This is a genomic window from Rhodococcus sp. NPDC056743 (genome assembly GCF_042790355.1).
Lineage (GTDB): Bacteria > Actinomycetota > Actinomycetes > Mycobacteriales > Mycobacteriaceae > Rhodococcus_F.
Genome location: NZ_JBHTZI010000009.1, coordinates 75,003 through 132,673, shown reverse-complemented (window position 1 = coordinate 132,673; position 57,671 = coordinate 75,003). Strand labels below are relative to the sequence as shown.

Below are 57,671 nucleotides of genomic sequence, written 5' to 3'. Positions count from 1 at the left end.
GCCGGCACCCACCACGTCGGAATCCGACAAGTCCAGTACCCACCCCGCCGCGTGTGCCGCTGTGCTCGCACCGATCGCCACGCAGGTCCCCGGGTCCGTGTCCTCGATCTCGAAGATGTTCACCGGCCCCGACTTCACGAGCATCGATCAGGACAGCGCATCGTTCGCCGACGGCGCCTCGGCCGCAGCAGCATTCGAGAAGATGCAGCAGACTGTGACGGCGTGCAGCGAATTCACCGGTACGGATGCCGACGGCATCAACATCACCTACCAGGTGGGCGCGGGGTATCAGCCAACCGTCGGTGACGCGTCGTTCTCCTACCGAATCATGACGGCGAGTGAAGGATTCACACTTGTCGCCGACGTGGTCGTCGCCGCAGCGGGATCCAACCTGACCCAACTGTCGGCGACAGCGCCGACGCCGATCGCACCTGACGTTCTGGGATCGATGGCCGGCACCGCGGTGGAGCGCCTGCGAATCCCGTCCGCGTAATCAGTTCGGCCAGAGACACTCTCGCGAACCTTCCGGATTCTGTCCTACTGAACGGGAGTGCCAGGCTGAAGATACTGTGATCTTCGTTACCTTCCGGACGACAACGTAGTCGGACAGAAGGAGCAGAATGCCCGGACGGGTAGCAGGGAAAGTCGCCTTCATCACCGGCGCAGCACGAGGCCAGGGGCGCAGTCACGCACTCCGACTTGCCGAAGAAGGCGCCGACATCATCGCCCTCGATCTGGCTGACGGCATCGACACAGTCACTCGGTTCTATCCTCCCGCCACGGCGGACGACCTCGCCGAGACCGTTCGGCTCGTCGAGAAAACCGGGCGTCGCATCCACGCCGGAATTGCCGATGTCCGCGACTTCGACTCGGTGCGCACGTTGCTCGACCGCGGCGTCGCAGAACTCGGCCGCGTCGACATCGTGGTGGCAAACGCCGGAGTCTTCATCAGTGGCGAACCGGCACACCGAATTACCGAGGACGAGTGGGACGACGTACTCGACGTCAATCTCAAGGGCGTGTGGCACACCTGCAAAGCTGCCGCCCCGCACCTGATCGAGCAGGGCGACGGCGGATCGATCGTTATCACCAGTTCGACAGCCGGAATCAAGGGCACACGCAACGCCGGTGCTTACGCTGCGAGCAAGCACGCTGTGGTCGGACTGATGCGGACACTCGTCAGCGAACTCGGCGAATACGGAATTCGGGCGAACACCGTCCATCCGGGTGCAACCGATACCGACATGATCATGAACGATCGCTGCTTCAACCTCTTCTTGCCCGGCGTCCGGAATCCGACCAAGGAACAGGTGGCGCCGCTGTTCACCGGCACCAATGCGTTGCCCGTCCCCTGGGCTGATCCGATCGACGTCTCCAATGCGGTCCTCTTTCTGAGTTCGGACGAGGCCCGCTACGTCACCGGCACCGAACTCAAGGTCGACGCCGGATTCACTACCCGCTGATTTCAAGGAAAGTGCGGATATGACAACACAATTGGATTCTCCCGAGCTCGACGCGGTCGCAATCGAGGCGACGGCACGACAATGGCTCGCCTATTTTGCCGACCTCCTCCGCACCGGCGTCGGCGCCGAGGCGGTTCTGCACTCCGACGTGTGGTGGCGCGACCTGCTTGCCTTGTCCGGCGACTTACGAAGCCTGAACGGCAGCACGAGGATCGAGTCGCTGGTCGCATCGGCCGTAGAGCAGCACGTGCGCGGTGAAGACCTCGATCCGGCTGCCGCACCAGCGCTGGTTCCGACGCTGTCCGGATCTATGGTCCAACTACTGTTCCGTTTCGACACCGATCTCGGTCACGTTCGTGGTGTTGCCCGTCTGATCTTCGACGACGGCGCCTGGCGGGCGCGGAACCTGCTCACCGCACTGGACACCCTGACGGGGCACCAACCGGCTACCGGCGAGCATCGACCGGACGGTGCAGGCGATCATCCGGAGTACTGGTCGGCACGGCGCACCCGCGAACTCGAGTGCCACGACGGCGATCCGGATGTCCTCGTCATCGGCGCCGGTCACTCGGGCCTGGCACTCGCCGCTCAGCTCGGCGTACTCCGGGTCAGAACACTGCTGGTCGACCGCGGCGATCGAGTCGGCGACAACTGGCGCGGGCGCTACGACTCGCTGGTGTTGCACGACGCTGTCTGGTCGAATCATCTTCCACTGATGCCGTTCCCATCGTCCTGGCCGGTTTTCACGCCAAAGGACAAGATGGGCGACTGGCTCGAAATATACTCCCGCGCGCTGGATTTGAATGTGTGGACGCGGTCGGAGATCGTAGAGTCAACCTTCGATCCCGTCGAGCGCCGCTGGACCGTTGTCGTCGATCGCGACGGCACGCGGCGCACGCTGAATCCGCAACACGTGGTTCTCGCCACCGGTCTCAGCGGTACCGAACCTGTCCTTCCACAGTTTGCAGGTGCCGAGAGCTTTGCCGGCGAACTGCTGCACTCGAGCCGATATCGCACCGAACCCGCACGCCGCGGAACCCGCACCGTGGTGATCGGAACGGGCAACAGCGGCCACGACATCGCGCAGGATCTCTACGAGTCGGGTGCACAAGTGACGCTGATCCAGCGCGGACCCACACACGTGGTCAGTGGGCATACCCTGTCCGATCGTGGCCGGATGCGCTACGGCGAACACACGTCCACGGACGTGGCCGATCTGCTCGATGCGTCGACCGCGAGGCTCGATCCCCAATTTCTCGCAGCTTTGAGATACGGCTCCGCAACAATGGCCGAGGACGACCGCGAACTGCTCGATGCTCTCGCAGCCAAGGGATTCGCACTCTCCGACGGCGTGGACGGCACCGGAGTCATGTTGCTGTTCCTGACTCGCAACGGCGGCTACTACATCGACGTCGGTGCCTCCCCGCTCATCGCCGACGGCAGCATCGGGTTGATATCGGGGACGACCGTGGAGCGGTTGGTCTCGGACGGGTTGATCATGTCCGACGGCACCCACGTCCGCGCCGACACCATCGTGTGTGCAACCGGATACCGCGGCATTCTCGACACCGCACGACGTGTCCTCGGCGATGCTGTAGCCGACGCCTGCGGACCGGTCTGGGATCTGGACGACGAGGGTGAACTGCAATCAGTCTGGCGCGCGTCCGGGCACGACCGATTCTGGATCCACGGCGGCAACTTCATGCTCGTGCGCAACTACAGCAAGTACCTCGCGCTGCAGATCACAGCGGACCTGGCAGGCGTCGCCCTGCCCACGCTCGACTGACAACCAGCGTCGCCGGCCGCAGTTCGACGTCGAGAGCGCAGACCGGCCGAGAAACTCATCAGTTCGTTTTGCTTCGGACGACCTGGAACGTGTTCTAGATTCAGGTTCATCCGCCTCGACATCGTGGCGATTCCCGTGAAAGGCTTGAAAGGAATGACGATGCAGTTCAACCTCGCAGACGTTTTCGAGACGGTCGCCAGCGCAGTACCTGACCGTATTGCATTGAGCTATGAGGGCGAGACCCTCTCCTACGCCCAGCTGGACGCCGAGGCCAACAGGACCGCACACCTCCTCGCGCGGGCAGGTGTCTCCCCGGGCGAGCATGTGGCCTTGTTCCTGAAGAACAGCGTCGAACATGTCACGTCGATCCTCGGACTGATCAAGATCCGCGCGGTCCCGATCAACGTGAACTACCGATACACACCCGCCGAACTCGAGTACATCTTCACCAACTCCGACTCGGTTGCGGTGGTCGTCGAACTTCCCGAGCATCAGCGTGTACTTGCTTCACTCTTCGGTGCGTGTCCGATGGTGCGGACAGTGATCGTGATCGGCGAAATCTCCGCCGAACTGACCGCCGCCGCGAAAGCACACGAAGTTTCCGTGCTTTCCTTCGCCGAGAGTCGCGAGATGTCACCCGAAGGAGAGTTCGATTCCCGTTCGGGCGACGACCTGTACCTGCTGTACACCGGAGGGACGACCGGATACCCGAAGGGTGTCATGTGGCGGCACGACGACTTCTTCCGTAAACCCCTCTCCGGCGGAAACCCGTACGGTGAGGGCACACGTCAGGATCTTGCCGAGATTGCCAGTGCTGCAAAGGAATTTCCCGAGCTCTCGTTCCTCATCGCTGCCCCACTGATGCACGGTGCCGCGTTGTACTCACTGTTCACCTTCTTCACACTCGGCGCTCGCGTGGTTCTCCGGCGCGACTTCGATCCGAAGAAGGTCGTCGAAGCCATCGAAAAGGACTCGGTGCAGGTGATCCTGATCGTCGGCGACGGTATGGGGTTGCCCTTGGTCGACGAGATGGAACGACGCCAGGGCGAGGTCGATCTCAGCTCCCTGTTCTCGATCACGTCTGGCGGCGCAATCTGGTCCGTCAGCGTTCGGGAGCGCATGCTGGCAGTGAAGCCGGACCTACTGTTGCGGGACAACTTCGGCGCTTCGGAAACCGGTAACGACGGTGCCTTCTCCGTCGACGAGGCCGGCAATCTGCGAATGCCGCCGTCCCCGAACATGATCCTGGTCGACGAACGCCTCGACGAGATCGCCGCCGGATCCGAGGACGTGGGCTACATCGCGCGCATCGGCAACGTCCCGCTCGGTTACTACAAGGATGCGGAGAAGACTGCACGGACATTCCCGACCCTCGCCGATGGCACCCGTCTGTCGGTGCTCGGCGACATGGGCAAGGTGGAAGCAGACGGCACCATCGTCTTCCTCGGTCGTGGCTCACAATGCATCAACACCGGCGGCGAGAAGGTCTTTGCCGAAGAAGTCGAGGCAGCCCTTCACGCACACCCGTCGATTGTCGATGCGCTTGTCGTCCCCGCACCGGACGAGCGCATGGGGCAGCAGGTTGCAGCGGTCATCGCGATCTATCCGGACGCGCCGGAACTAACCCTGGAGGCCGTTCAGGAACACTGCCGTAAGATGTTGGCCGGGTACAAGATCCCGCGCACGATTGTGCTGGTCGAGGAAGTCAAGCGCACTCCAGCCGGTAAAGCGGACTACCGCTGGGCGACGACACTGGCATCCACGTAACACCAAGTCGCACCCATTGCGATCCAGCGCAAAAAGTCCAGGCCGCGTCCTCGGTTCCACCGCTTTAGCCGTGTGAAACCGAGGACGCGTCACTACCCACGCCCAGTCATGCCACGCCCGTCGTGATGAAACTCAGGCTGCGTTGTACGCGGCAGCGACGTCGAGCACCCACACGACACCGAAAGCGTCCCTGAGCATTCCGTACGCCGGGGAGAAGAACGACGGTGTCAGGTCCTCGACGATCGTGGAGCCTTCCACCAGCCTGCCCCACAGCTCCTCGATCTGCTCGACCGAGTCGCCGCGAACGGAAACGAAAAGTGACTTCTCGCCCTGGTCGTAAGCGAGACTCGCCGGGACATCGTAGGCCATGATCTGAAAACCGTTCTCGCCCAATACCTGACCGAACTTGACGTGCTGCGCCTCCGCAGGCGCCTCCACGCTGTGAGCGTCTTCATTGGTGAGAACGACGAGCTGACCTCCGAATACAGAGTGATAGAACTCCAACGCCGCACGGGCGTCGCCGCGGAAGTTGAGATGCGGGGTGGTGGTGACAGTCATGCTTGCTCCTGGATACTCGCGTGATTGCAGAGGCTGATCCCCCGGCGACAGCTACCCTCTCAGCAGTAGAGGTCAGATCCTGTCCTCTACTGAAACTAGAGTTGCGACATGAGCTCACCAACGTCGCGTCTGCTGCTGTTGCTGTCACTTCTGCAAACGCGACGCGACTGGCCGGGCCAGATCCTCGCCGACCGACTGGACATCAGCCATCGCACGGTACGTCGAGATATAGACCGGTTGCGCGAGATGGGTTACCGAATCCAGGCAGCGAAGGGACCCGATGGCGGTTACCGCCTCGATGCCGGTACCGAGCTTCCACCGCTTCTTTTCGACGACGATCAAGCCATTGCTCTCACGCTCGCACTTCAGGCAGCCACCGTCTCGGGTGCAGGAATCGAAGAGAGCGCAGTACGCGCCCTCACCACGGTAAGGCAGGTGATGCCGCCCCGACTTCGACACCGCCTTGACGCCATCGAATTCACCGCCATCCCCAGGACTTCCGGATCCGCCACAGAACCGGTCTCCCCCGATGTGCTCGTCGCACTGTCCACGGCAATTCGCGCACACACAATGCTGCGTTTCGACTATCCGAGCCGTCGAACGCACGAACACTCCAGCGCACCGCAGCCACCGAGACAGGTTGAACCGCACCATCTGGTCGCCTCGAACAGCCGATGGTATCTGGTCGCATGGGATCTCGATCGAGGCGACTGGCGCATCTTCCGCGCTGATCGCATTACCCCGCGCACACCGACCGGCCCGCGTTTCACGCCTCGGCAGATCCCGGGCGGCACCGTCCACGACTACGTATCGGCCAGGTTCAAAGGATCAGAACAAACCAATACATGGCCGTGCATCGGTCGAGTCATCCTCAACCTGCCGGCCCGCGGCGTCCTCCCGTTCGCCGGCGACGGAACTGTCGAAGAACTCGACTCCGGCCGGTGCAGCCTCGAGATGGGGTCGTGGTCCTGGATTGCACTCGCTTCTTCCATCGGGCAGTTCGACACTGACATCGAAGTGGTGGGCCCACCCGAACTCGCAGAAGCGTTCACGGCACTCGCATCACGCTACGCCGCAGCCGGTAAGAGAGCTGCAAGCTGACCTCGACGCGTCAATCGCCTCGATACAGCTTGCCCTGAATTCCGAAAATCGTTGCGCCCCTGCGCCGGAACGATCAGTAGCGCGCTTCGAAGCGTGTGCGCAGGCGGCAACAGAGAAGACCTAGAGCGTGTTCATCGACCCGAGGGGCTCCGCCCCAGGAATCTACGTCGTTCCACACCACCGAATCCGGTGTCCCGAACGGGCGGACAAAAACGTGCTGATGAAAATGGGAGACACTGCGGCCTGCGATGGCGGAAAATACGTACTCCGGAACCAACTCCGCTTCGAGCACTCCCGAAATGCACCAGACTGCACGGGAAACAGCCAACGCTTCACGTTCGGTCATCGAAGGCAGCCCGCGCACATGACGTTTGGTCTCGTTGCTCAGGATGCTTCTGCAGCAAGCACTTTTCGGTACCGGCGCGGGCCCGTGCCGTAGTCGTCGATGGCATAGTGCCAAGTGGCCAGATTGTTCCACAGCACGAAATCTCCTGCACTCCAACCAAACCTGATTGTGTACTGCGGGGACGACGCGTGCGCCAAGAGGAAGGCAAGTACCGACCGTCCTTCGGACTCCGGCAATCCCGTCAACCCCAAAGCGCTACTGCTGATGAACAGACCTTTGCGACCATTACGGTCGAGACGAACAAGTGGGTGTTCGATCGTTGTCTCGATCTTTCCCTTCTCTGCACCCTGCGCATAGTGCCGAGAATCGGAATCGTAGACCGCCGATACTCCCTCGAGAAGCTCCTTGTACGGCTCCGACAAATCGTCGTACGCTGCTTGCAGATCTGCCCACAATGTATTGCCGCCGAGTTCCGAAACCTCCTCGAATACCAAGGATTCAATCGAGAAGGGCGGATTTCGCCACAGTCCCCCGATATGCCAGGTACTGGCTTTGCCCGTGGTCTTCACATCGTAGGGATAGACCAGCGGGTTCTCACTGTGACGCACAGCTGTGGGGTGATCGAACGGTTCGTCGAAGATCCTTACCGCATCGACTTGCTGATCAGGACTCAGATGCTGCCCGCGAAAGACAAGCACTTTGTGTTCACGAAAGTCTCGAACCAAAGACTCTCGAATACCCTCGGATACAGGAACTCTCAGATCAATTCCATTGATCTCCGCTCCGAACCGAGTTCCCGTACGGCGCAGCTGATAATCATTCAAAGTGGTTGTCATACTCCACGACTCTAAGTGCTCGAGGTTCGTCGAACGAGAGTTTGAATCAGCGCTTTTCGAAGTCGACGCAATCTGCGTAGTTACCAGTACCTTGACAATCGTTGAACGACAGTCAGATACGAAACAGAATGGGAATACTCATGAAACGAGGATTGTCGATCCTCGCGGTCGTAGTCACCACTGCCGCCATCGCAAGTTGCAAAGCCACCTCCGACGCAACGGGAACCGTCGCGGCGGAACCCCGTTCCGGCGGCCATCTCACAGTCGGGATCATCGCACCTTGCGGATTGGACAAGGCACAGACCTCCGGCTGCAATTTCACCAATGTCGAAGTAGTCGACAATCTCACCGAGCAATTTCCGGACACCGGAGAGGTCGTGCCCTGGCTTGCAGAATCTTGGGACGTCTCGGCGGACGGCACCTCGTACATTTTCCACCTCAAGGACGGAGTGACCTTCAGCAACGGCGAAAAGTTCGATGCCGAAGCCGTCAAGTTGAACTTCGACAACGTCATCGAACTCGGTAAACAAGGCAGAGCGTTCCAGTCCTCGGCCTATCTACTGGGATATCAGGGATCGACCGTCGTCGACCCGCGCACGATCGAGGTAAAGTTCAACCAACCCAAGGCCGGTTTCCTGCAGGCACTTTCAGAGAAGCCGCTGGGAATCATCGCCCCGGAGACCATCACCACAAAGACACCGGAAGAGAGGCTTGCCGGTGGAGTCATCGGCAGTAGCCCCTTCGTGATCAGCGATGTTGTCCAGGACCAGAAGATCGAGGTGAAACGACGCGACGACTACCAGTGGTCCTCGCCGAAGAACGCCCATACCGGCCCGGCCTACCTCGACGGAATCACCTTCCAGATCTTGCCTGAGAACGCAGTCCGCACCGGAGCTCTTCTCAGCGATCAAATTCAAGTCGCGACCACTGTGCCGGCGAACGACTCCGCGAACATCTCGGCCCAGGGATTCGACATCGCCTCACGCTCATCCGCCGGTATCGTCTACAGCTATTTCGCAAACGTGAAAGATCCGGTTCTTTCTGACGAATCGGCGCGCAGGGCGATCCAACTGGGTCTTGATCGAAACGAAATCCACGACACCATCTTCGACGAGTACCAGAAAGTACCCACCAGCATCCTTTCCTCAACTCACCCCAATTACACCGACTTGGGTGCAGATCTCGACTACAATCCCGAAAAAGCGAAGGAAATTCTCGACGCTGCCGGATGGAAACCGAGCGCGGACGGAACACGAGAGAAGGACGGCCGGAAACTTTCCGTCAGTATCCAATTCAGCGCCTCGAGCGACAAGCCACTTCACGAGCTCGCCCAGCAAGAACTGAAAAAGATCGGTGTCGAGCTTCGCATCGACCAGGTAACCGCCGCCGAACTGATCGCCAACCGAACATCCGGAAACTGGCAACTGCAGTACGGCAACCTGACAAGACCTGACCCTGATGTCCTGGTGTCATCCTTCAGCCCCGGATTCAGCCTGTATTTCACCAAGGACTACGACCCCGAACTACAAGGCCTGTTGACGGCGCAGAGCACCGAACTCGACCCAGCAAAACGAAACGCGCAAACCGCCGAAATTCAGCAGATCATCGTCGAAAAAGGATACGCGTTCCCTGCCACCGAAGGCAGCCAGACACAGGCGGCAGGCCCGAAGGTACACGGCCTTTCCTTCCAGGCACCGTGGCGGCCGTCGTATGTCGACGCGTGGATCGAAAACTAGACACCCACGATGAACGACACCCATCCAAACGGAGTCTCCGAAGTTCCCACTGCCGCCCACTTCGGCACATATCTCGCGCGATCCGACGGCAATCACATCTTCGGACTACGCCCCAATCCGATCGACGGCGATCCGTCGTCGATCGGATTGGGGGTCCCATCCACACTCGACGCACCCGCACGTCTGACGACACCACTCGTCCGCCGAGGCTACCTCCGCAACGGACCCGGAGATACGCGGCGCGGTCTCGCCGCACGCGGCGATGATCCATACGTACCAGTCGACTGGGATACCGCTACCGGACTGGTAGCCGACGAAATTGCAAGGGTGCGTGCCGAACACGGAAATGCAGCAATCTTCGGCGGCTCCTACGGATGGGGATCCGCCGGACGATTCCACCACCCACAGTCGCAAATTCATCGATTCCTCAATCTCGCCGGCGGATACACGGCGTCGGTGGAGTCCTACTCGTCCGCCGCGATGCAGGTCATTCTTCGCAGAGTCGCCGGAGGATATGCAGGGGTCCTTGCTTCAAATCCGACGTGGGAAGAAGTAGCGCAGAACCGTAGTCTCGTTGTTGCCTTCGGCGGCATGGCCCCGCGGAACAGCGCCGTGAACGGCGGCGGGATAGGCATCCACCGCAATGTCCGGGACCAACTGGCCGCACGCCGCGCGGGAGCAGAATTCGTATTGATCTCTCCCGCCTCCGGCGACGCGCATCCGGATCTCGAAGCCGATTGGCTGCCGATCGTCCCCGGAACCGACGTTGCGGTCATGATGGCCCTCGCCTACGAACTCGTAGTCTCCGGCAACCACGACCGGGACTTCCTCGATACTCACACCACGGGATGGGACCGGTTCGAGGAATACCTGCTCGGACACAGCGACGGCGTGCCGAAGACCCCGCAGTGGGCGGGGCAAATCTCGGGAATCCCCGCGGAGGTCATCGCCGGCCTCTCGCGGAAGATAGTCGGCCGGAGAACAGTTTTCACCACGTCGTATTCGTTGCAGCGAGCGGATCACGGCGAGCAGGCGCCCTGGATGGCGTTGACCCTGGCCGCACTGACCGGCAATCTCGGTCTGCCAGGCGGCGGTTTCGGATGTGCGCTGGGCGCACTGCACCAGGTCGGAGTGCCACAGAACGGTTTCAAGCCCGCGTCGTTCGATCAGGGCATTCGGCCGATCGACTCGTTCATTCCGGTTGCTCGAATCACCGACATGCTCGAGAACCCGGGCGGCACCTTCGACTACGACGGTGGGCGGTACGCATTCCCCGATACGAGACTGATCTACTGGGCCGGAGGAAATCCATTCCACCACCATCAAGACCTCAATCGACTCGTTCGCGCGTGGCAGTCTCCCGAGACAATCGTCGTTCACGAGCATTTTGCGAATTCACTTGCACGACACGCAGATATCGTCCTTCCGGCAGCGACTTGGCTCGAACGCAACGATTTTGCCGCCGGCGCAGACGACCATATCTCCGCGATCGTGAAGGCCGCAGAACCACCACCCGACGTCCGCACCGACTACGCAATCTTCAGCGGTATAGCCGAGCGACTCGGGTTCGGTGAAAAGTTCACCGAAAACCGCACCGCCGACGAATGGGTACACGAGCTGTATCGAAGAACGCGGCAGCGCTGCGCGGATGCGGGATACCCAATCCCTGATTGGGACGAATTATGTCGCCGCGGAGTAGTTCCCGTGCCACCCATACCCACCTTGCCAGGGCCTCTGCGTCTCCTGCGAGAAAATCCCGAAGCACACCCACTAGCGACACCATCGGGTCTGGTCGAGATCTTTTCGGAGACGATCGATTCTTTCGGCTATGACGATTGCCTCGGTCACCCGGCATGGTTCGAACCTCGCGAATGGCTGGGATCAGCGGTACAACACAGTTATCCATTGCACCTGCTGTCCGGACAACCGGAGCGACGCCTGCACTCCCAGTTCGACAACGGATCCCATTCACGCGCGGGAAAGATCCGCGAACGCGAACCGATCTTGATCAACACCGCGGACGCGATCGAGCGTGGTATCGCCGACGGCGACGTGGTCCGCGTCTACAACGAGCGAGGCCAGGTTCTTGCCGGCGCACAACTGACCGACACACTTCGCCGGTCGGTCGTCCGCTTGTCCACCGGGGCATGGTACGACCCGATCATTCCCGGCGGCCTCGACGTCCACGGCAATCCGAATGTTCTCACTGCCGACCGCGGGACTTCTCGGTTAGCTCAAGGACCGAGTGCTCACAGCGCTCTGGTTCAGATCGAAAGATACGACAAACCACTTCCACCGATACGGGTCTTCGAGACGCTGTGTCACGTCGAGAACGGATCAGGAAATTCTCATGGTCACAACTGACAACCGGAAATCCGACGCCCTCGCGCTCGGTGTGTACGAATCGGTCGCAGATGCAATCGGAAACACCCCGCTCGTCAGGCTCAACAGCGTGACCGAGGGAATAGCCGCGACGGTTTACGTGAAGCTCGAATACCTCAATCCCGGTGGGAGCGTGAAGGATCGTGCCGCGTTGTCGATGATCCGTGCCGCCGAGGCCGCGGGTGATCTTCGTCCCGGCGGAACCGTGGTGGAAGGGACATCAGGAAACACCGGCGTCGGCTTGGCCATGATCGCAGCGTCACGTGGATATCGAACCGTTGTCGTGGTGCCCGACAAGACAAGCGTGGAGAAGGTTGCTCTGTTGCGTGCACATGGCGCAGAAGTGCGGGTGACGCCGGGTGGGCGCCCTTCGTATCATCCCGAATTCGTCCGAAACGTCGCGGCCCGCCTTGCTCAGGAAATTCCGGGTGGCTGGCTGGCGGGGCAGTACGACAATCCCGCCAACCCGGCAGCTCATCGCACCACCACTGGGCCGGAGATCTGGAACCAGACCTCGGGCCAGATAAGTCATTTCGTCGCCGGAATCGGAACAGGTGGAACACTTTCCGGGGCCGGCGGGTATCTGAAGGAGGTGTCCGGTGGGACGGTCTCCGTCATCGGAGCCGACCCGAAGCACTCCGTCTACGGCGGCGGCGACGGGCGCGCCTGGTATGTGGAAGCGGTTGGTCATTTCCTGCATCCACAGACAGAGGAGGACGACTGGCCGGACTCCTATCACCCCGAGATCGTGGACCAGATCGAACAGATCACCGATGTCGAAGCAATTTCCACCCTGCATCGACTGGCCCGTGAGGAAGGACTACTGCTAGGAGGTTCGAGCGGCGTAGCGGTGGCAGCGGCTTTGAGAGCGGCGCGCAACCTCGGCAAAAACGACATAGTCGTCGTGATTGCACCGGATTCCGGGAGGGCGTACCTCTCCAAGTACTTCGATGACGACTGGCTCGGTCCACTCGGATTTCCCTTGTACCGCGAAACTTCCGGCGCAACCGTCAGCGACACATTGCAGAACGGCTACCACCCTTTCGACTATGTCCCGTCATCCGCCTCGGTCGCCGCGGCACGAGAACTGATCGGCAATCGCGATTCACTACCTGTCGTCTTGGAACGATCTGCCGGCGGCGCCGTTCCGGTCGCCGAAATCCTGGGGATCGTGAGTGCTGCAGGGTTGAGTGGGTCGCGCGATACCGAGCCGGTGACCGCACATGTGGAACCCTCTCTGCCCACGATCGGGCTGACCGAACCGACATCAGCAGCTGCACGTCGGCTCTCCGGTCATACCGGCTACGTCGTCGTCGCCGACGCAGGCACAGCCGTCGGACTCGCAAATGTCAGCGACATCACCTGATTCGTTGCCGCCATCCTCACACCACGGACACTCGATCGAAACCCCATGCCAGGAACTCATTCCGGACTCGTCGCGTCTGATGCCCCAGCGATGCAGTTAACTCCGCAGTACCTGAGCCATCTGTTCGCGCACCGTCGGTACCGTTGAGTTCCGCTCTATCGTGACAGGCATGAAGCCTGCACCAGTCCCCTCACGTGCTCTCCGGGTCGGGTTATCCGCCGTCGCGTGGTTCAACTTGCTCTCCGCCCTCGTCGGGATGGTCGGCCTGACCGTCGGAGGCGGGATCGGCCTTCCCCCGGAATGGATCGAAGGATCGATCTTTACATCGTATTTCTGGCCTGGTGTCATCCTCGGCGTGATTGTCGGCGGTGTCCAAGCAATCGCGCTCCTCGCCCAGTACGGTCGGTTCACTCTCGCATGGGGATTACATGCCGCCGCCGGACTGATCATGATGATCTGGATCTTCGTCGAAATCGCCATCATCCTCGTCTGGTCACCTCTGCACGGGATCTACTTCACCACCGGCCTCATCCAGACGATCCTCGCTGTACTCGCGCTTGACGCCTGGCCTCGCCCCTTCCTGCGACAAACCCCAAAGCTCTGATGAGCGCACCCGCAACGCTGTGCTCAGTATCCAGCCACGAGGGCGCAGACGTCCCCAAGTTGCCCGTCCGCGACATGCCCTCGTCGCACTCCTGATTGACGGCATCCTCAGACCCAAATGCATAGGCCCCAGCGTTTTCTTGACTACAGGCCTCACATGTAGCCGAGAACCCGGCAGGACGTAGTTCGGTTGAATGTCGCATCAGCGACGCGCAGTGTCTCGCGAGGTCTTCCGCCTGGTCAGACAACGGTCGGTGAATAGGCGATCAATTAAGCCTGGAAGCGCGGCGACCCACCCCGACTGTGCGGAATAGAGATTCCGGTTAGAGTGCTAGTGTCAGCGAAGCGGAATTTTGGCTCCGCTTCACTGAGGAGTTACTTCATGACCGAGACGGCACCCGCCACGAGTGTGACTGTTCCCTACCGACTCACCTATCTTGTACTCGCACTTGCCATCACGGCCTATTCGTTGCTGCAGTCGCTGGTCGCGCCGGTACTGCCGCTGCTGCAGCAGGATCTGAACACCGATCGAAATACCGTCACCTGGGTCCTCACGGCTTACCTGCTCGCAGCGGCCGTCACTACCCCGATACTCGGTCGCATCGGCGACATGATTGGCAAGAAAAAAGTACTGACCACGGTATTGATCATCGGCTGCGCCGGATCGGTTCTCGGGGCCCTGGCATCGTCGATCACTGTCATGATCGCAGCCCGGGCGATTCAAGGAATCGCCAGCGGCATCATTCCCCTGACGTTCGGAATCATTCGCGACGAATTCCCCCGCAACAAGGTCACCGGAGCGGTGGGTGTCATATCTGCCTTGCTCGGCGTTGGCGGCGGTCTGGGTCTCGTACTGGGAGGACCGATCGTCGAAGCACTCAACCCACACTGGCTGTTCTGGATTCCTGCTATCACCTTCGGTATCACTGCAATCGCAACACACCTGATCGTTCCCGAGTCCCCGAACCGAACACCTGGAAGTGTGAGTTGGATTGCAGCCCTGTTACTTTCATCCTGGTTGATCGCGTTGCTCGTCGCAATCAGTGAGGCTCCCAAGTGGGGTTGGGCGTCAAGTTCGGTCCTCGGCCTGCTCGTGTCGGCTGCCGTCCTTGCAGCGCTCTGGATGAAATGCGAACTACGAAGCAACAGCCCATTGATAGACATGGAAATGATGCGCATTCCCGCGATCTGGACCACCAACCTGGCAGCATTGTTGATCGGCATCGCAATGTACTCGATCTTCGCATTTGTACCGGCCTTCCTTCAAGGAACACCAGAATCCGGGTACGGATTCAATTCGACTATCACCGAATCCGGCTTGATCGTGTTGCCGCTATCGGCAGCGTTCCTACTTGCAGGAATCGGATCCGGTCCCCTGTCGCATCGCTTCGGAGCGAAGTCAGTGTTAGTGAGCGGTTCCGTAGTCGCAAGTGCGTCCCTCCTGATATTGGCGTTCGCACATTCGGCGATCTGGCAGATCATGCTGTCGATGCTGCTGATGGGAATCGGTTTCGGCCTCGCCTTCTCCTCGATGTCAGGCATCATCGTGCATGCCGCTCCTTCACACCAGACGGGTTCAGCCAGCGGCACCAATGCCAACATCCGCACTATCGGTGGCGCACTAGGCTCGGCGATGATGGCAAGCGTCGTAACGGCGCACGTACTGCCGGACGGGCTTCCCGCTGAATCCGGTTACACCACAGGGTTTGCCATGCTGGCAGTCGCGAGCGCACTCGGCGCCGCCGCAGCGTTACTCATCCCGAACAAGCACACACCCGTCGCCGTCCCGGCCGACGCATCACTTGTGGACGAATCAAGTACAGCTACCATGTCGAACTGACATGGCAATACACAAGACAACGAGTGACAAACCGCTCCGCAAGGACGCGGCGGAGAACCGTCGACGAATTCTGGACGCCGCAGCTCAGGTGTTTTTCGCTTCCGGCCTCGACGCCGGTGTCGAAGAAATAGCCCGCGTCGCAGGCGTCGGCGTCGGCACGTTGTATCGACGATTTCCCAGCAAGCAGGCGTTGATCGACGAAATGGTCGGCGAGATGAGGCTGGGGTTGGCTGCGGCGGCCCGGGAGGCGACGGGCCGAGAGGACGGTTCGGGTCTCGAAGCGTTGGTACTCGAAACCGGCAAACTCCAAGTCGTGCAGTGGGCGTGCTTGCCCCAGTTGTGGGATCACTCGAACGCAGAGCCAGAGGCCCTCGCAGAATTTCGCACTCGCATCGCCGAACTTCTCGAGACGGCTCAGCAGTGTGGTCGCATTCGTAGTGACATCACTCCCACTGATATCAGCATGCTGTTCTGGGCATTGCGAGGTATCAGCGAGACATCGCATTCCGTTGCCCCCGATGCCTGGCAACGCCACCTGGAAATCGTGTTCGCCGGGATGCGGCCCGTCACCGACGGACCCTTCGCCGAGCCACTGCACACGAAGGCACTCTCCGCCGCGCAAGTGCGCAAGATCAACAGGTAACGCGACCGCAGTCGACAGCAAAGGCCTGGCTCAGTCATGTCACCCACACGGTGTGTCGTGGGCGACGGCAAAATATTGCCAGATCAGATAACGAAGTTCGCGTCGCCGCATCGGTGAGGCATCGTCAACTGCCCGCCTTCACCAGAATCGCACTCGAAACAACATCGAAGAGATGATCCGCGCGCGACGCCAGCGAGGCTTGATCTCCTAGCCAGGCGAGCGCCGCCACCAGCGCAAAGAGATCTGTGCCGTCAAGGTCGGTTCGCGCTATGCCCACGTCTTGGGCACGGATGAGGAGTCGCGCGCCGGCTGCGCGCATGGTCACGCATGAATCATGGAGTGCGGAGTCGGTGTCCTCGATGGCAGCTGCCATCAGGGTCGTCACACCTCGAAACTCGGTTGCGCACGCGACGCAATCGCGCAGCCACGTGAGGAGCGCGTCTTCGGGTGAGTTCGACATTTCGAGCTCACCGGCTTTTGTTGCCAACTCGTCAAAGCTTGTGCGCAGCAAGGCATCGAGTAGTGCCTCGCGTGTCGGGAAGTGGCGCAGCAGTGTCGTGAGACCAACCTCGGCTTGGCGAGCGATGTCGCGCAGCGACACGTCGGCGCCTTGCTCGGCGATGGCGGTGCCCGCTACTACGAGTAGGTGGTCGCGGTTCTTTTTTGCGTCGGCTCGCATGCGTCTCCTTGACTATCCGGATCAGTGGTCCGTATATTCGGATCAGTGATCCGGTTATGTGGATCACTGATCCGAATGAGTCTATCCCGCAGCGCGGGAAGGAGAAAACTATGACGACACATACGATGCGAGCGATCCGGCTCCACGAGCACGGCGGCCCTGAGGTTCTGCGTTACGACGAGGTGCCGATTCCGGAACCGGGGCCGGGCGAGGTGCTCGTTCGCGTTCACGCCGTCGGCATCAATCCTCCCGACTGGTACCTGCGCGACGGGATGTCCAACCTGCCTCCCGAAACGAGGCCGCAATTCGATCTGCCCGTAATTCCGGGAACAGACCTTTCAGGCGTCGTCGAGGCGGTCGCCGCCGACGTGGACGGCTTCTCCGTCGGTGACGAAGTCTTCGGTCTCCTTCGCTTCCCCAGCTTCGACGGCCATACCTACGCCGAGTACGCAGCCGCGCCTGCCACGGACCTCGCGCTCAAGCCTGCTGGCATCGACCATGTGCACGCCGCCGGGGCGCCCATGGCCGGGCTCACCGCGTGGCAGTTTCTGATCGAGGTCGGACACGATCACCCGTCCCCCTTCCAGGCGGCCAAGCACCGTCCAATACCACTCGACGCCAACGTGACGGTACTCATCAATGGCGCTGCGGGCGGCGTGGGGCACTTCGCGCTGCAGCTGGCGAAGTGGAAGGGAGCACGGGTCATCGCGGTGGCATCAGGCGGGCATGAATCGTTCCTCCGCGAGCTCGGCGCCGATGAGTTCGTCGACTACACCAAGAGCCGCCCAGAAGAACTCCTACACGACATCGACCTCGTTCTCGATACCGTCGGCGGCACCGAAAGCAGACGCTTCCTACGCACGCTCGAGCGCGGTGGCGCCCTGTTCCCCGTGTTCTTCGGCGAGTTCGACGACGACGAGATCGCCAAGCTGGGCGTCACGGTCTCGGGCGCCCAGGTTCGTTCGAATGGAGCCCAGCTCGCCGAGCTGGGACGCCTGCTCGACGCCGGCACGGTCCGCGTGGAGATCGACAGCACGTTTCCGCTCGCGGATGCCCAAGCCGCACACGAACGCGCGGCCCGTGGGCACCTCCGAGGCAAGATCGTGCTCACAGTCGCTTAAGAGCTGCGATCACCAAGGCGTGCGGGTCGCCGGCCGAGTAGCTGCCTTCGGCCTTGTCGCATGAGTTGCATTGCGGCGCAATGCCTTGAGCTTACGGGCCCCTTCATCCGACCATCGAGTACAAGCGAGGCTTGATATGACAACAACGGCACCTTTCAGTTGGGGAAGCAGCTACCTCAACACAACACCGACAGGCGAAGTGGATCTCGATCCCGCTGGGCTTCTCGCCGTTCAACAGGTACTGGCACGCTACGTCTTCGCCTTGGACCACGGAGATCTCGTGGCGTTGGGAAGCATTCTGACCGAAGACACAGTCTGGACAGCCAACATCGCCGACACCGTCGAGCAAGGACCCATCATCGGACGCGCGGCCATGCTCGACTTGGTGCGAGAAACAACGGAAACGCAAACCGATCAGCGAAGGCACAACCTGGTCAACATTGTCTTCCATCGCGCGGACTCCGACATGGCAGTTGTGTGGGCCTACCTGATGTTGACGTCGAACGCGGTTGGGTGCGCGACCGTGATCGCGACAGGCTTCTACAAGTTCACCCTGCGCCACGACGAAAGTGAGTGGCGTATCGCGAAAGTGTTTGTCGGCCTGGACAACGCTGCATGAAGCAACCCTCTGTTCTCCGACGGACTGGGCGTCATCGGACCGGCCTGTAGATGCGGATTCCATCGTGCACCGGATATCGCCGCGCAAAAAGGACGCCGGATTCACGACTGTTCGTTACAACAACGGGCAAGCCCACAGACGCGGGCGAACATAATCGGCGACCGTAGCAACTCCACTGCCTGCACCACTTCGACAGTGGCCCAGAATGATTCACCCCAAGCAAGCCTCGACGTAAGTCTGCCGCGGCAGGAACAGGCCCGCGACCAGAGCGGGCCCAGCTCTTACAGTGTGGGCCCACTCTGTCTCGGCTGGATGCCGAGTGTTGTTCCACAAGCTCACCGCGTGCCGACGTTGTGCATGGTTCCGTCGGTGATGGACTGAAGTTTGTCCGCGCCTGGCGCACCTGCCACCGCCGTCAGTCCACGACGAGCCATCCGGTGACAGCAGTTCCAGGAGAGTGTTGATATCACTACCGGTCGCGGCAGCAAAAAGACTCGGCGACCTCTTGCCGCCGCGAGGCACCTCCCCGGCGCAAACGGCAGCGAAGATCGACGAAACACGTCGCTAATCTGACCGGTAGCCCCACTCGCTGCGATAAGAAGTAACCATGACGCCGCAGGAGCACGCTGCCAGCATCCGCTCGCTAGGACTGCCCGAGGCAGTCGTACGGATAGCCCTCGAAGGGGGCGAGTCCGTGCATCCGGTGTTGAAGAACCATGCCGACTCCGTCTGGGCACCAGCCTGGTCGATCGTCGAGCGGCACCCCGAACTCGTTCCGCTGTGGAGCTCAGGCACCAACGCGATGCTCGCTGCGACGCGTGGCTCGGTGCAATGGTGGAGCGCCGAGCACCCGAACGCGCCGCTCGACACCTACCCCGACTTCGCGGCCGCCATCCGCGAGCTACTCACCGACCTCTGGGAAGTGGACAAGGACGACGACGACCGAAGGACCATCGCCGAACTGCTGCTGCCGACCGAGCAGGTGGAGGCAGCCCTCAAACCGATCGAACGCTAAACGAGGGACCTATCGACGAGTACAACGGACACGCTTACGATCCGTCATAGGACAGCGGCGACTCAGGTCGAATTTCGTTGTACACCGACACCTCGGCGAACTGGCGGACATGCCATCAAGGCAAATCGGAACCTGAGAATGCGCCCACGTGTGCACTGCACACTGGCATGGTCCAGCCCGCTCACGACAAAGCATTCGGTGACGCCGTCTTCGTCGAGACTCGACTGTGGTTCAAAGGAAGCTTTCTCCATCTAGTGGCGTGGCTTTTCTGCTGGCGAGAGCAGCCCACTGAGGATTTCTCCGAATGGTGCGCGAAGGGTCTCAGCGGTTGCCGATGTCAAAGGTTCCAATGCAGTCGTGGAGCGAAGCATGATGATTCCCAACGATGCGGCCAACGCAATCTGCGCTTGCAACAGAATATGTTCATCGTCAGCATTTCCGTGCCAACCGGCAACAGCGGCCAATCTTTCGGCAAAGGAACGCAGCGTATCGCGCCTGATCTGATCAGCGCGATCATCGCCGGAGGATCGCAGAAGCAAAAGCAGCTGGAGGTCATTCTCTCCGCTGGACACATTCGAGACCTGCCCGATCATCGTCTCGATAACCGCGTTGACCGAGACCGGGGTATCCGTGGGTTGATCGAGATCTTCCACCGCCCGACGAAGGCACGCCTCGAAGAGTCCTTCTTTGGACGAAAAATAGCGACTGATCAGCGCAACGTTTACTCCAGCATCCTGGGCAATGTCGCGGACGGTGGTGGCCGCGTAGCCATCGCGAGCAAAGCGTCGGCGCGCAGATTCAAGCAAGAGACGCCGGGTATTGCCGGCGTCGCGCGACTTGCCGGGCCGCGGCGCGGAATCTGCCTCCGCTCCCCCAGCAGCTGTCGGTCTACCCATGTCTTCGCTCTCCCTGTTCGCTGTCAACCATAGTGCAACCCTCTCCGACGTAAACAGACGTTGACTTAAAACTCGGGACGGATCTACGATTGCTAAGTCAACGTCTGTTTACATCTTTTGCGGAGAATTATGTCACTAACCGAAGAATCCACACAGGCCTCACTCCCCCACACCGCCAGCCGTAAAATCAACACCGCGGCGCTGGTCACATACCTGTCACTGGGCGGCTTGGCGTTCGCAGTCCTTCAATCGCTGGTCGCACCGGCGTTGTCCACCATCGGCAAGGACTTGGGCGCCTCAACGGCGGACGCCGCGTGGGTCCTCACCGCTTACCTACTCTCAGCTGCAGTCTTGACCCCCATCTTGGGTCGTCTCGGGGACATGGTCGGCAAACGCAAGATCCTCATCATCGTCCTTTCCTTGCTGCTCGTGGGCACACTGACAGCCGCACTTGCTCCCAACCTGGGAGTTTTGATCGCTGCCCGCGCACTCCAAGGCGCGGCAGGCGCAATCATGCCGCTGTCGATCGGAATCGTCCGTGACGAACTACCCAAGGACAAGATCAGTACGACCATCGGTCTACTGTCAGCGGTCTTCGGTATCGGAGCCGGCGTCGGCATTGTGGCTGCCGGGCCCATTGTCGAGCATCTTTCATGGCACTGGCTGTTCTGGTTGCCTCTGGTACTCGTGGTGATCGCCCTGATCGGCGTCATATTCGGCATGCCGGAATCGCCAGTCAAGACACCCGGACGCCTCGACATTCTCGGCGCGGGCATCCTGACCGTGGCATTGATATCCCTTCTTCTGGCCATCAGCGACGGTCAGAGTTGGGGCTGGGCATCACCGAAGACACTTGGTCTTCTCGCCCTCGGCGTAGTCGCACTTGTGGTGTTCGTCGTCGCCGAGTTGCGCGTCGAAGAACCCCTCATCGACATGCGTTTGACGCGGGTTCGCGGTGTATGGACGGCGCACGTCGTCGCCCTCGTCTTCGGCTTCGCCATGTTCGGCACCTTCGTGCTGGTACCCACTTTGCTCCAACTACCGGTCGCTACGGGCTACGGTTTCGGCTCATCTGTTTCCGAAGCCGGGCTATTCCTACTGCCTACCGTCGTGATGATGGTCGTCCTCGGCCCACTAGCCGGAATCATGGTGCGCAAATGGAATGCGAAGGCTCCCATGCTCCTCGGCGGAATCCTTCTCACCCTGGCGTTCCTTCTTCCCGCGATTTCACACGGCCACACCTGGCAGATAATCGTCTCCGGAATGCTGACCGGCGCGGGAATCGGCCTGGCCCTGGCAGCAGCATCAAACGCCATCGTCGACAACGTCCCAGCGCAACAAACAGGTGAAGCAATCGGCGTCAACACCATCGCCCGCACCATCGGCAGCAGCATCGGCACCGCCGTAATAGCCGCAATCATCTCCTCCAACAGCACACCCGAAGGCCTTCCCACCGACAACGCATTCACCATCGGTTTCGGAATCTGCACCGCCGTAGCAGTTCTCGCCATCCTTGCCGCAGCGCTGTCTCCCTCCACGCGCCGCCACTCCCAACCCGGACCCACGCCAGTCGCGGGCAAACGCGAAGCAGCGAGCAAGTAACGCAGCAACCGAACACCACGAGTCCGTCGCCGCTTGGTCCATACGCACACAGACTCCGGGTCGGTAAAAACCGGATGCCCGTAGGAGGCGAACTCCCAGTTCACCTCTTACGGGCACGCTTCCCATGGCACCGAAGTGCGCTCAGGGCCGCAACAACGCACCCTCGAGAATTTCGCACCGCCGAGAGCAATAGTCCGCGGATATCCTGATGAACTCATGCCCGATTTCGTTGGCCCGGAACGAATCCGTGCAGACGCGCTGAGAACACAACGATGGCAACGACGACGATCATCACCAGCGCGGCGAACGGAAAGAAACCCGGACCGGACGCACTCAGTGCGATTCCGCCAAGCACCCCACCTCCGAAGATCGCCAAGTTGGCCATAGTCGTGAGCATCGAGTTCGCGACATCGGCATCCGGCCCCGACGCGTCAGCGAGCGCAGTCTGCAGCAGGGGTGCAGCACCACCGAAAGACATGCCCCACAAGATAACTGAGACGACAAATATGATGGGGTTGCTGCCGAGAGTCGCCAAAATGGCGGTACTGACCGCAAAAAAGGTCAGGCTCGACAAAACAAGGGGTCGCAACATGCGATCAACCAGAACACCAGTCACACCAAGTCCAGCAAGTGAAGCGACTCCGAAGATCGCCAACGCGACGTCCACCCTGATTCCCACGTCCAAATATTCGATGATCGGGGAAATGTACGTATAGAGCACGTTGTGCGCGAGGAACCAGCCAAGGACCACCGCAAGGATCGACCCCACACCTGGGATGAGTACAACCCTGCGCAGCGGGGTTTGTGCCGTACGGTTCTGTCCCGAGGCGTCCGGGACCGCAGCGACGATCCACACAATGAGCGCGACTGCGGCAACCGACATGACCACAAATGTTGCGCGCCAACCGGTCACTGTGCCGAGGAACGTCGCCAGCGGGGTGCCGATGGCGAAAGCAACAGGAGTCCCTGCCATCGCAACGGTGAGTGCGGTTCCGGCAACAGCTGGAGGCGATATCTTCCGGGCGTAACCCGCGAGCATCCCCCACACCATTCCTGAAAATGCACCGGCCACAAACCTCGCTCCGAGCGCGATAGCAAAGTCAGGTGCCACGGCAGTCAACGTGTTAGCCACGACGAACCCGCTGACCGCGACGATCAAGATCGGCTTACGCCGGTATCCACGAGTGAGAGCGATCGCCGGTATCGCGCACAAGACCGCTCCAAGCGCGTACGCGCTGATCAACTGACCGGCGGCGGCCTCGCTGATCACAAGCCCGTCCGAGATTTCGAGAAGTAACCCGGCAGGCAGCGTCTCGGTCATGATGACGATGAATGCTGTTGCAGCCATTGCCAACAGCGCCGACCACGGTAGCTGGTGACCGGATGAATGCCGGCCGACCGAAGTATCATTTTCAGCGATACGAGGAGTTGTTGTCGTCTCAGATGTCAATTTCGGATCATTCACTCCATAACTCAAACACCCGCAATCGCTCACCCGCAAGCCGTTATGGATCAAACAGTCTGTAATTCGCGACACACCAAACCCCTAGGGAGCGTTGCCAATGCACGAAACAAAACCTGCGCAGGAGGAGTGTGGCCGCAACGTAGATCTGGATATGCCACGGACACTGCTGCTCTTTCACATTCGATCGCCAATAGATCGGCTACTGCCACCGGGGTGGCGGTTTGAGCCATAGACGAGAACACGAGCAGGCACCCAGGATTCGCAGTGCGCTCCCCATCTCACGGGCAGGCGGCTGGATCGTCGAGCGTGACATCTGACCGATCTCGACACAGACGTTCACAGCCTCCACATTCGGAGACTTTGCATGGGGCCGTTGGGAATCCGCTCAAACCACCTTGGCTGACGTAGGCCATATTGCGAGTACAGCGTCCGCCGCGGCGTGGAGGTCTCGGGCGGGTACGTCGTCGCACACTTGCGTGGAAACACCGAGCAGGAAGCTGTGGATCATCGATGTGAAACCGTCCACGTCGGTGTCTTCCGGCAGCTCCCCCACCTCGGTGCCACGAACGACGCAACGCCTGATCCCTGCCCGGTTGGCGGCGCGGCGTGCCGACATCATCTGGCGCACAGCGGCTTCGCCGTCGCCCGGCGCGCGGACGGTGCCGGACAGGGCGACAAGGCAGCCTCGGGGGTGGGAGGTGTCGGTCTGCATGTCGATAGAAGCGTGCAGCAAGCCGGCGACAGCCTCACGCGGACCGAGAGTCTCGTCGGCGAGAACTTCGGTCACGCTGCCCGGCCCGGCGATGTAGTGCTCGGCCACTCGTTCGAACAATCCATGCTTGGAGCCGAAAGCCCCGTACAAGCTTGCCGAGGACAGGCCGGTAGCTTCTCGTAGCTGCGTCACCGAGGTCGCGTCGTAGCCCTGTTCCCAGAACAGCCGCATCGCGGCTTGGAGAACCTTCGGCATGTCGAAGGCGCGGGGACGGCCGAGGGCTGGCACAGCGACCTCCTTATTGGAACGAGTAATCCATTATAGCAGTGCGGTCCGCCGGGGTGTGTCTCCTGCCCCCCCCGGCGGACCGTCCCGAAAATTGCGATACCCGGTTACACAGCCTCGGACAGAGCCGCGAACTCGTTGTCGGACAGTTCAATTCCGGCAGCGTTGATGTTGTCCTCGAGATGTGCCACGGACGATGTTCCCGGAATAGGCAGGATCGCCGGGGAAAGCTTGAGAAGCCATGCCAGCGCGAGTTGCGACGGCGTCGCACCACGTTGTTCGGCCAGCGCAGCCAGCGGGGTGCCTTCCTGCGCGAGTTTTCCGGTGGCTAGCGGGAACCAAGGAATGAAACCGATGCCGTGTTCCGTGGCATAGTCCAGCAGTGGCTCGGCCGTACGATCAGCCAGATTGAACAAGTTCTGGACTGAGACGATCTCGACTATCGCCGACGCAGCCTCGACATCGTCGACGGACACCTCCGAGAGACCGATATGGCGAATCTTCCCTTCCTCTTGTAGCTCTTTCAACACCCCGACCTGCTCCTCGAGGGGGACTTTGGGGTCGATGCGGTGCAACTGGAACAAGTCGATGCGGTCCAGACCGAGGTGCCGCAGGCTCATTTCCGCCTGTTGGCGAAGATACTCAGGTCTGCCCACCGGACGCCACTGGTCGGGGCCCTGACGGGTGAGCCCGGCCTTGGTGGCAATGACCAGACCCTTCGGGTAGGGATACAGCGCCTTCTTGATGAGCGGTTCGGCGACTGCCGGACCGTACGAGTCGGCCGTATCGATGAAGTCGACGCCGAGGTCCACCGCCCGGCTGAGTACCCGTACAGCTTCGTCCGGATTCTTCGGATCTCCCCAGACTCCCGGGCCGGTCAGCTGCATCGATCCGAAGCCGAGACGGGTGACCGTCAGGTCGTTTCCGAGGGTGTGGCTCCCCGCTGCCGAGGCGGGCCGCTGGTCTGTGCTCATAACAAATCTCCTTGGTGTGCTGCCAGTTGGACGCGCCTGTCACTTTGCGCGCGTACATGTCTGTGATTGCGGTGGCGGAGTGGGCGTCAGCGAGCGTCTATCGCGTCGGCCCAGGGGCGCCAGCGCCCGGATTCCACGGTCCCCAATTGCTGATCCGCGAAGTGAACACCGAAGCCGTATACCCCTTCTCGCGTGAGGTAGTCGATGAGCCGGAGCCGTGAGCGTTCGGCCTCGTTTCTGTCGGCGTCGAGGAGCACCTCCCATTCGGGGTGCATCACTTGGACTGGTGAGTGCAGGGCGTCACCGAATGCCACGACTTCCCGGCCGTCACCGGTGTCGAGGATCCAGGCGGTGTGTCCCGGGGTATGTCCGGGGAGGGACCACGCTCGGATACCGTCCGCGATTTCGGTCCCGTCAGTCACGACGACTGTTCGTTCGTTCTGACCGGCTAGTATTGGCGCCGTTCCGTCCGCGATGCTCTCCAATTCTCCTTCGCCGACCATCCAGCGCGCCGTGCTGAACAGGCTCCGGGAGTCCTCGGTGGCGTCGGGTCTGGCCCACCCGGTGTGGTCGCCGTGGAAGTGGGTGAAGGCAACCATCTCCAACCCGGCCGGGTCCACGCCCAGCGCCGCAAGTGATGCAGGAAGGTCCCGAACATGACCGAAGGCGTGCTGAAAATGGTCCACTTCGTCACCGGAGATGTGGCCGTGGCCAGCGTCGATAAGCAACCGGGTGTCGCCCCTCTCGACAAGTAGTGCTCCACATCCCATGGACAGGTGGCCGGCCCCGGTCATATGCGTGCAGTGCTGGCCCCATTCTTCCTCGGTGGACGACGGGTAGAGCCGGTCCGGGATCATCGTCACTCCTGCGTCCGGGAGGTAGCTCAGGGTCAGTGCACCCAGCGTGCGCGTCCAGAGTCCGGGCACCCGGAATCCTGAGTCGTCGCAGCTCGGGCCGTCATGCCGCACACGATCGTCTCCGTCGGCGCTGTCCGTCGCGTTGAGTCGATCGTGCGTTTCTTGCTTGGTCACGAAATCGTGCCTTTCGTCATGGTGTGCATGAGAATGAGAGAGGTGCGGTCTACTCACTGGTCGACCACACGGATCGGTGCACCGGCGCCGTACGCGAGGATGTCCTCGAGCGCGTCGGCGTAGAAGATCTTGTAGGCGCCCTCGGTGACGTACCCGAGATGCGGGGTGAGCACCGTGCGCGGGGAGGTCCGCCACGGCGAGTCTGCTGGGAGCGGCTCGATGGCGTGGACGTCCAGGCCGGCCCCGCCGATCGCCCCGGCGTGGAGGGCTGTGAGTAGCGCCTCCTCGTCGACGACAGCGCTACGAGAAGTGTTGACCAGCAACGCATCCGATCGCATGAGTGCCAGCTCTTCTCGCCCCAGGAGCCCGGCCGTGCGGGCGGAAAGTTTGAGGTGAACCGTCACCACATCCGAGGTCGTCAGCAATTCCTCCTTGCCGACCGGAGTGACACCGACTGCTCGAGCATGCACTTCGTCGAGGTTGCTGCTCCACGCAACGACGTCCATCCCGAAAGCAAGCCCTACCCGCGCCACGCGGGTGCCGACGCCGCCGAGTCCGATAACACCGAGACGGGCGCCGTGCAGGTCGCGCCCGACGGTCCGCTGCCAAGCTCCCGCACGCACACCGCGGTCCTCGGCAGGGACGGAGCGGGCAAGTGCGTGGATCAGCCCCCAGGTCAGCTCGGCTGTCGAGGTCAGCCCTGCCCCGCGCGTGCCCGACACCACGATCCCTCGCTGCCTGGCCGCCGCCACGTCGATAGCCGCATTGGCAGGACCGGTCGTCACCAGCAGTTGCAGATTCGGCAGCCGGCTGATGATCGCGGCAGGAAACGCGGTGCGCTCACGCATGGCAACAATGACGTCGAACGGCCGTAGCGCGGCTATCACGTCATCGGGATCGCCCAGGGGTTCGGTGAACAACGTGATGCGAGCACCGTCCGGCAGAGCATTCCAGTCGGCGTACTCGCGTGCGACTCCCTGGTAGTCGTCGAGGATCGCCACTCGGCGGATTTCAGACACTGTCGACCCCTTGACGGTAGACGGCGATCGGGCTCTGTCGAGTTCCGGTGGTGCCTGCTGTGACCGACGGAGCGGCGAGCGGTTCGGAAGGGCTGGGGTGGAGAATCTCCAATACCCACGTCCCGACACCGACCAGCGCGATGACAATGCCGAGCACGCACATCCCCAGCCACCCTACGACCGGGTACAGCGCCGCGGTCAACGCTGACGCGACGGTGCTGCCGGCGAATGCGGAAACCATAAGGGCTGTCGTCACCCTGCTCCGGGCATGCGGGGCCCGGTGGTAAATCGCGCTCTGGTGGCTGATCAACAAGGACTGCTGAGCCAGGTTGAGCACCACGATGCCGACAACCAGCGCGATCAGGCCACCCAGTCCACCCACTCCGGCAATGGCGAGCACAGGCCAGCTGACGGTCAGCAGGATCAAGCCACCCGTAGTCACCTGACGGCCGCGCCCGCGGTCGGCGAGCCTACCGGCGCCCATCGCAGCAAAGGCTCCGACGACGCCGGCCAAACCGAACAATCCGATGGCCGCGGGCCCGTAGGCATACGGCTCGTCGGCCAGCAGGAACGACGATGCGGTCCACAGAACGGTGAAGCAGCCCATACCGGCCGCAGCCAAAACCATGCGCCTGCGAAGCAGCGATTCGGAACGAACCAGTGTCAGCACAGAACCCAGAAGTTGCGGATAAGTAGTGTGCTCCGAGGGTGGTACGGGGTCCAGGACCAGCCGCAACACAACTGCCAGGACCGCCATCAGGACCGCGGCGAAGACGTACACCAGATGCCAATCACCGATTTCGGCAAGCAGCCCGGCGATTGTCCGCGCAATCATGATTCCGATGAGCAGACCGCTCGTCACCGTGCCTACCACCGCCCCACGCTGGTGGCTCGGCGCCAGCGACGCGGCCAGTGGCACAACGATTTGCGCCACCGCAGAAGTAACCCCGACCACCGCGATCGCGGCGAGCAGCGATCCGAGTGCCGGGGACGCGGCCGCACCGAGGAGAGCGACGGCACTCGCGCCGAGCAGCACAGTCACCAGGCGACGCCGTTCGAGCACATCACCTAGAGGCACCAAGAGCGCCAATGACAGCGCATAGCCGACCTGCGAGACAGTGACCACCAGTCCACTGGCCCCCTGGGACACTCCCAGCGACTGCGCAATCACCGGGAGCAACGGCTGGGCGTAGTAGATGTTCGCCACCGCCGCCCCACAAATCACCGCCAGTAACAATACGGTCGCCTGACGCAAAGCCGCTGGGCTGCTTACTGATTCCTCTGTATCTAGGGCCACTGAGCGAGCTCGGACCGTTTCACTCTCACCTACATCTGGATCAGTCATTCCGTAATAGTTGCCGTCGAACATCCGATGGTCAAGTCCATTACGGATCAATCAATCCATAAGTGAGTAGAGTCACTGTGCGGACCGCCCCGGACGAGACGCGGACATTCACCCCGACGAATATCGCGCGAATCCCCGAGGACGCGCCGCGACCTGGAAAACTCACACTGCCACCACGCGAGATTCTGTACGTCCCATGAGTTTTGAGCCGCGACCGCACACAAAACCGCGTCCGCAATGTGGCCTAGCGCTTGGCCTTCCGGACTAAAGGCCTAGGCCGCGCTCGTTTGCCTCCGCCCGGAGCAGGCGGACAGTAAGTGCGACCCAGCGTGCTCGCTCCGGCCCGGTCAAGGTCACGAAGGTATGCTCCACGTCGCTCTCGAACCGGGAGCTTGCTGCGTCGATCATCGCCCGGCCGGAAGGTTCCAGACGCACGCGGACTGCCCGCCCGTCCTGCTCATACTGCGTGCGGGTTACGAAACCACTGCGCTCGGCGCGGATCACCAGACCGCTCACGCTGGACTTGTCTACACCCAGATTCACCGTGAGCTCGTTGATGGTCGGTTCGCGGTCACGCAGGATGCCCAGTAGGCGCATCTGCTGAATCGACAGTCCCGCCTCTGACGCGCGCGCTTCCATACGCGCGTTCGTCACGAACGAGAGCCGCGCCAGAATTCGTTAGCCAGATCGAACCCTGAACTGGGCATTCTCGACCCCGGCTCGCAACCGCAGAACCAGCGTGATTCTTTCCTCGAATTAACCTGGGGAGGAAAAGAACCGCTCACACTCGCCGACGGATCGGAGTTCACTTCCCTTCGAGACGGTGACGAAATCACCCTCCGTGCCGCGACTCGTGGGATCGATGGATCACTCGTCACGCTGGGCGCCTGCTCCGGAAAAATCGTCCCCTTCGAATCGAACTGATCTGACAACCCTCCGCCGAGTGAACCTGGTGACACTCGGCCGAGGCAGTGCATCACGGCACCAAGTCGACGAAACCCGGGTCGGACCGATCCATCGGAGAAAACGCACGAGCGGCATGCGGAGTCGCGACGGAGCGACGGTCGCAGCAAAGCACTCATCAGTCCAGCCGCCAGCAGTGGCGTTTACTCAAGCCGAGCGGGGGTATGGCGGCTTCATGCGACTTCGTTACGTCGATCCGAACAAGAAGCATGGTCGAAGATACAGACTCATCGAGCGTTTCGGCCGCTCACGCGTGGGGCGGTCTTACGTGCGCCATATTGGTTCTCACATAGATCCGTGGGTCGAACGCGTGACCAGCGGAGCCCTGAATCAAGAGTGGGCAGTCCCCTCAGCGACACTTGAAGCTACCGGCGCCAAATCCGGCTTGCCCCGAGCAGTTCAGATCACCTACTTCCACGACGGCCTCGATACGATCACGGTCGCCTCGAATTACGGTGGACCCAAACACCCCCAGTGGTATTTCAATCTGATTGCACACCCCCAGTGCCAACTTGGCGGAAAGAGGTTCGTGGCGACCGAAGTCACCGACCTTGACGAGTATGAACGCCTATACGCACTAGCCGTCCAAGTTTTTGCCGGCTACCGCGACTACCGAGCCACAGCGGCGGCCAGCGGACGTCAGATCCCGGTCTTCCGACTCGCACCGCGATAGCGCAACGGCCACCGCCGCACGCGGCGACTCCCCGAGGAGAAGCAACAATCGTCCGCATGCGTTCGAAGAGTCACAGAAACGTGCTGGTTCGCCAATTTTGCCGAAGTTGTTTCGGCAGTATCGATATCCCCCCGAGAGACCATCGAAACCACGACTGCCGTCACCCGCATCGAACGACTCGAATTCTCAACGTCCGGATCCCCTCCCCCTCGACAACCCATACGGTCGTTCGACAATTCGGGGCCATCGTCTCATATCCATACATTTCGTTCACTGTTAGTAGACATTAGGGCTAGAATCATCCGATGACTGCTTCGGACTCGATCGACACGCACCGCGACACCGGCGATCCCGCGATGGGGTCGCGAGCTAAACGCCCACTGGTCTGGATCTCGAACGAGTCATCGCCAAACAAGTTCGTGCACTGTGGCGTTCGACAGGTCTGTCGGTAGTCGACATGGCGGCGAAGATCTGTGTTTCGAAGGCAGTACTGTCCGAAATCTGATCCGCAGAGCCGACTCGCCGCGTGCGGCCGTCTATGTCGAGGCAGGCCGCGACGCAGTGATCGTGGGTGTGGAACCCGGGTGGGCCACCACTACGAACCTCTCGGCGCACTCCGCGGACCGCACAAGCGAGTCAAACCCGTGCTGGTCACCATGATCGACACCAGCGAAGTGTTTCCTCCCCTCCGGCATCCGGGTACCGAAATCCTCTATATGCTCGAAGGCGTCATGGTGCATGGCCACGCAGAATCCGAATACACACTGCGCCAAGGTTATTCACTGCTTCTCGACGGCGAGGGCCTGCACGTTCCACACGGTTTGGTCCGACCGCCGATCAAATTCCTGGCAGTAACCGCCTACCCCGATCATCACGAGGACTTAAACCGGCTTCAACATCGAAGTGCCCTCTGCTGCAAGGAGCCTTACAATGCCACTCCCTACCGAACTGATCCGGCGCGGCGACCGCCGACGAGTGCCGTGGAAAAACGGCGCCGGCGTGACCGAGGAGATCGCAGTCGACGCCACGGTGGCACCTCGATGGCGCGTGAGCGTCGCAGATCTCGGCGACGCAGCAACAGAGTTCTCCGCATTCGAAGGCCGCAGCCGCGTGTTCACCGTCATCGGCACATACGGTGTCACGTTCGATTGGAGGGGCGGAACAACCGCGATCGAACCGCTGCGGCCGTTCGGCTTCGACGGCGAGAGAACCCCCAGGTGCATCCCGGATGGCGCGACAGGTGCATTCAACGTCATGGTGGACCGCCGTACGACGACAGCATCCGTGTCCGTGCACGACCTCGTCGACTCTACTGTGAACACGGATATACACGCTGTCACCGTCTTCTACGTGCACAGCGGCCGTGTCGAGGCCGGATCTCGGTCGGCCGACGCAGGAGACTGCATCGTCATTCGCCTCGACTCGGTCGAAATCCGTGGGACCGGAAAGGTTCTCATCGCCGAAATTCGCGATCGGCCAACCCCAGGGTGACACCTACAGCGATACGCCTCCGTTCGCGCACAACCATCGCATGCCCGAATTCGCAGTTCCCCCAGCTACCCGTAAGAAGGCCCTCGACACGCAGGGCATCATCGACGACGTCGGTCTTGGCATTTCGTCGAATCCGCGCGATACCCCTGGCGTTCCGGCGGTCGCCAATCGAAGCAGTCGCGCGAATCGGCCTTACGACGGCCGAAAACCGTACGCAGGCATCGCTATCCAAAAATCTTCGTCACGTCGAGCTGACAAAGACGTAACACGAATGACATAACCGATGTGTTTCATAGTGGATAACAATGATTCATCCGCTGAAACAGTTTCGAACTACCTGGTCCGGCTTACCGGCCCACACCACAGAATTCTCCGCACCGAAAAGGATCGACACGTGAGCGACACGACCAAGTTCTTGATCATCGGCGGCGGCCTGGAAGGACTGGCCATCGCGTATTCCCTCGCAGAACGAGGGGAGACCGACGTTCTGGTTCTCGAGCGGGATACTCTGTGCTCGGGCATGACCGGCAAGTCCAGCGGCGTCGTTCGCTGCCATTACGGCACTCCCTCATTGGCTGCAATGTCCTGGTACGGAATCGATATCTTTACTCGCGCAACCGAAATCTTCGACGACGACATGGCATTTCGACAGTGTGGATACGTCGTCGGAGTTGCCGAGAACAATGTCAAACCACTCGAAGCCAACATCGCCATGATGCAGAGTCTGGGCATTGCCACCGAATTCATCGCTCACGACAAGATGGCAGAGCTGTGGCCGGGTTTGCACCTCGACGACTTCGCGCTGTTCGCCTACGAACCACTCGGCGGGCGCGGCGAGGCATACATGGCGGGCATGGCGTTTGCCGCAACCGCCCGCAAGATGGGCGTCAAGATCCGACAAAGCACCCCCGTCGTGTCACTGTTGCAGAACTCGGCAGGTACGGTCTACGGCGCTACCTTGACCGACGGTTCCGAGGTACATGCCGAGCACGTCATCCTCGCCACCGGCCCATGGGCACCCACCCTCGCCGCCGGCGTCGGTGTCGACATCGACGTCAAAGCTCAACGTGCACAACTGGTTCTGGTCGATCAAGGTGCTCCCACACCGGAAGTTCCGGTACTCTCGGATCTGGCTGGGCTACAGTACATCTGCCGAGAGCCCAACGGCGAACTCCTTGTCGGTAACTCCGATCATCAGGCGCCGGAGTACATCGACCCGGACAAGTACGTCAATCGCGCCGACGACGCTGCGATCGAGAAGAACATCATGAAGCTCGGACATCGGTTGCCAGACATGCCGGACCCACGGATCACCAGTTCGTACGTCGGCGCCTATGACGTGACGCCGGACTACAACCCGATCATCGGGCCCTCTCCTGCCGACGGGCTGTTCCTCGCCACCGGATTCTCCGGCCATGGATTCAAGATCTCTCCCGCAGTCGGCAAGCTTGTCGCCGATCTGCTGATCGACGGCCACACCACACTCCCCAACGTCAACGCGGCGGACTTCCGCTACTCGCGGTTCGCCGAGGACGACTTCCTCTTCAGCCTTCATCCCTATGAAGGTGCAGGCGAAATGCGTTGACACCGAGCTGCATCGGTTCCCACACCCTACTTCCCAGAAGGACCTTCCATCATGGCTGTAGACACTTCTGAAGCCGCACCCTCCACCGCGACGGCACTGGATCCCTTACCGACGCTGTCGGAGGTCGCCCACACGAGCAACACCACCTTCATCCTCGCCCTGTTCGTGACGATGTCCGGCAAACCCTGCGCCAAACTCGTTCCCATCCAAGCTGTCAGGCAACTCGAAGAGGATGGAGTCGGATTCGCCGGTTACGCAGCGGGTCACATGGGTCAGGAACCCAAGGACTCCGATCTTGTCGCGATCCCCGACGTCAGTTCCTTCACCCCGATTCCATTCGTAAAACCCGGACTCGCCCTAGTCCACTGCGATCCATACGTCGACGGCAAGCCGTGGCCGTACGCACCACGCATCATCCTCAAGGAACAACTCCGAAAAGCTGCCGAACTCGGCATGACCGTCAATGTGGGCGCCGAGATCGAGTACTTTCTCGTCAACCGCGTGGACGGAGAACTCGTCACCGCCGACCGCTCGGACACGAGCAACAATCCGTGCTACGACGCCCGCGACGTGACCCGGATGTACGACCACCTCACCGAGGTGTCCGAAGCCATGAACACCCTCGGCTGGGGCAACTACGCAAACGACCACGAAGACGGAAACGGTCAGTTCGAGCAGAATTTCGACTACGCCGACGCTATGACCACAGCCGACCGTGTGATCACCCTGCGCTACCTTCTCTCCGTCATCGCCGAGAAGCGTGGAATGCAAGCGACATTCATGCCGAAGCCGTTTACCACCCGCACCGGAAGCGGGCTGCACATGCACCTGTCGCTGTGGAACGACGCCGGCGCGGTCTTTCCAGACCCCCGCGACGAACTGGGACTCGGACTCTCCCCCACCGCGTACTCCTTTGTCGCCGGCATTCTCGAGCACGCCTGCGCGCTCCAGGGGCTCATCGCTCCAACCGTGAACTCGTACAAGCGAACCGGCGCTACTGCGACCACCAGTGGGGCAACGTGGTCACCTCGCTTCGCCACCTACGGCGGCAACGATCGAACCCACTACCTCCGGGTGCCGGACAAGAACCGCGTCGAGCTGCGCGGCGGCGACGGATCGGCAAATCCGTACCTCGCAGCTGCGGGTGCGATCGCCGCCGGCCTCGACGGTGTACGGCGAAATCTCCACCCCGGCAAGCCCGGCAGCGGAGATTCCCCGAGCGAGATGCTCCCCATGACACTGCTCCACGCGATGGACGCCTTGGAAACCGACTCGGTTCTGACCGACGCGCTCGACGTCGCAGGCACCGGCGTCGCCGAGTATTTCGCGAAGACCAAGCGTGAGGAGTTCTTCGCCTGGCACAACACCGTGTCTTCGTGGGAAGTCGACCACTATCTGACAGCGTTCTAGCTCATTTTCCGATACTTTCGAGGAGGCATTCCATGTGTGGAATCGTCGGGCTTCACCTACGTGACGCCACGCTCTACCCCCAACTCGGTGCATTGCTGACCGACATGCTCGACGCGATGTGTGATCGCGGACCCGACTCGGCCGGGATGGCGATCTACGGCAACCCAACCTGGTCACCGGTCGGCGAGGCAACCGTCTCAGTTCTCGATTCTCCGGTCAGCGCAATCGAACTCGCAGAACAGCTGACTCATCGGCTCGCTGTCGCGGTGACCGGGCACGACCTCGATCCCACCGTAGTGGTGCACGCCCCGGTCGCCGCAGACGCCCTGGCAGACGCGGTCCGCACGATCGCCCCCAGAGCCCGGATCATCGGATTCGGCGAGGAGCTGACGGTACTCAAGGGCATGGGCAACCCCACCGACCTTGCGCACCGGTTCGGTCTCCCCCAGGCCGGCGGATGGCAAGGCGTCGCGCATACCCGGATGGCCACCGAATCCGCTGTCACGGCGGAAGGTTCTCATCCTTTTGCCGTCGGACCGGATCAGTGCCTGGTACACAACGGTTCGTTCTCGAATCACATGAGCATCAAGCACGACCTCGAACGCGTCGGCGTGCACTTCGACAGCGAAAACGACACCGAAGTGGGCGCCCGCTTCGTCGCCAAACAGCTCGCCGAGGGCGTCGACCTCGAGAAGGCACTGCTGATGCTCAACGAGACATTCGACGGCTTCTACACACTGTTGGTATCGAACAGCGACTCGTTTGCCGTCGTTCGTGATCCGATCGCCTGCAAGCCGGCGATCATCGCCGAGACCGATCGTTGGGTGGCCATGGCATCCGAATACCGCGCCCTGGCACATCTGCCAGGCATCGAGAACGCCCGAATCTTCGAACCAGAACCGGAAGAGGTGTACGTATGGCACCGTCAGTGACGACCACACACGAAATCGCAACCAGCGTCATCGATCTGCAGACCTCGAGCACCCGCGCAGTCAACGAACTGCTGAGTTCTCTGGACGCCCCGACCAGTCTGACCATTACCCAACCGCAGGGCGCACACGCCCTTGCGTGCGGGCTGGACAAGGATATCGACGTCACCATCGACGGTCATGTCGGTTACTACTGCGCCGGAATGAATCAACATGCCAGCGTCACGGTTACCGGAAATGCCGGTGTCGGAGTGGCCGAGAACATGATGTCGGGCACCGTCCATGTCAAAGGGGACGCGTCGCAATCCGCCGGCGCCACCGCACACGGCGGACTGCTGATCATCGATGGCAACGCTGCCGCACGATGTGGAATTTCGATGAAGGGCGTCGACATCGTCGTCGGCGGCGACATCGGTCATATGAGTGCTTTCATGGGACAAGCGGGTAGGCTCGTTGTGTGCGGCAATGCCGGTGAAGCACTGGGTGATTCACTGTACGAGGCCAGAATCTACGTGCGTGGCACGGTGGCGTCACTGGGTGCTGACTGCATCAAGAAGGACATGCGTCCCGAGCACCTGAAGGAACTCGGCGAACTACTGGCCGCCGCAGGTCTGCACCACGATCCCACCGAATTCAGTCGCTACGGCTCTGCCCGTCAGCTGTACAACTTCCACGTCGACAACGCCAGCGCGTATTAGGAGAAGTTCGCCATGACAACAGAAGTACCCGGCACCGTATTGCGCGAATCCGCAACCTACGACCGCAGCGTCATCGCCGAGATCCAGCGCGCCGCCGAGACCGGAATCTACGATATTCGCGGTTGGGGTGCCAAGCGTAAGCTCCCCCACTTCGACGACCTACTGTTCCTCGGCGCCTCGATGTCGCGCTACCCGCTCGAGGGTTACCGCGAGAAATGCGATACCGACGTCGTTCTCGGCGACACGCACGCGAAGTTCCCGCTACACCTGGACATCCCGATCACCATCGCTGGTATGAGCTTCGGCGCGCTGTCCGGTCAAGCCAAGGAAGCACTCGGACGCGGAGCCAGTGAGGTCGGAACCTCGACCACCACCGGCGACGGCGGAATGACACCGGAGGAACGCGGTCAATCCAAGAACCTCGTCTACCAGTACCTCCCGTCGCGCTACGGCATGAACCCCGACGACCTGCGTAAAGCCGATGCCATCGAGATCGTTCTCGGACAGGGCGCCAAGCCCGGTGGCGGCGGAATGCTCCTGGGCCAGAAGATCACCGAGCGAGTCGCCGGCATGCGAACACTGCCGATGGGCGTCGACCAGCGCAGCGCCTGCCGCCACCCCGACTGGACCGGGCCCGACGACCTCGCGATCAAGATCATAGAACTACGCGAGATCACCAACTGGGAGAAGCCGATCTACGTCAAGGTCGGCGCAACACGTACCTACTACGACGTCAAGCTAGCCGTGAAGGCCGGCGCCGACGTAGTCGTCGTCGACGGCATGCAGGGTGGAACCGCCGCAACCCAGGACGTGTTCATCGAACATGTCGGTATCCCGACCCTCGCCGCGATTCCCCAAGCGGTACAGGCTTTGCAGGAAATGGGCGTGCATCGCAAGGTCCAGCTCATCATTTCCGGCGGAATCCGCAGCGGAGCCGATGTCGCCAAGGCGATGGCACTCGGCGCCGACGCCGTAGCCATCGGCACCGCAGCTCTGATAGCACTGGGAGACAACAGCCCTCGCTACGCAAAGGAATACGAAGCACTCGGTAGCGCAGCAGGTTTCTACGACGACTTCCAGGCCGGGCGCGACCCTGCGGGTATCACCACCCAAGACCCGGAACTGTCGAAGAACCTCGACCCCGTCGAAGGTGGCCGGCGTCTCGCCAACTACCTCCGAGTCCTCACCATGGAAGCTCAGACCCTGGCACGGGCCTGCGGAAAATCGCACCTGCGCAATCTCGAGCCCGAGGACCTTGTCGCCCTCACCGTCGAAGCATCCGCGATGGCGCGCGTTCCCCTCGCCGGTACCACCTGGATCCCCGGCCGGTACTGAAAACCCACGCTCCACGCCAGGAAAGAGGGGGTACGCCATGACGTCAACCGAGACACCGGGAATCGTGCACGACACCGAACCACGCGAGGTCACACCAGACTCCGCGTCCGACGGCTCGCTTGAAGCCGTGATCGGGGCCCAGGTTCGCAATCTTCGGATCAACGCCGGACTCTCGCTCAGTGACATGGCTACCCGAGTCGGAATCTCCAAAGCCATGCTCTCCAAAATCGAGAATGCTCAGGCATCGTGCAGCCTCGCGACGCTGTCGAGACTCTCGACCGGCCTTGACGTTCCGGTAACCACACTGTTTCGCGGGGCCGGAACGCAGCGTGAATCGGTGTACACGCGGGCTGGAAGCGGCGCGCACATCGTCGGCAGAGGGACGCGCTCAGGTCATCACTACGAGATGCTCGGTGCGCTGCGTGGACAACATCGGCGACTCGAAGCAGTGGTGGTGACACTCGAGCAGGAGTCGACGATCTCGCCGCGTTTCCAGCATCCCGGTACCGAACTGTTGTTCATGCTGCAAGGAGACATGGTCTACACCCACGACGGATCCGACTATCGGCTTCGCGCCGGCGATTCACTTCTCCTCGACGGAGAAGGGCTGCACGGTCCGAAAGATCTGTTCGAACTCCCCATCAAGTTTCTCGCAGTCACTGCGTACCCCGACAACCACGTCGCGTGAGAATTCCGAACACGCTTCTCCCGAGAGGACCTCTACTTCCATGACTTCCTTCGACACTCTGTGGTCGACAATCCTCGATGTCGGCCAGCACCGAAATACCCGAGGATATCGCCGATTCGCCTGGGGTGACGCTGATCTGACCCTGCGCGAGTGGTTTCGCGACAACGCGTCGAAGCGTGGAATGGACGTCGAAGAGGACCGCAACGGCAATCTGTGGGCATGGTGGATGCCGACGGGGTGGGTAGGCGAGCCCACCGGAGCGTTCGTCACCGGCTCGCACCTCGATTCCGTTCCCGACGGTGGTGCGTACGACGGTCCACTCGGGGTCGTGTCCGCCTTCGCCGCCATCGACATCGTCCGCGAACGCGGTATCGAACCGACGATCCCCATCGCGATCACCGCGTTCTCCGACGAAGAAGGCGCTCGGTTCGGAGTTGCCTGCGTCGGAAGCCAATTGACGACGGGCGCACTCAAACCCGAACGCGCATTGGCACTGCGGGACGTCGACGGCATCACGCTGGCAGAAGCCATGTCCAAAGCCGGCCGGTCAACCACGCACATCGGGACCGACGACACCCTCGAGAGCAAGGTCGGTGTCTACGTAGAACTACACGTGGAGCAAGGACGCGCACTCGACCTGGTAGACAAGCCCATTGCCGTCGCCTCGTCCATCTGGCCTCACGGCCGGTGGGAATTCACGTTCAGCGGCGAGGCAAACCACGCCGGAGCAACCCGACTCGTGGACCGGCGTGATCCGATGCTCGCCTTCGCCTCCTCCGTGCACAGCGCACGCGCAGCTGCGACCGCACACGGCGCCGTCGCGACATTCGGCAAAGTACACGTGCTTCCCAACGGCGCAAACGCAATACCGTCGGAGATCAAAGCGTGGCTCGATGCCCGCGCCGCCGACGAAGAGACTCTGACAAAACTCGTCGAACAGATCGAGGCCGACGCACGAGCTCACTCGACCTTCGACCGCATCGCACTCGAGGTATTCGCCGAATCCATCACGCCCATCGTCGAATTCCCGTCGGAGCCCCGCGAAAAGCTCAAACGCGCACTTGCTCACCTCGGAGACGTACCGGTACTTCCCACTGCAGCAGGCCATGATGCCGGAATCCTCTCCGCGAAGGTTCCAACCGCAATGTTGTTCGTGCGCAACCCGACCGGAGTCTCCCATTCCCCGGACGAGTTCGCCGAAGCGGCCGATTGCAACATCGGGGCCGAAGCACTGGCAGACGTCATGGCGGATTGGGTCACCGACTGAATGACGCACCGATAAATTCGGCGACCACCCGGCCGTTGTCGCGTATCTACTATTGGCGATAGACCTGCACGTGGGCATTGGTGACCACGCCGACATTCAACGAGGGAACACCCCAATTCGTGCTGCATCCCCCCGTGCCGCGACCTGTCGGCACAAATGAGGGACTGGATTGGCTATACGGACCGATCGCGTAGAACGGAAAGGCATTGGGGATGCCGTGAATGCCCCAACAGTCGACGATCAGCGCATACTCTCTGCCCGGCGGCGCGTCAGTGTCATGGCAAGTTGCCATCGCGCTGAAGACATTCCGCTCGACGACGCAATCCTGGGGGTCCGCCTGGGCGGTGCCGGAGCCGATTGTCGCAGCTAAGGCCAGCCCCGATACAACCGTCGCCGTAACGCGTGCTGCACCGACAATTCTGCGCCTCATTGAGTTCCTTCCCGTAGCGGATATCAATACTGTCGGCCCCGAACAACAAGGTGTTACCACTGTCCGACTTCCCTGCCGGCCTCACACTCTCAGGCCCAGGGAATTCAAACCGTTGGCCGGACATGACATTCGATGCCAGGAAACTGCATTTCGTTTGGGGCTAGCGCCGGAGCTGGCCTGTTCAGACCCCATGACGGTGGGTTCACAGTTGCAATGCGGAGGCGATCAATCGTCGACCCGAGCAGTCGCACTGCCAACAGGGTTGCCAACACAGCCCTCCTAGTTCTATGGTTCATTACATGACTAATGAACCAGCGAGCCTAATGGGGCGATCCTCGTGATCGACGACGGCCGGCCGCTGTTCCAGCAGATCGCCGAACAGATCGAAAGCTCGATCATCGACGGCTCGCTGCCCGAGGACGGGCAAGTGCCCTCGACCAACGAACTCGCGGCGTTTCACCGGATCAACCCGGCGACGGCAGCCAAGGGCCTCAATCAACTGGTCGCCGAGGGAATCCTCTACAAGAAACGGGGTATCGGGATGTTCGTCACCGTCGGCGCGCGCAATGCGCTCCGGTTCAGGCGCCGAGAAGCGTTCGCGCGCCTGTACATCGAACCGCTCGTCGCAGAAGCCGAACGACTCCAGATCCCCCTCGAGGACCTGAAATCCATGCTCGACGACAGGAAGGTGGCCCGATGAACGGGACCATGACCACAACCGAGTCCACCGCCGCCCGTTTCGCTGGATCCGACACCGCCGCTTCGATGCGCGCTGTGAACAGGAGGTACGGGGATGTCGCGGCGATCTCGGACGTGTCGTTCGAGATCGGCCGCAACAAAATCTACGGCCTACTCGGTCGCAACGGTGCGGGCAAGACGACGATCATGCAGATCCTGACCGGGCAGGACCTGCATACCAGCGGTGACGTCGAGGTGTTCGGCGCCTCCCCGTTCGAGAATTCGGCCGTGTTGGCGAACGTGTGCTTCGTCAAGGAAAGCCAGACGTACCCTGAAGATCTCCGGGTCAAGCATGTACTCGTCGCCGCCGGTCATCTGCTACCGAACTGGGACTCTACGTTCGCGGAGACACTGCTCGACGACTTCCAACTTCCCCTGTCCCGTAAGGTCAAGAAACTCTCACGCGGCATGCGATCGGCACTGGGAGTGATCATCGGGCTCGCATCCCGCGCACCGCTGACACTCTTCGACGAACCGTACCTCGGCCTCGATGCCGTTGCGCGCCAACTGTTCTACGACCGGTTGCTCGCCGACTACGCCGAACATCCACGCACCGTCATACTTTCGACTCACCTCATCGACGAGGTAGCCAATCTGCTCGAGCACGTGATCGTGGTCGAGCGAGGCCGGATCGTGGTCGACGAGGACGCGGACACACTACGCAGCCGCGCAGTTGTCGCAACTGGTCCCTTCGCTGCTGTCGACGCTTTTGCCGCGTCCGGCATCGTCCTGCACCGTGAGACGCTCGGCAGCCACGCCCGCACCATGGTGCAGACCCACGTGACCGATTCCGACCGGAACCGACTCCGGGAGGCGGGGGTCGAACTGGAGCCGGCATCTTTGCAGGAACTTGTCATCGCGACCACCACGCAACCCAAGGAGAGCACCGTATGAGCATCGCCACGACAGCCCCGCGTACGGTCCCGAAGGCGTCTACCGGATCCAGGGTCGGCTCCGTCCTGCGATTGCACACGGTCGCGTGGCCGCTGCTCATCGCCTGGCCGGTCGGCATTCTGCTGGTCTCGTTCCTGATCAGTTTCACCATCTACGCGATCGTCGGGAACGAGCAGGACGAAGGGTTCACCGGCAGTGTGTTCTCCGTCTACGGCTTTGTACTCGCGTTCTACCTGCAGTCGATGGCACAAACGTTCCCGTTCGCGCTCGGACTGAGCGTGACCCGCCGCGAGTTCTTCGCCGCAACCACAGTGATGGCGGTAGCGCAGTCGGCAGTTTTCGCGATCGCACTTTTCCTACTGTCGGTCATCGAATCCGCCACCGACGGCTGGGGTGTGTACATGCGTATGTTCGGCATCGCGCGGTACTTCACCGACAGCGCCGCCGTGCAACTACTTTCGCTGTTCGCGACGCTCTTACTCACCAGCTCGATCGCAATGCTGACCGGAGCGATCTACCAACGATGGCGCACTACCGGCCTGCTCACTGCCTTGACCGGACTATTCGGCGCCCTCGGCCTGTCCGCGATCGTCATCACCTGGGCACACTGGTGGCCCGCAATCGGATCATGGTTCGTCGACGTCCCCCGAGTTGTGCCGATGACGCTACTCCCCTTGGCCTTGGCCACCGCGTGCATCGCCGGATCCTGGACAACGCTGCGGCGCGCGACGCCGTGACCTACGCAACGAGCGAGACAATGCGCAACCGAAATTGAGCTTTCTTCGTCGTCGCATCTTTCCGGGGCGGCAGGCCGTCGACCGGGGAAGGATTTCACTGCCGAGATCGTCTCGCCCAAAAATCGATCAGCAGGTCTGCGAGCTGCTGCGGTTGTTCGAGTGGAACGAGGGTTCGAGACTTCCCGACCACTGCGACTTCGGCGTCACAGCACTTTACTGCGGTGGCACGTGCTTGTTCCGGCGTCAGTTCACCGCGATCGTCGGTAGCAACAATCAGTATCGGAAGCGTTGCGTTCGCGGCGTGTTCGGACAGATCCGACCGTCTCACGATGAACGATCGTGTCGCATGCGCGAGGTTGTTGCCACCGGCACGATGTACAGCCGACTCCATGTACTCCAGCATCTCGGGGTCTTGCCTGGCACCGTCGGTCAGTTGAGCGACCGCGATCTTGCGGCGAAGGGATGCTGTCGGACCGAATAGCCGAAGTACGTAGCTGAGGCCCTCGAGCTTGATGCGATCGAGCCTCGGCAGTGGAAGTGCAGGCGCACTGATGGTCACCAAAGTCCGCAGTCGATCTGGGGACGTTCCAGCGAGGTGATAGCCGACGTGTCCACCCCAGGCGTTACCTACCCAGTCGACCGGATCACTGATGCCTACGCTGTCGAGCAGTTCGATTGCAGCGCAAGCGCATTCTGCTATGGATGATGTTCTGTGGAGTGGGCCACTGTCCCCGTAACCTGGACCGTCGACGATCAGTAACCGACGATCCCGAGGCAGCAACGGAATCACTCGATTCCAGCTGGACGAGTCGACGAACATGCTGTGCCACAGCACCGTCACAGGGCCAGTACGTGCACCGATCTGTCGCAGCGCGAGGGTCCCGACGCACGTCGGAACGAGGGTCGGTGAGGGCAACGAGTTGATAGTCATGTGGGAAAACTATCGCTGTACCCGCAGCTGTCGGGCGGCCTATCAGGGGTTGCAATGTTTCTGCAATCCTTACGAGGAGACGAGAGAACCCAGCATGTTCACCGCTGCTCGCAGGGGCATATTTCGGCCCACGTCCTCTGCACGCAGCCATTCATCGTGCGTGAGGCTCTGCCGGATCTGCGTAAGGTAACGAGCCGAATCCTCCGGTTCGGTGATGAGCGGATCGAAGTTGTATCGCTTTCCCAGCCTGCCGACGACTGCGTGTAGTACAGCCCCTTCGTGGTGCCGCTCGATGAGCGCTGCGGCACCGATCGACTGATGCAGCGTTGCCATCGTCGACGTCGGATCGTGGTCGGCGAACGCTCGAGCCGCGGCAGGTGCCAACCGAGCAATCGCATCTGAACCACGACCCAGGTCGATCAGAATCTTCGAGGAAATTCCCACCGCTGGGATCAGCGCCCACCCATGGCCGCAACTCCGCGCGAGTTGTTCTGCTTCCGACAGGGTATCGAGAGCATGCGCAGGCTGACCGAGCGAACGCTGCACTTGCCCGCAGGTCATCAGGGTTTCGCTGCGCGCCCACGGCTCAACGTCTACTGCGAGCTCGAATGCGTTGTTCATCAGAGACTTTGCTTCGATTACGTCGCCGAAAAGCGCTTCCCAGTAGGCGAGAATCCCGCGAGCAACCGCCATGAGATTACGATCAGCGGCTCGCGTCGCGTAGTCGGCGCAGCTGACCGCACATCTGCGGGCGTTCGGAATGTCCCCCGACATGTACGCCAGAATGCACTCGGCGTGAAGTACTCGCGCTCGTGCACTGTCGATATCGACTCCACGATCGCCGTCGGCAGCGAGCATTGCCTTGTCGAGCCATTCTCGGCCTTCGGTCAACATGCCCCGGCGCACCCAGTGCCATCCCTGCCCACCAGCGAGCCTGAGCGCGGAGTAGCCCTCGCGTGAGGAAATTGCTTCGTTCAGCGCCCGCAACATGTCCGGGCGCATCAGGTCCAGCATCTCGTGGGCGAATGCGGACATGCGCGAAAACAATTGAGGCGCAATGGCATCGACAGTCATTGCGAACCACTCTCGATGCCGAATTCCCCAGCTTTCTGCGTCGTCGACCGGCATCGCCCGCGCGAAGGCCTTGGTTGCTTCGAGCATCTTGAAGACTCGAACTCCCTGTCCCCCGGAGTCGATCGACAACAGCGACTTCCGCGTCAGACTCGCTGTCAGTTCGTGAACCGAGCAGCCTTCCGGCAACCGGCAAATTCCCGAAATTGCCTCGAGAGTGATCGGCCCCTGAAATCGTCCGATCTGGGCGAGAAGGTCACGCTCTGGCTCGGCAAGTAGTTCGACGCTCCACGCAACTGTGCTGTGCATCGAGCTATGGCGGGTGGTTGTGGCCGCCAAAGATCGAGATTCGCCGGGCCGTAAACGAATTGATCGAAGTACGTCGGGCAACGATTGGATGGACAATCGTGCCGCGGCGAGTTCGATACCAAGGGGAATCCCGTCGAGTAGTTCACAGAGCATGCGCACGCTCGCCATATCGGAGTTATCACTGAAACCGGGGTGAGCGTCGTCCGCACGAGAGGAGAAAAGTTCAACCGCATCGTCGAGGGTGGTGCCGAGCATCGGCCCAATCGCGATGACGTGTTCACCGGGGATGCTTAGCGGTTCGCGACTGGTGACCAATATCGCCAACCCCCGGCACCGAGCCAACAATTCTTGGCACAAGCCGGTCACTGCCGGTCGCAGATGCTCTGCATTGTCGAGCACCAGCAGATTGCGCCCCTCCGACAGCCGGCCGCTGATGCCCTCTATCGAGGGGACGGGAACACGGACGACCTCTGCCAGTGCCGAAACCAGTTCCCCTTCGGCAGTAAGCGGTGCCATTTCGAGCATCCATTGGCCATCGTCGACATCGTCACGGATTCGTCGCGTGCTCTCGACGGCCAAGCGCGTCTTGCCGACACCACCACTACCCGTCACTGTGATCAACCGGGCACGTAACCGGGCCTGGTCGATTGCTTCGAGTTCACGCTTTCTACCAATAAAACCAGTCAGCGGGAGTGGAAACCCGTGACGCTCGACATCAATTCGCCCGAGCGGCGCTGCCGCGACCGACGACGAATGCCGAACGATATCGCCACGAAGGACGGCCAGCGCCGGCGACGGATCGAGGCCCAATTCCTCCGCCACCCGACGGCGATGCACATCGATGGTAGCGAGCGCGTCGCTTGTCCTTCCCGCCCGAGCTAGGGCTCGCGCCAACAGCGCCACGGGCAACTCATTGATCCCATTCTCGGAGACAAGGGGCGTCAACGTCGCAATCGCGCCCAGAAAGTCTCCTGCCTCTAACCTCAAGCGCCCCAACAGTTCTGCGGCAGCGCGTCGTTGCCCCTGCAGCTGCGTCGAATAAGCAGAAACGAACGGCAGATCCTTCAGACCTTCGAACGGCTCTGCAGTCCAGATCCTTTCAGCCAGCTCGAGACAAGCCGAAGATTGTTCGCTGAGTCCGCTTTCCACAGCCGAAGCGAAATCGAGCATGTCGACGCGCTCGACATCCATCAGTTCGTACCCACTGCGGCCTCCGACGAGCCGTTCTCCGAGCACACTCCGCAGGCGCGAGATGTGTGCGCGTAACGACGCGTGCGCCGAAGGAGGCGGGCATTCCCAGATATCGTCGATCAGCTCCTCGGCTGAAAATCGGCGCCCGGGGCGTAACGCAAGTCTGGCAACGATCGCTCTGGGAATAGGGCCGCCGAGCGACAGTGCCGCCCCATCAAGTCGCACGACCACCGGGCCGAACAACTCCACGTTCAGAGGCATAGACACAAACCTAGCGCTCTTCGAACCAGCCGGACAGACAGATGACCACAACAGCTGGTAGGCCGAGACCGAATACCGGCGCGTTCTCTGGGTATACGTCAGGCATGACGGTTCCTGTGAATGCACAATCGCAATTACAGGTGCTCGTGGTGAGCACTCTTGTTCTCAGTGCTGTATTCCTCGCCGTCGCCGGAATTCTCGAAGGCGATTTCGGTACGGCCGTCTGGGTCGCGGTGGTTCTGCCACTCCTCTTCGATTGGCGGATCACCGTGCGAGGCAAGCCTTCTGCGATCCGTCCCGACTCGCCTCGGTGGCAGGCAGCAAAACTCACGTACGTCCTCGCTCTCGGGGTGGCGGGCACGGCGCTTCTGGTTTTCGACGACCGCGCCTTCGCCCGCATCTCGGGTCTACTCCTGATTGTCACCACCGTGTGTTATCTCGCGGCGTTCTACGAAGCACGCAGGCTCAGAACTCAGACGGCGTAATCGGTTGATCACGGTCCCCTTTGACAACTTCCCTTCCACAATGAACGGTAAGGGTAGCTGGATGCGAACAAACAGGACACCGACCACCGTGAAATACCGTTGTGAGGAGTAGAAGTTCATGCCAGAGCCGAGAAGAGCCGAACACACCGACTACGTTGCCGCGAATCCCATTTTCTCCAGACCCGGAGAAGATTCGGTTGCCTCGAAATACACCCTCGAACCTGACGGCATGCTTCCCGAGACCGCTTACCAGATCGTCCACGACGAAACGATGTTGGACGGCAATGCGCGGCTGAATCTCGCGACCTTTGTAGGCACGTGGATGGATGACCATGCCACGCGCCTGTATTCGGAGTCGTTCGACAAGAACATGATCGACAAGGATGAATACCCGCAGACGGCGGCGATCGAAACATACTGCTGGCGAATGCTCGCCGACCTGTGGAATGCACCCTCCCCCAAGGACGCGATCGGCACGTCGACCATCGGCTCGTCGGAAGCCTGCATGCTGGGCGGGCTCGCTCTCAAACGCCGCTGGCAGCATGCGAGGCGAGCAGCCGGCAAACCGGTGGATCGGCCGAACATGATTATGAGTTCGGCCGTGCAAGTCTGTTGGGAAAAGTTCTGCAACTACTGGGACATCGAAGCGCGATACGTCCCGATCAGCGAGGAACATCGCACGCTCGACGGGCACGATCTCGAGAAGTACGTCGACGAGAACACCATCGGTGTTGTCGCAATCATGGGTGTCACCTACACCGGGATGTACGAACCCGTCCTCGAGATTTCCAACGCACTCGACGCGATCCAGAAGAAGACCGGACTCGACATCCCGATCCACGTCGACGGGGCGTCGGGCGCCATGATCGCACCGTTCCTCCAACCGGAAATCGAATGGGACTTCCGGCTCCCCCGAGTTCATTCCATCAACACGTCGGCGCACAAATACGGCCTCGTGTATCCGGGCCTGGGCTGGGTGGTGTGGCGCTCGGAGGATCTGCTCCCCGAGGATCTGGTGTTCAAAGTCAGCTACCTCGGCGGCAGTATGCCGACCTTTGCACTCAACTTCTCGCGCCCCGGCGCCCAGGTGATCTTACAGTTCTACATGTTCTTGCGGCTCGGCCACGACGGTTACCGATCAATCCAGCAGTCGTCGCAGGACGTCGCAAAATTCCTCGCCGAAGGAATCGGCAAGCTCGACGCCTTCGAACTCTGGAACGACGGCAGCGACATCCCGGTATTCGCGTGGCGACTGAAGGCCGGGCACACCGAGAACTGGACGCTCTACGATCTGTCGGATCGATTACGCGCCAAAGGCTGGCTCGTGCCGGCGTATCCCATGCCGGACAACCTCACCGACCTCACCGTGCAGCGCATTGTCGTGCGCAACGGCCTGAGTATGGACTTGGCTGCAAACCTGTTGGGTGTCATCGAGGAGGAAACCGCGTTCCTCGACGAACTGTCCAGTCCGATGCCCAAGCCTCGCGTCACCGAGGGATTCCACCACTGAACGCGCCTCAGTGAACGAAAACGGCCGCCGGACCCGTGAGGGACTGGCGGCCGTTTTTGTCAGCTAGGTGAATATCAAGCAGCGCAAGCCGGGGTGGTCAGCTGAGCAAAGCTGACGATCTGGCATGCGGTGGTCTTGGACAGAGCCCAGTCACCGTCGAGGTTCACGAAAACAGCGTTCATGCCACCAGCGAGGGGCTGGCCGTTGAGAACGATGCTCAACGGTGCGGTAGCCGTGCCGCTACCCGAATCGGTGACGGGGTCGACAACCTCGACCTGTGCGCCGGCAGCCTTGGCAGCGGCGGCGACCTGGTTGATCAGCTCGGGATCGGCGTCTGCGCCCTCGACGAACTTGACCTTCTCAGACGACGGAACGCTCTCGTCGAGTGCCGTCACGATCTTGGCATTGAGCTCGGCTGCGGTCGGCAGCGCGATATCGACCTCGACCGTGGTGGTCGTGGCCTTTGCCGAGGTGGTGGGCTTGGCGGGCTCGGCCTCTTCGGAACTGCAGGCAGTCATCGTCAGGGCCGCTGCAATCGCGACGGCTGCGACGGTCATGTTACGAAGCTTCAACTTCTCAGTCCTATCCATTCCGGTTTTCACATACGAGCGTTCTCAGCACTGACGTGCCTCGCCCGCGGTCCGCTACAACATTACCCAACGGTAAGCCGAAAAAGTCTAAGGGTGTCCTTAGAGAAGGCTGTCGAGCGCATCCGCCACCTGAAGCGACGCGTCGTCCTCGGTAAAGGTTTTGGCGATTCCTGTTCCGGTGGAACGGGTTTCGAAACGAACAGTCACTACGCCATGACCGGCGCCCTGCACCCAGCCGTGTCCGAATTCGGGATGGCTCACATCCAGACCGGGGTGCCAATACCGCTCCGGAACTCGCGCGGGCACGGGACTCTCGTCGAGATTCTCCGCGAGAGTGTCGATCGGATACCCGGGAACATTCTGATCCAGCTCCGGGAACAAGGAGCCCTGACGAACAGTCGACAGCCCGGCAAATCCCACCCCCACCAGCCGGATCGGGCCCAATTCCACCGGATCGATCACTTGCTTCTGTGCGGTGGCAATCAGAATCGCTCGATCGAGCGTGGCGTATGGCAAGGTCACCGACCTGGTCAGCACACTCATGTCGGATCTTTTCAGTTTGAGCACTACCGTCCGCGCCGCCCGACCGTCCTTTTCGAGACGGGAGAATGCCGACGCGCCGCTGCTCTCCACCGCCGCGCGCAACTGCCCCAACGTCACGATGTCGCTCGCGAATGTCGATTCCGCACTGATCTGCTTGGAGTCGGCACGCTCGGCCACGGGGCGATCGTCGATGCCCTGCGCCAAGCGATGCAAGCCAGGTCCCACCGTCGCACCCAGGATCGACGCGACCTCCGATATCGGGGTGCGCGCAAAACCACCAATGGTCACGATCCCCAACCGTTTGAGCTTCTCCTCCGCCACCGGGCCGATTCCCCACAGTTTCCGAACCGGCAGTGAATCGAGGAGTTCATGCTGCTGCCCCGGTGGCACGACGGCCACCCCGTTCGGCTTGGCCAGCCCCGACGCGATCTTCGCGACCTGCTTGCCCGCACCCGCCCCGATGGAGGCAACCATCCCGGTCTCCGTCAGCACCAAGGCCCGCAGTTCCTCACAGAATGCCCGTACCTCATCGGCACCGGCTCCGGCCAACTCGACCGGTTCACCAAAGGCCTCGTCCACCGACAACTGCTCGAGCACCGGCATGCGCAGCCGCAACGCGTCGAACGCCCCTTTACTCAGCACCGAATACAGCGACATCCGCGGCGGGAGAACCACTGCACCGCCGCCCACCAGACGCCGCGCCTGATGCATCGGCATGGCCGACCGAGCCCCGAATGCACGGGCTTCGTAGCTGGCACCGGCAACCACACCCCGGCCACCCAGCCCGCCCACCATGACGGGCCGTCCGCGCAATGTCGGACGGGTCAACTGCTCAGCAGAGGCAAAAAACGCATCCATGTCGAGATGAAGCACCCACCGGCGGCTTCGCGTGGGATCACCTTGGTTCATCGGCGGTTACGGTTCTCGATCTCGGCGGGTAGAGGATTACTTCTGGACCTTCGGCTTGACCTTCTTTGAAGACTTCTTCTTGGGCAGTTCAAGCGCGTCAGCTGTTCGCTGGATGAACGCGTGTAGCCGATCCACATCGTGAAACCGCTCTTCCGGAACCCGGTAATACGGCTTTGCACCTGGGTACGGCGGAGCGAGGTCGGCGTCCGATCCGAACTCCGCGCTGACCTCGGTTGGCTTGACGAACAGAACGTCACCGCAGATCAAACCCACAACCTTTTCGTCGCAGTACAGGCCGTACTCGCCGAACATGGCCCGCGCACGGACATCGAGCGGCTCCAGCTGCTCGAGAATGCGTGCGACGGTTTCCTTGCTCGTGCCCATGACAGCAAACTACTCCGGTGCTCCGACATATTTCGGGGCACCGGAGTAGGCGTGCCTGCTAGACCTTCGTGATCGCCGCGCGGATACCGTCGCCGAGATCGACGGCGCTGTCCCCCGCCTCGCCGATCGTGAACGACGTGGCCAGAACCTCACCGGCGATCAGGTCGCGATGGCGGTCAGCCCAGTCCTTGCGATCCTCGGGCACCTCGAGCACGACGTTGATGCGATCCGAGACATCGAGTCCCGCAGCGCGTCGCGCATCCTGGAGTTGACGGATCCTGTCCTTGGCCCAACCCTCAGCCTCGAGCTCTTCCGTCACGACGGAATCGAGCACGACAAGTCCCGCGCCATTGGGCAGTGCTGCCGTCGAATCAGGCTCGGCTGCAACCAGTTTCTGCGTGTACTCCTCGGGCAGGAGCTCGATGCCGGCGGCAACCACCACACCGTCGGCGTTTTCGGTCCAGTCGCCGGCCTTGACGGCCTTGATGACCGTCTGCACGGACTTGCCCAGACGCGGACCCGCGGCACGTGCGTTGACCGCAATCTCGAACCGACCGTGTACGTCGACGTCCTCGGTCAGATCAACCTTCTTGACGTTGACCTCGTCAGCGATCAGTCCGAGGAACGGACGCAGGCGCTCGGCATCCGGCGCCGCTACCGTGACCTCGGGCAGCGGCAGACGAACACGCAGATTCTGCGCCTTACGCAGGCTCAAAACCGTCGAGCAGACCGTGCGCACGTCGTCCATGGCCGAAACGAGTTCCGGATCGGCAGGCAACTCGGACTCCGTCGGCCAATCGGCAAGATGCACCGAACGTTCCCCGGTCAATCCACGCCAGATCACCTCGGACACCAGCGGCAGCAAGGGCGCAGCCAGACGCGTCACAACCTCGAGCACAGTGTGGAGCGTGTCGATGGCATCACGGTCCTCGTCCCAGAAACGTGAACGTGACCGTCGCACATACCAATTGGTGAGCGCATCACAGAACAACCGAAGCTCGTCGCAGGCCCCCGCGATGTCGTTGGCCTCGAGAGCGTCGGTGATGACGTCACGTGTGCCCGCAAGCTTCGCGAGGATGTACTTGTCGAGGATGTTCTCCGAATCCGTGCGCCACACACCACATTCCGGTGCGTACAACTGCAGGAAGCTCCAGGCATTCCACAACGGAAGCAAGGCCTGACGCACACCTTCACGGATGCCCTGTTCCGTCACGACCAGGTTGCCGCCACGCAAGATGGGCGAGGACATGAGGAACCAGCGCATGGCATCACTGCCGTCGCGGTCGAACACCTCCTTGACGTCCGGGTAGTTACCCTTGGACTTGCTCATCTTGAGTCCGTCGTCACCGAGGACGATGCCGTGGGCTGCAACAGTTTTGAACGCCGGCCGATCGAACAGAGCCGTCGCGAGAACGTGCAGGGTGTAGAACCAGCCACGAGTCTGACCGTTGTACTCGACGATGAAGTCACCCGGGTAGTGGCTCTCGAACCAGTCACGGTTCTCGAAGGGGTAATGCACCTGGGCGTACGGCATCGAACCGGATTCGAACCAGCAGTCCAGCACCTCGGGAACTCGACGCATCATCGACTTGCCGGTCGGGTCGTCCGGGTTCGGGCGCACCAGATCGTCGATCATCGGACGGTGCAGGTCGGTCGGGCGCACACCGAAGTCTGCCTCCAACTGATCCAACGAACCGTAGACGTCGGTACGCGGGTACTGCGGATCGTCCGAGACCCACACCGGGATGGGGCTGCCCCAGTAGCGGTTTCGGCTGATGTTCCAGTCGCGGGCACCTTCGAGCCACTTGCCGAACTGACCGTCGCGGATGTGCTCGGGAACCCAGGTGATGTCCTGGTTGAGTTCGACCATCCGGTCACGGAACTTGGTGACAGCCACGAACCACGACGGAACCGCCATGTAGATGAGCGGCTGACCACTGCGCCAACTGTGCGGGTACGAGTGCTCGATCGTCTCGTGCCGCAACAGCTTTCCGGCCGCTTTGAGATCCTTGATGATGACGGGGTTGGCGTCGAACACCATCAGGCCCTCGTACGGCGGCACCATCGACGTGAACTTTCCACCGGGATCGAGAGGCTGGACGACTTCGATGCCGTTTGCAGTGGCGACATCCATATCCTCTTCACCGAAAGCCGGTGCGAGGTGGACGATTCCGGTACCCGAATCGGTGGTGACGTAGTCGGCCGACAGTACGACGTGAGCGTTCGGGTGCCCGACGAAGAAGTCGAACGGCGGCGTGTACGACAGGCCGACCAGTTCGCTTCCCTTGTGCCGGGACACGACCTCAGGCTCGTCCCCCAGTTCACGGGCGTAGTGAGCAACCCGAGCTTCGGCGAGCACGTAACGCTTGCCGTCTTGACCGAGAACCTGGACATAGTCGATGTCGGGGTGAACAGCCAAAGCAAGGTTGGACGGCAGCGTCCACGGCGTAGTGGTCCAGATGATCGCATTCGCGCCGTCGAGCGGGGAGCCGGCAGCCACCAGCGGCATCTCGACCGTGACCGCCGGATCCTGACGCATCTTGTACGCGTCGTCGAGACGGGTTTCCTGGTTGGACAGCGGCGTCTGCTCGTACCAGCTGTACGGAAGAACCCGGAAGCCCTGGTAGATCAGGCCCTTGTCGAAGAGTTCCTTGAACGCCCACATGACCGACTCCATGAAGTCGAGGTCCAGGGTCTTGTAGTCGTTGTCGAAGTCGACCCAACGAGCCTGCCGGGTGACGTACTCACGCCACTCGTCGGTGTACTTGAGAACCGACGCCTTGCAGTACTCGTTGAACTTGGCGAGGCCCATGACATCGATCTCGGATTTGTCCTTGATGCCGAGCTGCTTTTCTGCCTCGAGTTCCGCGGGCAGGCCGTGGCAATCCCAGCCGAATCGGCGCTCCACCTTGCGTCCGCGCATCGTCTGGAAGCGAGGCACCAGGTCCTTGACGTACCCCGTCAGAAGGTGGCCGTAGTGGGGCAAGCCGTTGGCAAACGGAGGACCGTCGTAGAAGACAAACTCCTCGTTGCCGTCGCGATTGCTGACCGATGCCCGGAACGTGTCGTCGTCGGCCCACTCTTTCAGGACCTTCTGCTCCAGAGCCGGAAATTTGACTCCGGCGTCGGCGGGGACGTCGTAATCGACTTTGGGATACCCGTTATTCGCCACTGCGATCTCCTCGTGCCTGTCCTACTCGGCACGGGGACGATATGTGCGCCTCTGCGTACGTACCGCGGTACCACCCCGCTTGCAACCCGTGAATCCCGGCGATGTGTACCGAGCTTTCCGAGTTGCCTCTCTTCGCGAGCTGTGACGGGCTCACCCGTTCGGTTCTACTGAGCGTCTGACAGGCGCTTACCTGTCTGGACACCGTTCTTCCGAAGGCTCCCCGGTGATTGCCGGTTCATCGCCTGTAGTTGCTGACGAACAGTCTAATGCTCGCCGTTTTCGTTTGCCGACTCGCCGTGGTTTTTCGGCAAATCCGTGCTGTCCGGTGAGTCAGCGTCGGCGACTGTATCCGGCTCGCCCAACGGCAGAACCGCCCTCTTACCGGTCAACGCACTGACCAGCAGGAGGACGGCACCCGCCAAACAAATTGCAATACACGCCCACGCCCAGATAATCGACCCGGTGGTCAGCGCGATGATCAGGAAGGCAAACCCTGCCGCCGCGAGTCCTATCGTCACGACCAGCACGTGTCAACCTCTACCCGATGTCGGCACTGACCTGTCGAGAATCCCTCGGTCAGCTGTTTCCCTTTGCGAACGACGGACTGCTGAAGGACTCCTGGCCACCGTCGACCGGCACCGCGGAACCACGCTGTTCGAGCTCTTCGAGCTGCGACTCCAGGTAGGACTTGAGACGCACCCGGTATTCACGCTCGAACGTCTTGAGCTGCTCGATACGGCCTTCGAGGACCGATCGCTGCTGGTTGATGGTCGCCATGATCTCGGTGTGCTTCTTCTCGGCGTCCGCCTTGAGAGCATCGGCCTTCTCCTGAGCCTGGCGAAGCTGAGTCTCGGAGCGAGTCTGCGCGTCGGTGAGCATTGCTTCCGACTTGTTGCGAGCGTCCGCGATCATGCCGTCAGCCTTGCTGCGAGCCTCGCTCATCAGCTGCTCGGAGTTGGTGCGGGCACTGCCGAGCAACTGCTCGGACTCTGCCTTGGCGTCGCCGGTGAGGCGATCGGCCATCTCCTGAGCCAGGCCGAGAACCTTGGCTGCCTGCATGTGGGTGTCGCCGCTCTGCGGAGACTGAGCAGCAGCAGCCACGGGCACCGGCGCCACAACGGGAGCGGGCTTGGGAGCCTCGACCACGCGAGCCGGTTCGGGCTTGGGCTGCGCTACCGGGGCACCTGCATTGGCAGCCGGGGCCGGCGCCTTCTTTGCAGCAGCAAGTTCCTGATCCAGCTCGCTAACTCGCTGTTGCAGATCTGCATTTTCCTCGATGAGCTGCGAGAGCGCCTGCTCGACGAGATCAAGAAATGCGTCGACCTCGTCTTCGTTGTAGCCACGCTTGCCGATAGGCGGCTTGCTGAACGCAACGTTGTGCACGTCAGCTGGAGTCAGTTGCGGCATGGAAGGATCCCTTCACGCGTCATTTGGCGGTCAAGCAAGCATTCAGTTACAGCTCGGTGTGCGTAGCAGCTAACCACTACGCGAGTTATGGGTTCCATTCTGGCACACCCCACTCAATTACCGGGCCGAGCCGACAACCGACATCAGGATGATGACGATGAAAAGCAAGACCATGATGGATAGATCCAAGCGAACCCCACCCAGGTTGATCGGGGGGATCAACCTACGGAGAAGCTTCACCGGCGGATCGGTGATCGTAAAAACGGTTTCGAGAATGATGGCGACCACTCCCGACGGACGCCAGTCTCTGGCGAACGAACGAACGAACTCGACAATCACTCTGCCGATCAGCAAAAGCCAAAACACAACCAGCACGAGGTAGATCACATCGAAAAGCGCGTTCACACCCTCACTCTGCCTGACTTCTGCGTCGCGTCCAAAACAGACACTCGCCATCCGAGGCCGGATAACGAGGCTTCGAACTCACCAAGCCGCGACCGTGAACACCCCTGGCATGCGACCCCTGCACAGGCCCCAGCGCAACAGAATGTCCAGCATTTCGGCTGTTCAACGAACTATCAGCGATCGAGAGCATCATTTCTGACTGTAGAAGCCCGTCTCCGCGATACGACGACGCTCCTCGGCGGAAACGTCGATGTCGGCCGGTGAGAGAAGAAACACTTTGGTGGCTACCTTGTCGAACGAGCCGCGCAGCGCGAATGCGAGACCGGCGGCGAAGTCGACCAGGCGCTTCGCGTCGGCGTTACTCATGTCGACCAAATCCATGATGACCGGCGTGCCGTCGCGGAAGCGCTCACCGATCGTGCGGGCTTCCGCGTAGCTCTGCGGACGCAAGGTCGTGATCTTGGCCAGCGGGCCGCCGTCGTCGACTGCGGGCGCGCGGCGAGCCTCGGGGCGCTCTGCGCGGGCGTCAACTGCAAGATTGCCCCGGCTCGTGGGACGAGGTGCCATCGACGGACGAGGTGCGCGGGAGGCGACTGTGTCCATTCTCGGACGCGACTCGTAGCGATCGAACTCGGCTTCTTCCTCATCCCGACGGCTGGGCGCGTAGCCGGCCTTCGAGAAAGCCGGCTCGGCAAACTCGCGGTCATCGCGTTCGGCGTAGCCGTCATGGCTACGACGAGGTGCGCGACGAGCCTGATCGGGTTCTTCTACGTACTCGTCCTCGTAGTCGTCGAGGGGAACCATGCCGAAATAAGCCTTGAACTTGTGCAGGTTGCTCATTGATCGACCTTCCTTGGCGCGGCGGATTGTCTCCGACTGCGACCGGTCGCGGTGTGGACGGGTTGGGCGATCACCAGAGCGATCATTTCGAGATTACTGGTCGTGAGCCGAGCAGTGCGGTTCCGACACGCACGCAAGTCGATCCGTGGCGAACCGCAGCCTCGAGATCTCCGGTCATTCCGGCGGACAACTCGACCGCCCGCGGATGTGACTCGAGGACTCTCTGATGGACCTCGTGCAGGCGAGCAAACTGCTCGTCGGCGTCCGAACCCAGCGGCGGAACGGCCATCAATCCGGCCAATTCCAGACCGTCGGCGGTCTCGATCCCTTCTGCGAGAGCGGGCAACTCGTCGAGCGCGATACCACCACGCGTCGGGTCGGCGTCGAGGCTCACCTGAATGAGAACTCGCAACGGTGCAGTGCGATCACCACTGGACAGGGCGTCCTGCGCGGCGCGATCGAGAGCGTCGGCGAGCCGGGCACTGTCGACCGAGTGGATGGCATATGCCCATTTCGCAACCGAACGTGCCTTGTTTCGCTGCAACTGACCGATCATGTGCCACCGAACCGGATCGGCCCCGTCGATGCCGCCGCCGACAGCCGCGGCCGTGAATTCCGCAACCTTGCCTATCGCT

53 protein-coding genes and 1 pseudogene (2 of these 54 cut by a window edge) are annotated in these 57,671 nt (G+C 61.4%); 30 read left to right on the top strand and 24 right to left on the bottom strand.

The features are described from left to right. From ACFRFQ_RS21380 to ACFRFQ_RS21365, 4 genes are all read left to right on the top strand, one after another. A protein-coding gene (locus ACFRFQ_RS21380) for a sensor domain-containing protein (protein ID WP_378661926.1) crosses the window boundary here: on the top strand, positions 1-493 show its 3' portion. Its footprint begins 278 nt before the window's first position; only the last 493 of its 771 coding nucleotides appear in the window; its start codon lies beyond the left edge, outside the window; its stop codon occupies positions 491-493. A 127-nt stretch (positions 494-620) separates the two neighbouring features. After that, positions 621-1,463 (top strand): mycofactocin-coupled SDR family oxidoreductase, encoded by an 843-nt coding sequence (locus tag ACFRFQ_RS21375; protein WP_378661924.1) that lies wholly within the window; start codon positions 621-623, stop codon positions 1,461-1,463. A 19-nt stretch (positions 1,464-1,482) separates the two neighbouring features. Next, a complete protein-coding gene (locus tag ACFRFQ_RS21370) occupies positions 1,483-3,249 on the top strand; it encodes a flavin-containing monooxygenase (protein ID WP_378661921.1) in 1,767 nt (588 codons plus the stop codon). Between the two features lie 159 nt (positions 3,250-3,408). Further along, positions 3,409-5,016 (top strand): AMP-binding protein, encoded by a 1,608-nt coding sequence (locus tag ACFRFQ_RS21365; protein WP_378661919.1) that lies wholly within the window; start codon positions 3,409-3,411, stop codon positions 5,014-5,016. Positions 5,017-5,148: 132 nt separating this feature from the next. Here ACFRFQ_RS21365 and ACFRFQ_RS21360 read toward each other — a convergent pair whose 3' ends face one another. Next, positions 5,149-5,574: a VOC family protein gene (locus tag ACFRFQ_RS21360; RefSeq protein ID WP_378661916.1), complete on the bottom strand. Its 426-nt coding sequence runs from the start codon at positions 5,572-5,574 to the stop codon at positions 5,149-5,151. Positions 5,575-5,682: 108 nt separating this feature from the next. Here ACFRFQ_RS21360 and ACFRFQ_RS21355 point away from each other — a divergent pair, with 108 nt between their 5' ends. Next, on the top strand, positions 5,683-6,675 hold the full coding sequence (locus ACFRFQ_RS21355; RefSeq protein ID WP_378661913.1) for a helix-turn-helix transcriptional regulator: 993 nt from the start codon (positions 5,683-5,685) through the stop codon (positions 6,673-6,675). A 73-nt stretch (positions 6,676-6,748) separates the two neighbouring features. Here ACFRFQ_RS21355 and ACFRFQ_RS21350 read toward each other — a convergent pair whose 3' ends face one another. Further along, entirely contained in the window at positions 6,749-7,021 is a 273-nt protein-coding gene (locus tag ACFRFQ_RS21350) for a hypothetical protein (RefSeq protein WP_378661911.1), read from the bottom strand. Positions 7,022-7,059: 38 nt separating this feature from the next. After that, positions 7,060-7,857 (bottom strand): TauD/TfdA dioxygenase family protein, encoded by a 798-nt coding sequence (locus ACFRFQ_RS21345; RefSeq protein WP_378661908.1) that lies wholly within the window; start codon positions 7,855-7,857, stop codon positions 7,060-7,062. Positions 7,858-7,997: 140 nt separating this feature from the next. Between ACFRFQ_RS21345 and ACFRFQ_RS21340 the strand changes: the two genes are divergently transcribed. From ACFRFQ_RS21340 to ACFRFQ_RS21315, 6 genes are all read left to right on the top strand, one after another. Then, on the top strand, positions 7,998-9,593 hold the full coding sequence (locus tag ACFRFQ_RS21340; RefSeq protein ID WP_378661905.1) for an ABC transporter substrate-binding protein: 1,596 nt from the start codon (positions 7,998-8,000) through the stop codon (positions 9,591-9,593). 9 nt (positions 9,594-9,602) lie between these two features. Further along, positions 9,603-11,957: a molybdopterin-dependent oxidoreductase gene (locus ACFRFQ_RS21335; protein ID WP_378661902.1), complete on the top strand. Its 2,355-nt coding sequence runs from the start codon at positions 9,603-9,605 to the stop codon at positions 11,955-11,957. Continuing rightward, positions 11,944-13,341 carry a pyridoxal-phosphate dependent enzyme gene (locus tag ACFRFQ_RS21330; RefSeq protein ID WP_378661900.1) on the top strand — a complete coding sequence of 466 codons (1,398 nt, stop codon included), beginning with the start codon at positions 11,944-11,946 and terminating at the stop codon, positions 13,339-13,341. The genes ACFRFQ_RS21335 and ACFRFQ_RS21330 overlap by 14 nt, the downstream gene beginning before the upstream one ends. 169 nt (positions 13,342-13,510) lie before the next feature. Further along, positions 13,511-13,945, top strand: coding sequence for a hypothetical protein (locus ACFRFQ_RS21325; protein WP_378661898.1), 435 nt, complete (start codon positions 13,511-13,513; stop codon positions 13,943-13,945). Positions 13,946-14,326: 381 nt separating this feature from the next. After that, complete coding sequence (locus ACFRFQ_RS21320) at positions 14,327-15,784, top strand: MFS transporter (RefSeq protein WP_378661895.1); 1,458 nt, start codon at positions 14,327-14,329, stop codon at positions 15,782-15,784. Between the two features lies 1 nt (position 15,785). Then, the gene (locus ACFRFQ_RS21315) at positions 15,786-16,427 is read left to right on the top strand and encodes a TetR/AcrR family transcriptional regulator (RefSeq protein ID WP_378661891.1); all 642 of its coding nucleotides are present in this window, start codon (positions 15,786-15,788) and stop codon (positions 16,425-16,427) included. Positions 16,428-16,551: 124 nt separating this feature from the next. Here the strand turns inward: ACFRFQ_RS21315 and ACFRFQ_RS21310 are convergent, their stop codons facing one another. Next, complete coding sequence (locus ACFRFQ_RS21310) at positions 16,552-17,106, bottom strand: TetR/AcrR family transcriptional regulator (RefSeq protein ID WP_378661889.1); 555 nt, start codon at positions 17,104-17,106, stop codon at positions 16,552-16,554. Between the two features lie 110 nt (positions 17,107-17,216). Here ACFRFQ_RS21310 and ACFRFQ_RS21305 point away from each other — a divergent pair, with 110 nt between their 5' ends. From ACFRFQ_RS21305 to ACFRFQ_RS21295, 3 genes are all read left to right on the top strand, one after another. Continuing rightward, on the top strand, positions 17,217-18,227 hold the full coding sequence (locus ACFRFQ_RS21305) for an NADP-dependent oxidoreductase (protein WP_378661888.1): 1,011 nt from the start codon (positions 17,217-17,219) through the stop codon (positions 18,225-18,227). Between the two features lie 136 nt (positions 18,228-18,363). Continuing rightward, positions 18,364-18,846, top strand: a complete 483-nt coding sequence (locus ACFRFQ_RS21300; RefSeq protein WP_378661885.1) for a nuclear transport factor 2 family protein — start codon at positions 18,364-18,366, stop codon at positions 18,844-18,846. A 607-nt stretch (positions 18,847-19,453) separates the two neighbouring features. Further along, positions 19,454-19,861: a hypothetical protein gene (locus ACFRFQ_RS21295; RefSeq protein ID WP_378661882.1), complete on the top strand. Its 408-nt coding sequence runs from the start codon at positions 19,454-19,456 to the stop codon at positions 19,859-19,861. Positions 19,862-20,112: 251 nt separating this feature from the next. On the opposite strand, the gene ACFRFQ_RS21290 is transcribed toward ACFRFQ_RS21295, so the two are convergent. Next, entirely contained in the window at positions 20,113-20,757 is a 645-nt protein-coding gene (locus tag ACFRFQ_RS21290; protein WP_378661879.1) for a TetR/AcrR family transcriptional regulator, read from the bottom strand. 129 nt (positions 20,758-20,886) lie between these two features. Here ACFRFQ_RS21290 and ACFRFQ_RS21285 point away from each other — a divergent pair, with 129 nt between their 5' ends. Next, positions 20,887-22,359 carry an MFS transporter gene (locus tag ACFRFQ_RS21285; RefSeq protein ID WP_378661874.1) on the top strand — a complete coding sequence of 491 codons (1,473 nt, stop codon included), beginning with the start codon at positions 20,887-20,889 and terminating at the stop codon, positions 22,357-22,359. A 214-nt stretch (positions 22,360-22,573) separates the two neighbouring features. On the opposite strand, the gene ACFRFQ_RS21280 is transcribed toward ACFRFQ_RS21285, so the two are convergent. The 7 genes from ACFRFQ_RS21280 to ACFRFQ_RS21250 form a co-directional block, all read right to left on the bottom strand. Then, a complete protein-coding gene (locus tag ACFRFQ_RS21280; RefSeq protein WP_378661871.1) occupies positions 22,574-23,707 on the bottom strand; it encodes an MFS transporter in 1,134 nt (377 codons plus the stop codon). Positions 23,708-24,209: 502 nt separating this feature from the next. Next, complete coding sequence (locus tag ACFRFQ_RS21275; protein WP_378661868.1) at positions 24,210-24,824, bottom strand: TetR/AcrR family transcriptional regulator; 615 nt, start codon at positions 24,822-24,824, stop codon at positions 24,210-24,212. A 104-nt stretch (positions 24,825-24,928) separates the two neighbouring features. Then, positions 24,929-25,795, bottom strand: a complete 867-nt coding sequence (locus ACFRFQ_RS21270) for an aldo/keto reductase (RefSeq protein ID WP_378661865.1) — start codon at positions 25,793-25,795, stop codon at positions 24,929-24,931. 86 nt (positions 25,796-25,881) lie between these two features. Then, positions 25,882-26,826: an MBL fold metallo-hydrolase gene (locus ACFRFQ_RS21265; protein WP_378661861.1), complete on the bottom strand. Its 945-nt coding sequence runs from the start codon at positions 26,824-26,826 to the stop codon at positions 25,882-25,884. A gap of 53 nt (positions 26,827-26,879) precedes the next feature. Continuing rightward, complete coding sequence (locus ACFRFQ_RS21260) at positions 26,880-27,845, bottom strand: D-2-hydroxyacid dehydrogenase family protein (protein WP_378661858.1); 966 nt, start codon at positions 27,843-27,845, stop codon at positions 26,880-26,882. After that, positions 27,838-29,052: an MFS transporter gene (locus tag ACFRFQ_RS21255; protein ID WP_378661856.1), complete on the bottom strand. Its 1,215-nt coding sequence runs from the start codon at positions 29,050-29,052 to the stop codon at positions 27,838-27,840. The genes ACFRFQ_RS21260 and ACFRFQ_RS21255 overlap by 8 nt, the downstream gene beginning before the upstream one ends. Positions 29,053-29,454: 402 nt before the next feature. Further along, positions 29,455-29,844, bottom strand: a complete 390-nt coding sequence (locus tag ACFRFQ_RS21250) for a MarR family winged helix-turn-helix transcriptional regulator (protein ID WP_378661853.1) — start codon at positions 29,842-29,844, stop codon at positions 29,455-29,457. 619 nt (positions 29,845-30,463) lie between these two features. On the opposite strand from ACFRFQ_RS21250, the gene ACFRFQ_RS21245 reads away from it, so the two are divergent. The 10 genes and pseudogenes from ACFRFQ_RS21245 to ACFRFQ_RS21200 all read left to right on the top strand — a co-directional run bounded on the left by ACFRFQ_RS21245 (position 30,464) and on the right by ACFRFQ_RS21200 (position 40,229). Then, the gene (locus tag ACFRFQ_RS21245) at positions 30,464-30,826 is read left to right on the top strand and encodes a nitroreductase/quinone reductase family protein (protein ID WP_378661851.1); all 363 of its coding nucleotides are present in this window, start codon (positions 30,464-30,466) and stop codon (positions 30,824-30,826) included. A 305-nt stretch (positions 30,827-31,131) separates the two neighbouring features. Further along, positions 31,132-31,707, top strand: a pseudogene (locus tag ACFRFQ_RS21240) (cupin domain-containing protein); the annotation flags it as partial. 49 nt (positions 31,708-31,756) lie between these two features. Then, complete coding sequence (locus tag ACFRFQ_RS21235; protein ID WP_378661848.1) at positions 31,757-32,317, top strand: HutD family protein; 561 nt, start codon at positions 31,757-31,759, stop codon at positions 32,315-32,317. A gap of 394 nt (positions 32,318-32,711) precedes the next feature. Next, positions 32,712-33,902 (top strand): NAD(P)/FAD-dependent oxidoreductase, encoded by a 1,191-nt coding sequence (locus ACFRFQ_RS21230; RefSeq protein WP_378661846.1) that lies wholly within the window; start codon positions 32,712-32,714, stop codon positions 33,900-33,902. 51 nt (positions 33,903-33,953) lie between these two features. Further along, a complete protein-coding gene (gene glnT / locus ACFRFQ_RS21225; protein WP_378661843.1) occupies positions 33,954-35,312 on the top strand; it encodes a type III glutamate--ammonia ligase in 1,359 nt (452 codons plus the stop codon). 32 nt (positions 35,313-35,344) lie between these two features. Continuing rightward, positions 35,345-36,244, top strand: coding sequence for a glutamine amidotransferase family protein (locus ACFRFQ_RS21220; RefSeq protein WP_378661840.1), 900 nt, complete (start codon positions 35,345-35,347; stop codon positions 36,242-36,244). Beyond that, the gene (locus ACFRFQ_RS21215) at positions 36,229-36,939 is read left to right on the top strand and encodes a protein glxC (protein WP_378661837.1); all 711 of its coding nucleotides are present in this window, start codon (positions 36,229-36,231) and stop codon (positions 36,937-36,939) included. Before ACFRFQ_RS21220 ends, ACFRFQ_RS21215 begins: the two co-directional genes overlap by 16 nt. A 12-nt stretch (positions 36,940-36,951) precedes the next feature. Beyond that, entirely contained in the window at positions 36,952-38,274 is a 1,323-nt protein-coding gene (locus ACFRFQ_RS21210) for an FMN-binding glutamate synthase family protein (protein ID WP_378661835.1), read from the top strand. Between the two features lie 37 nt (positions 38,275-38,311). Then, positions 38,312-38,962 (top strand): helix-turn-helix domain-containing protein, encoded by a 651-nt coding sequence (locus ACFRFQ_RS21205; protein WP_378661832.1) that lies wholly within the window; start codon positions 38,312-38,314, stop codon positions 38,960-38,962. Positions 38,963-39,002: 40 nt separating this feature from the next. Then, the gene (locus ACFRFQ_RS21200) at positions 39,003-40,229 is read left to right on the top strand and encodes an allantoate amidohydrolase (protein ID WP_378661829.1); all 1,227 of its coding nucleotides are present in this window, start codon (positions 39,003-39,005) and stop codon (positions 40,227-40,229) included. Between the two features lie 49 nt (positions 40,230-40,278). On the opposite strand, the gene ACFRFQ_RS21195 is transcribed toward ACFRFQ_RS21200, so the two are convergent. Then, positions 40,279-40,659, bottom strand: a complete 381-nt coding sequence (locus tag ACFRFQ_RS21195) for a hypothetical protein (protein WP_378661826.1) — start codon at positions 40,657-40,659, stop codon at positions 40,279-40,281. A gap of 337 nt (positions 40,660-40,996) precedes the next feature. On the opposite strand from ACFRFQ_RS21195, the gene ACFRFQ_RS21190 reads away from it, so the two are divergent. From ACFRFQ_RS21190 to ACFRFQ_RS21180, 3 genes are read left to right on the top strand one after another with little or no spacing between them, the layout of a single operon-like run. Next, complete coding sequence (locus tag ACFRFQ_RS21190; protein ID WP_378661825.1) at positions 40,997-41,359, top strand: GntR family transcriptional regulator; 363 nt, start codon at positions 40,997-40,999, stop codon at positions 41,357-41,359. Next, positions 41,356-42,291 carry an ABC transporter ATP-binding protein gene (locus ACFRFQ_RS21185; RefSeq protein ID WP_378661822.1) on the top strand — a complete coding sequence of 312 codons (936 nt, stop codon included), beginning with the start codon at positions 41,356-41,358 and terminating at the stop codon, positions 42,289-42,291. The genes ACFRFQ_RS21190 and ACFRFQ_RS21185 overlap by 4 nt, the downstream gene beginning before the upstream one ends. Continuing rightward, positions 42,288-43,028 carry an ABC transporter permease gene (locus tag ACFRFQ_RS21180; protein ID WP_378661819.1) on the top strand — a complete coding sequence of 247 codons (741 nt, stop codon included), beginning with the start codon at positions 42,288-42,290 and terminating at the stop codon, positions 43,026-43,028. The genes ACFRFQ_RS21185 and ACFRFQ_RS21180 overlap by 4 nt, the downstream gene beginning before the upstream one ends. Positions 43,029-43,122: 94 nt before the next feature. Here ACFRFQ_RS21180 and ACFRFQ_RS21175 read toward each other — a convergent pair whose 3' ends face one another. Continuing rightward, entirely contained in the window at positions 43,123-43,959 is an 837-nt protein-coding gene (locus tag ACFRFQ_RS21175) for an alpha/beta fold hydrolase (RefSeq protein WP_378661816.1), read from the bottom strand. 69 nt (positions 43,960-44,028) lie between these two features. Continuing rightward, positions 44,029-46,791, bottom strand: coding sequence for a BTAD domain-containing putative transcriptional regulator (locus ACFRFQ_RS21170; protein ID WP_378661813.1), 2,763 nt, complete (start codon positions 46,789-46,791; stop codon positions 44,029-44,031). A gap of 104 nt (positions 46,792-46,895) precedes the next feature. Here ACFRFQ_RS21170 and ACFRFQ_RS21165 point away from each other — a divergent pair, with 104 nt between their 5' ends. Then, positions 46,896-47,276, top strand: coding sequence for a hypothetical protein (locus tag ACFRFQ_RS21165; protein WP_378661810.1), 381 nt, complete (start codon positions 46,896-46,898; stop codon positions 47,274-47,276). Positions 47,277-47,394: 118 nt separating this feature from the next. Next, positions 47,395-48,786: a glutamate decarboxylase gene (locus ACFRFQ_RS21160; protein WP_378661807.1), complete on the top strand. Its 1,392-nt coding sequence runs from the start codon at positions 47,395-47,397 to the stop codon at positions 48,784-48,786. Between the two features lie 74 nt (positions 48,787-48,860). On the opposite strand, the gene ACFRFQ_RS21155 is transcribed toward ACFRFQ_RS21160, so the two are convergent. The 9 genes from ACFRFQ_RS21155 to ACFRFQ_RS21115 form a co-directional block, all read right to left on the bottom strand. After that, positions 48,861-49,343: a hypothetical protein gene (locus ACFRFQ_RS21155; protein WP_378661805.1), complete on the bottom strand. Its 483-nt coding sequence runs from the start codon at positions 49,341-49,343 to the stop codon at positions 48,861-48,863. Between the two features lie 132 nt (positions 49,344-49,475). Next, positions 49,476-50,828: a DNA polymerase IV gene (locus ACFRFQ_RS21150; RefSeq protein WP_378661802.1), complete on the bottom strand. Its 1,353-nt coding sequence runs from the start codon at positions 50,826-50,828 to the stop codon at positions 49,476-49,478. Positions 50,829-50,864: 36 nt separating this feature from the next. Then, positions 50,865-51,212 (bottom strand): TfoX/Sxy family protein, encoded by a 348-nt coding sequence (locus ACFRFQ_RS21145; protein ID WP_378661799.1) that lies wholly within the window; start codon positions 51,210-51,212, stop codon positions 50,865-50,867. Between the two features lie 58 nt (positions 51,213-51,270). After that, on the bottom strand, positions 51,271-54,384 hold the full coding sequence (gene ileS / locus ACFRFQ_RS21140) for an isoleucine--tRNA ligase (RefSeq protein ID WP_378661796.1): 3,114 nt from the start codon (positions 54,382-54,384) through the stop codon (positions 51,271-51,273). A 263-nt stretch (positions 54,385-54,647) separates the two neighbouring features. Then, positions 54,648-54,911 carry a hypothetical protein gene (locus ACFRFQ_RS21135; RefSeq protein ID WP_378661793.1) on the bottom strand — a complete coding sequence of 88 codons (264 nt, stop codon included), beginning with the start codon at positions 54,909-54,911 and terminating at the stop codon, positions 54,648-54,650. Between the two features lie 49 nt (positions 54,912-54,960). Beyond that, positions 54,961-55,791: a DivIVA domain-containing protein gene (locus tag ACFRFQ_RS21130; RefSeq protein ID WP_378661788.1), complete on the bottom strand. Its 831-nt coding sequence runs from the start codon at positions 55,789-55,791 to the stop codon at positions 54,961-54,963. 117 nt (positions 55,792-55,908) lie between these two features. Continuing rightward, the gene (locus tag ACFRFQ_RS21125) at positions 55,909-56,196 is read right to left on the bottom strand and encodes a YggT family protein (protein WP_033231443.1); all 288 of its coding nucleotides are present in this window, start codon (positions 56,194-56,196) and stop codon (positions 55,909-55,911) included. Between the two features lie 189 nt (positions 56,197-56,385). Further along, on the bottom strand, positions 56,386-57,036 hold the full coding sequence (locus ACFRFQ_RS21120; protein ID WP_138869095.1) for a cell division protein SepF: 651 nt from the start codon (positions 57,034-57,036) through the stop codon (positions 56,386-56,388). Between the two features lie 82 nt (positions 57,037-57,118). After that, a protein-coding gene (locus tag ACFRFQ_RS21115; RefSeq protein ID WP_378661784.1) for a YggS family pyridoxal phosphate-dependent enzyme crosses the window boundary here: on the bottom strand, positions 57,119-57,671 show its 3' portion. 206 nt of this gene lie beyond the right edge of the window; only the last 553 of its 759 coding nucleotides appear in the window; the start codon falls outside the window, past its right edge; it ends in the stop codon at positions 57,119-57,121.

What these genes read in the sequence shown, in the direction of transcription:
- ACFRFQ_RS21155 (WP_378661805.1), bottom strand. Translation starts at nt 49,343, where the DNA reads ATGACCGTCGCAGCCGTCGCGATTGCAGCGGCCCTGACGATGACTGCC.
- ACFRFQ_RS21185 (WP_378661822.1), top strand. Translation starts at nt 41,356, where the DNA reads ATGAACGGGACCATGACCACAACCGAGTCCACCGCCGCCCGTTTCGCT.
- ACFRFQ_RS21235 (WP_378661848.1), top strand. Translation starts at nt 31,757, where the DNA reads ATGCCACTCCCTACCGAACTGATCCGGCGCGGCGACCGCCGACGAGTG.
- ACFRFQ_RS21315 (WP_378661891.1), top strand. Translation starts at nt 15,786, where the DNA reads ATGGCAATACACAAGACAACGAGTGACAAACCGCTCCGCAAGGACGCG.
- ACFRFQ_RS21215 (WP_378661837.1), top strand. Translation starts at nt 36,229, where the DNA reads ATGGCACCGTCAGTGACGACCACACACGAAATCGCAACCAGCGTCATC.
- ACFRFQ_RS21170 (WP_378661813.1), bottom strand. Translation starts at nt 46,791, where the DNA reads ATGCCTCTGAACGTGGAGTTGTTCGGCCCGGTGGTCGTGCGACTTGAT.
- ACFRFQ_RS21200 (WP_378661829.1), top strand. Translation starts at nt 39,003, where the DNA reads ATGACTTCCTTCGACACTCTGTGGTCGACAATCCTCGATGTCGGCCAG.
- ACFRFQ_RS21210 (WP_378661835.1), top strand. Translation starts at nt 36,952, where the DNA reads ATGACAACAGAAGTACCCGGCACCGTATTGCGCGAATCCGCAACCTAC.
- ACFRFQ_RS21150 (WP_378661802.1), bottom strand. Translation starts at nt 50,828, where the DNA reads ATGAACCAAGGTGATCCCACGCGAAGCCGCCGGTGGGTGCTTCATCTC.
- ACFRFQ_RS21355 (WP_378661913.1), top strand. Translation starts at nt 5,683, where the DNA reads ATGAGCTCACCAACGTCGCGTCTGCTGCTGTTGCTGTCACTTCTGCAA.
- ACFRFQ_RS21280 (WP_378661871.1), bottom strand. Translation starts at nt 23,707, where the DNA reads ATGGCTGCAACAGCATTCATCGTCATCATGACCGAGACGCTGCCTGCC.
- ACFRFQ_RS21375 (WP_378661924.1), top strand. Translation starts at nt 621, where the DNA reads ATGCCCGGACGGGTAGCAGGGAAAGTCGCCTTCATCACCGGCGCAGCA.
- ACFRFQ_RS21300 (WP_378661885.1), top strand. Translation starts at nt 18,364, where the DNA reads ATGACAACAACGGCACCTTTCAGTTGGGGAAGCAGCTACCTCAACACA.
- ACFRFQ_RS21345 (WP_378661908.1), bottom strand. Translation starts at nt 7,857, where the DNA reads ATGACAACCACTTTGAATGATTATCAGCTGCGCCGTACGGGAACTCGG.
- ACFRFQ_RS21290 (WP_378661879.1), bottom strand. Translation starts at nt 20,757, where the DNA reads ATGGGTAGACCGACAGCTGCTGGGGGAGCGGAGGCAGATTCCGCGCCG.
- ACFRFQ_RS21175 (WP_378661816.1), bottom strand. Translation starts at nt 43,959, where the DNA reads ATGACTATCAACTCGTTGCCCTCACCGACCCTCGTTCCGACGTGCGTC.
- ACFRFQ_RS21220 (WP_378661840.1), top strand. Translation starts at nt 35,345, where the DNA reads ATGTGTGGAATCGTCGGGCTTCACCTACGTGACGCCACGCTCTACCCC.
- ACFRFQ_RS21325 (WP_378661898.1), top strand. Translation starts at nt 13,511, where the DNA reads ATGAAGCCTGCACCAGTCCCCTCACGTGCTCTCCGGGTCGGGTTATCC.
- ACFRFQ_RS21320 (WP_378661895.1), top strand. Translation starts at nt 14,327, where the DNA reads ATGACCGAGACGGCACCCGCCACGAGTGTGACTGTTCCCTACCGACTC.
- ACFRFQ_RS21130 (WP_378661788.1), bottom strand. Translation starts at nt 55,791, where the DNA reads ATGCCGCAACTGACTCCAGCTGACGTGCACAACGTTGCGTTCAGCAAG.
- ACFRFQ_RS21195 (WP_378661826.1), bottom strand. Translation starts at nt 40,659, where the DNA reads ATGAGGCGCAGAATTGTCGGTGCAGCACGCGTTACGGCGACGGTTGTA.
- ACFRFQ_RS21365 (WP_378661919.1), top strand. Translation starts at nt 3,409, where the DNA reads ATGCAGTTCAACCTCGCAGACGTTTTCGAGACGGTCGCCAGCGCAGTA.
- ACFRFQ_RS21180 (WP_378661819.1), top strand. Translation starts at nt 42,288, where the DNA reads ATGAGCATCGCCACGACAGCCCCGCGTACGGTCCCGAAGGCGTCTACC.
- ACFRFQ_RS21370 (WP_378661921.1), top strand. Translation starts at nt 1,483, where the DNA reads ATGACAACACAATTGGATTCTCCCGAGCTCGACGCGGTCGCAATCGAG.
- ACFRFQ_RS21120 (WP_138869095.1), bottom strand. Translation starts at nt 57,036, where the DNA reads ATGAGCAACCTGCACAAGTTCAAGGCTTATTTCGGCATGGTTCCCCTC.
- ACFRFQ_RS21340 (WP_378661905.1), top strand. Translation starts at nt 7,998, where the DNA reads ATGAAACGAGGATTGTCGATCCTCGCGGTCGTAGTCACCACTGCCGCC.
- ACFRFQ_RS21330 (WP_378661900.1), top strand. Translation starts at nt 11,944, where the DNA reads ATGGTCACAACTGACAACCGGAAATCCGACGCCCTCGCGCTCGGTGTG.
- ACFRFQ_RS21160 (WP_378661807.1), top strand. Translation starts at nt 47,395, where the DNA reads ATGCCAGAGCCGAGAAGAGCCGAACACACCGACTACGTTGCCGCGAAT.
- ACFRFQ_RS21360 (WP_378661916.1), bottom strand. Translation starts at nt 5,574, where the DNA reads ATGACTGTCACCACCACCCCGCATCTCAACTTCCGCGGCGACGCCCGT.
- ACFRFQ_RS21305 (WP_378661888.1), top strand. Translation starts at nt 17,217, where the DNA reads ATGACGACACATACGATGCGAGCGATCCGGCTCCACGAGCACGGCGGC.
- ACFRFQ_RS21205 (WP_378661832.1), top strand. Translation starts at nt 38,312, where the DNA reads ATGACGTCAACCGAGACACCGGGAATCGTGCACGACACCGAACCACGC.
- ACFRFQ_RS21295 (WP_378661882.1), top strand. Translation starts at nt 19,454, where the DNA reads ATGACGCCGCAGGAGCACGCTGCCAGCATCCGCTCGCTAGGACTGCCC.
- ACFRFQ_RS21350 (WP_378661911.1), bottom strand. Translation starts at nt 7,021, where the DNA reads ATGACCGAACGTGAAGCGTTGGCTGTTTCCCGTGCAGTCTGGTGCATT.
- ACFRFQ_RS21335 (WP_378661902.1), top strand. Translation starts at nt 9,603, where the DNA reads ATGAACGACACCCATCCAAACGGAGTCTCCGAAGTTCCCACTGCCGCC.
- ACFRFQ_RS21270 (WP_378661865.1), bottom strand. Translation starts at nt 25,795, where the DNA reads ATGAGCACAGACCAGCGGCCCGCCTCGGCAGCGGGGAGCCACACCCTC.
- ACFRFQ_RS21145 (WP_378661799.1), bottom strand. Translation starts at nt 51,212, where the DNA reads ATGGGCACGAGCAAGGAAACCGTCGCACGCATTCTCGAGCAGCTGGAG.
- ACFRFQ_RS21310 (WP_378661889.1), bottom strand. Translation starts at nt 17,106, where the DNA reads ATGCGAGCCGACGCAAAAAAGAACCGCGACCACCTACTCGTAGTAGCG.
- ACFRFQ_RS21285 (WP_378661874.1), top strand. Translation starts at nt 20,887, where the DNA reads ATGTCACTAACCGAAGAATCCACACAGGCCTCACTCCCCCACACCGCC.
- ACFRFQ_RS21165 (WP_378661810.1), top strand. Translation starts at nt 46,896, where the DNA reads ATGACGGTTCCTGTGAATGCACAATCGCAATTACAGGTGCTCGTGGTG.
- glnT (WP_378661843.1), top strand. Translation starts at nt 33,954, where the DNA reads ATGGCTGTAGACACTTCTGAAGCCGCACCCTCCACCGCGACGGCACTG.